Origin of the sequence: Cupriavidus alkaliphilus, assembly GCF_014191175.1 — a bacterium.
In the GTDB taxonomy this organism is placed as follows: domain Bacteria; phylum Pseudomonadota; class Gammaproteobacteria; order Burkholderiales; family Burkholderiaceae; genus Cupriavidus; species Cupriavidus alkaliphilus.
Map to the genome: position 1 here is coordinate 610,475 of NZ_JACHWE010000003.1, position 56,028 is coordinate 666,502.

53 protein-coding genes and 1 pseudogene (1 of these 54 running past the window's edge) are annotated in these 56,028 nt (G+C 68.4%); 34 read left to right on the top strand and 20 right to left on the bottom strand.

Annotated features, from left to right (window positions below; all coding sequences use genetic code 11):
• Positions 1-135: 135 nt before the first annotated feature.
• On the bottom strand, positions 136-1,713 hold the full coding sequence (locus tag FHX60_RS14410) for a protein adenylyltransferase SelO (RefSeq protein WP_183283742.1): 1,578 nt from the start codon (positions 1,711-1,713) through the stop codon (positions 136-138).
• Positions 1,714-2,154: 441 nt separating this feature from the next.
• On the opposite strand from FHX60_RS14410, the gene FHX60_RS14415 reads away from it, so the two are divergent.
• The 6 genes from FHX60_RS14415 to FHX60_RS14440 all read left to right on the top strand — a co-directional run bounded on the left by FHX60_RS14415 (position 2,155) and on the right by FHX60_RS14440 (position 9,141).
• Entirely contained in the window at positions 2,155-3,780 is a 1,626-nt protein-coding gene (locus FHX60_RS14415; protein WP_183283743.1) for a 3-(methylthio)propionyl-CoA ligase, read from the top strand.
• 148 nt (positions 3,781-3,928) lie between these two features.
• The gene (locus tag FHX60_RS14420; protein ID WP_112776968.1) at positions 3,929-5,179 is read left to right on the top strand and encodes a branched-chain amino acid ABC transporter substrate-binding protein; all 1,251 of its coding nucleotides are present in this window, start codon (positions 3,929-3,931) and stop codon (positions 5,177-5,179) included.
• Between the two features lie 210 nt (positions 5,180-5,389).
• Positions 5,390-6,337, top strand: coding sequence for a branched-chain amino acid ABC transporter permease (locus tag FHX60_RS14425; protein WP_062799143.1), 948 nt, complete (start codon positions 5,390-5,392; stop codon positions 6,335-6,337).
• A gap of 4 nt (positions 6,338-6,341) precedes the next feature.
• Entirely contained in the window at positions 6,342-7,655 is a 1,314-nt protein-coding gene (locus FHX60_RS14430) for a branched-chain amino acid ABC transporter permease (protein ID WP_183283744.1), read from the top strand.
• Positions 7,652-8,428: an ABC transporter ATP-binding protein gene (locus FHX60_RS14435; protein ID WP_183283745.1), complete on the top strand. Its 777-nt coding sequence runs from the start codon at positions 7,652-7,654 to the stop codon at positions 8,426-8,428. The genes FHX60_RS14430 and FHX60_RS14435 overlap by 4 nt, the downstream gene beginning before the upstream one ends.
• The gene (locus FHX60_RS14440; RefSeq protein ID WP_183283746.1) at positions 8,428-9,141 is read left to right on the top strand and encodes an ABC transporter ATP-binding protein; all 714 of its coding nucleotides are present in this window, start codon (positions 8,428-8,430) and stop codon (positions 9,139-9,141) included. The genes FHX60_RS14435 and FHX60_RS14440 overlap by 1 nt, the downstream gene beginning before the upstream one ends.
• Positions 9,142-9,918: 777 nt before the next feature.
• On the opposite strand, the gene FHX60_RS14445 is transcribed toward FHX60_RS14440, so the two are convergent.
• A complete protein-coding gene (locus FHX60_RS14445) occupies positions 9,919-11,436 on the bottom strand; it encodes an amino acid permease (RefSeq protein ID WP_221210005.1) in 1,518 nt (505 codons plus the stop codon).
• A 492-nt stretch (positions 11,437-11,928) separates the two neighbouring features.
• On the opposite strand from FHX60_RS14445, the gene FHX60_RS14450 reads away from it, so the two are divergent.
• The 10 genes from FHX60_RS14450 (at position 11,929) to FHX60_RS14495 (ending at position 23,432) form a co-directional block, all read left to right on the top strand.
• The gene (locus FHX60_RS14450; protein WP_112776963.1) at positions 11,929-14,010 is read left to right on the top strand and encodes a 3-hydroxyacyl-CoA dehydrogenase NAD-binding domain-containing protein; all 2,082 of its coding nucleotides are present in this window, start codon (positions 11,929-11,931) and stop codon (positions 14,008-14,010) included.
• A 30-nt stretch (positions 14,011-14,040) separates the two neighbouring features.
• Positions 14,041-14,685 carry a bifunctional nicotinamidase/pyrazinamidase gene (gene pncA / locus FHX60_RS14455; RefSeq protein WP_183283747.1) on the top strand — a complete coding sequence of 215 codons (645 nt, stop codon included), beginning with the start codon at positions 14,041-14,043 and terminating at the stop codon, positions 14,683-14,685.
• 47 nt (positions 14,686-14,732) lie between these two features.
• The gene (locus FHX60_RS14460; protein WP_112776961.1) at positions 14,733-15,911 is read left to right on the top strand and encodes an acetyl-CoA C-acyltransferase; all 1,179 of its coding nucleotides are present in this window, start codon (positions 14,733-14,735) and stop codon (positions 15,909-15,911) included.
• A gap of 150 nt (positions 15,912-16,061) precedes the next feature.
• Positions 16,062-17,924: an acyl-CoA dehydrogenase gene (locus tag FHX60_RS14465; RefSeq protein WP_183283748.1), complete on the top strand. Its 1,863-nt coding sequence runs from the start codon at positions 16,062-16,064 to the stop codon at positions 17,922-17,924.
• A 55-nt stretch (positions 17,925-17,979) separates the two neighbouring features.
• Entirely contained in the window at positions 17,980-18,762 is a 783-nt protein-coding gene (locus FHX60_RS14470) for an SDR family oxidoreductase (protein ID WP_112776959.1), read from the top strand.
• 114 nt (positions 18,763-18,876) lie between these two features.
• On the top strand, positions 18,877-19,314 hold the full coding sequence (locus FHX60_RS14475) for a PaaI family thioesterase (protein ID WP_092316422.1): 438 nt from the start codon (positions 18,877-18,879) through the stop codon (positions 19,312-19,314).
• Positions 19,315-19,410: 96 nt separating this feature from the next.
• Positions 19,411-20,421, top strand: coding sequence for an NADP-dependent oxidoreductase (locus FHX60_RS14480; RefSeq protein WP_112776958.1), 1,011 nt, complete (start codon positions 19,411-19,413; stop codon positions 20,419-20,421).
• A gap of 182 nt (positions 20,422-20,603) precedes the next feature.
• Positions 20,604-21,452: a class II aldolase/adducin family protein gene (locus FHX60_RS14485; RefSeq protein WP_183283749.1), complete on the top strand. Its 849-nt coding sequence runs from the start codon at positions 20,604-20,606 to the stop codon at positions 21,450-21,452.
• 62 nt (positions 21,453-21,514) lie between these two features.
• Positions 21,515-22,417, top strand: a complete 903-nt coding sequence (locus tag FHX60_RS14490; RefSeq protein ID WP_112776956.1) for an SDR family oxidoreductase — start codon at positions 21,515-21,517, stop codon at positions 22,415-22,417.
• 67 nt (positions 22,418-22,484) lie between these two features.
• Positions 22,485-23,432 (top strand): alpha/beta fold hydrolase, encoded by a 948-nt coding sequence (locus tag FHX60_RS14495; protein ID WP_112776955.1) that lies wholly within the window; start codon positions 22,485-22,487, stop codon positions 23,430-23,432.
• A gap of 64 nt (positions 23,433-23,496) precedes the next feature.
• Here the strand turns inward: FHX60_RS14495 and FHX60_RS14500 are convergent, their stop codons facing one another.
• Both FHX60_RS14500 and gbd read right to left on the bottom strand, forming a co-directional pair.
• Complete coding sequence (locus FHX60_RS14500) at positions 23,497-24,018, bottom strand: O-acetyl-ADP-ribose deacetylase (protein WP_183283750.1); 522 nt, start codon at positions 24,016-24,018, stop codon at positions 23,497-23,499.
• 88 nt (positions 24,019-24,106) lie between these two features.
• Positions 24,107-25,251: pseudogene (gbd, locus tag FHX60_RS14505) on the bottom strand (4-hydroxybutyrate dehydrogenase).
• Here gbd and FHX60_RS14510 point away from each other — a divergent pair.
• The 4 genes from FHX60_RS14510 to FHX60_RS14525 all read left to right on the top strand — a co-directional run bounded on the left by FHX60_RS14510 (position 25,241) and on the right by FHX60_RS14525 (position 28,223).
• Positions 25,241-25,435 (top strand): hypothetical protein, encoded by a 195-nt coding sequence (locus FHX60_RS14510; RefSeq protein WP_183283751.1) that lies wholly within the window; start codon positions 25,241-25,243, stop codon positions 25,433-25,435. The pseudogene gbd and the gene FHX60_RS14510 overlap by 11 nt on opposite strands.
• A gap of 160 nt (positions 25,436-25,595) precedes the next feature.
• Positions 25,596-26,609: an alpha/beta hydrolase gene (locus FHX60_RS14515; protein ID WP_112776953.1), complete on the top strand. Its 1,014-nt coding sequence runs from the start codon at positions 25,596-25,598 to the stop codon at positions 26,607-26,609.
• Positions 26,610-26,681: 72 nt separating this feature from the next.
• Positions 26,682-27,662 carry a tripartite tricarboxylate transporter substrate binding protein gene (locus tag FHX60_RS14520; protein ID WP_183283752.1) on the top strand — a complete coding sequence of 327 codons (981 nt, stop codon included), beginning with the start codon at positions 26,682-26,684 and terminating at the stop codon, positions 27,660-27,662.
• Positions 27,663-27,785: 123 nt separating this feature from the next.
• The gene (locus FHX60_RS14525) at positions 27,786-28,223 is read left to right on the top strand and encodes a YbgC/FadM family acyl-CoA thioesterase (RefSeq protein ID WP_092316404.1); all 438 of its coding nucleotides are present in this window, start codon (positions 27,786-27,788) and stop codon (positions 28,221-28,223) included.
• Between the two features lie 116 nt (positions 28,224-28,339).
• Here FHX60_RS14525 and denD read toward each other — a convergent pair whose 3' ends face one another.
• The 7 genes from denD to FHX60_RS14560 all read right to left on the bottom strand — a co-directional run bounded on the left by denD (position 28,340) and on the right by FHX60_RS14560 (position 35,272).
• Positions 28,340-29,314: a D-erythronate dehydrogenase gene (gene denD / locus FHX60_RS14530; RefSeq protein ID WP_183283753.1), complete on the bottom strand. Its 975-nt coding sequence runs from the start codon at positions 29,312-29,314 to the stop codon at positions 28,340-28,342.
• A 26-nt stretch (positions 29,315-29,340) separates the two neighbouring features.
• Complete coding sequence (otnI, locus tag FHX60_RS14535) at positions 29,341-30,123, bottom strand: 2-oxo-tetronate isomerase (protein ID WP_183283754.1); 783 nt, start codon at positions 30,121-30,123, stop codon at positions 29,341-29,343.
• Between the two features lie 26 nt (positions 30,124-30,149).
• Complete coding sequence (locus tag FHX60_RS14540; protein ID WP_112776949.1) at positions 30,150-31,514, bottom strand: MFS transporter; 1,365 nt, start codon at positions 31,512-31,514, stop codon at positions 30,150-30,152.
• 143 nt (positions 31,515-31,657) lie between these two features.
• Positions 31,658-32,311, bottom strand: a complete 654-nt coding sequence (gene otnC, locus FHX60_RS14545; protein ID WP_183283755.1) for a 3-oxo-tetronate 4-phosphate decarboxylase — start codon at positions 32,309-32,311, stop codon at positions 31,658-31,660.
• Complete coding sequence (gene otnK / locus FHX60_RS14550) at positions 32,311-33,582, bottom strand: 3-oxo-tetronate kinase (RefSeq protein ID WP_183283756.1); 1,272 nt, start codon at positions 33,580-33,582, stop codon at positions 32,311-32,313. Before otnK ends, otnC begins: the two co-directional genes overlap by 1 nt.
• Before the next feature lie 12 nt (positions 33,583-33,594).
• Complete coding sequence (gene ltnD / locus FHX60_RS14555) at positions 33,595-34,488, bottom strand: L-threonate dehydrogenase (RefSeq protein WP_183283757.1); 894 nt, start codon at positions 34,486-34,488, stop codon at positions 33,595-33,597.
• Between the two features lie 49 nt (positions 34,489-34,537).
• Entirely contained in the window at positions 34,538-35,272 is a 735-nt protein-coding gene (locus tag FHX60_RS14560) for a FadR/GntR family transcriptional regulator (protein WP_092316547.1), read from the bottom strand.
• Positions 35,273-35,467: 195 nt separating this feature from the next.
• Here FHX60_RS14560 and FHX60_RS14565 point away from each other — a divergent pair, with 195 nt between their 5' ends.
• Positions 35,468-35,896, top strand: a complete 429-nt coding sequence (locus FHX60_RS14565) for a GNAT family N-acetyltransferase (protein WP_183283758.1) — start codon at positions 35,468-35,470, stop codon at positions 35,894-35,896.
• A gap of 22 nt (positions 35,897-35,918) precedes the next feature.
• On the opposite strand, the gene FHX60_RS14570 is transcribed toward FHX60_RS14565, so the two are convergent.
• The 3 genes from FHX60_RS14570 to ygfZ form a co-directional block, all read right to left on the bottom strand.
• On the bottom strand, positions 35,919-36,746 hold the full coding sequence (locus FHX60_RS14570; protein WP_112776944.1) for an NRDE family protein: 828 nt from the start codon (positions 36,744-36,746) through the stop codon (positions 35,919-35,921).
• A gap of 85 nt (positions 36,747-36,831) precedes the next feature.
• Entirely contained in the window at positions 36,832-37,122 is a 291-nt protein-coding gene (locus FHX60_RS14575; RefSeq protein WP_012352764.1) for a DUF4936 family protein, read from the bottom strand.
• Positions 37,123-37,139: 17 nt separating this feature from the next.
• Positions 37,140-38,156 (bottom strand): CAF17-like 4Fe-4S cluster assembly/insertion protein YgfZ, encoded by a 1,017-nt coding sequence (gene ygfZ / locus FHX60_RS14580; protein ID WP_183283759.1) that lies wholly within the window; start codon positions 38,154-38,156, stop codon positions 37,140-37,142.
• 217 nt (positions 38,157-38,373) lie between these two features.
• On the opposite strand from ygfZ, the gene mltG reads away from it, so the two are divergent.
• From mltG to FHX60_RS14620, 8 genes are all read left to right on the top strand, one after another.
• The gene (gene mltG, locus FHX60_RS14585; protein ID WP_183283760.1) at positions 38,374-39,369 is read left to right on the top strand and encodes an endolytic transglycosylase MltG; all 996 of its coding nucleotides are present in this window, start codon (positions 38,374-38,376) and stop codon (positions 39,367-39,369) included.
• Between the two features lie 7 nt (positions 39,370-39,376).
• On the top strand, positions 39,377-39,988 hold the full coding sequence (gene tmk, locus FHX60_RS14590; protein WP_092316382.1) for a dTMP kinase: 612 nt from the start codon (positions 39,377-39,379) through the stop codon (positions 39,986-39,988).
• 78 nt (positions 39,989-40,066) lie between these two features.
• Entirely contained in the window at positions 40,067-41,074 is a 1,008-nt protein-coding gene (locus FHX60_RS14595) for a DNA polymerase III subunit delta' (RefSeq protein WP_183283761.1), read from the top strand.
• Positions 41,075-41,148: 74 nt separating this feature from the next.
• Entirely contained in the window at positions 41,149-41,565 is a 417-nt protein-coding gene (locus FHX60_RS14600; protein WP_112776940.1) for a PilZ domain-containing protein, read from the top strand.
• Between the two features lie 37 nt (positions 41,566-41,602).
• Positions 41,603-42,109 carry a GNAT family N-acetyltransferase gene (locus FHX60_RS14605; protein WP_092316376.1) on the top strand — a complete coding sequence of 169 codons (507 nt, stop codon included), beginning with the start codon at positions 41,603-41,605 and terminating at the stop codon, positions 42,107-42,109.
• Positions 42,110-42,153: 44 nt separating this feature from the next.
• A complete protein-coding gene (locus tag FHX60_RS14610; RefSeq protein WP_062799218.1) occupies positions 42,154-42,948 on the top strand; it encodes a TatD family hydrolase in 795 nt (264 codons plus the stop codon).
• Positions 42,941-43,687, top strand: coding sequence for an ankyrin repeat domain-containing protein (locus FHX60_RS14615; RefSeq protein ID WP_112776939.1), 747 nt, complete (start codon positions 42,941-42,943; stop codon positions 43,685-43,687). Before FHX60_RS14610 ends, FHX60_RS14615 begins: the two co-directional genes overlap by 8 nt.
• Positions 43,688-43,702: 15 nt before the next feature.
• Positions 43,703-44,104, top strand: a complete 402-nt coding sequence (locus FHX60_RS14620; RefSeq protein WP_112776938.1) for a YkvA family protein — start codon at positions 43,703-43,705, stop codon at positions 44,102-44,104.
• Here FHX60_RS14620 and egtB read toward each other — a convergent pair.
• Positions 44,101-45,390: an ergothioneine biosynthesis protein EgtB gene (gene egtB / locus FHX60_RS14625; RefSeq protein WP_092316368.1), complete on the bottom strand. Its 1,290-nt coding sequence runs from the start codon at positions 45,388-45,390 to the stop codon at positions 44,101-44,103. The two genes, FHX60_RS14620 and egtB, sit on opposite strands and share 4 nt — an antisense overlap.
• A 184-nt stretch (positions 45,391-45,574) precedes the next feature.
• Positions 45,575-46,195: an FMN-dependent NADH-azoreductase gene (locus tag FHX60_RS14630; RefSeq protein ID WP_183283762.1), complete on the bottom strand. Its 621-nt coding sequence runs from the start codon at positions 46,193-46,195 to the stop codon at positions 45,575-45,577.
• Positions 46,196-46,357: 162 nt separating this feature from the next.
• Between FHX60_RS14630 and FHX60_RS14635 the strand changes: the two genes are divergently transcribed.
• The 3 genes from FHX60_RS14635 (at position 46,358) to FHX60_RS14645 (ending at position 48,553) form a co-directional block, all read left to right on the top strand.
• Entirely contained in the window at positions 46,358-47,305 is a 948-nt protein-coding gene (locus FHX60_RS14635) for a LysR family transcriptional regulator (RefSeq protein WP_092316364.1), read from the top strand.
• Between the two features lie 188 nt (positions 47,306-47,493).
• The gene (locus FHX60_RS14640; RefSeq protein WP_092316362.1) at positions 47,494-47,913 is read left to right on the top strand and encodes a DoxX family protein; all 420 of its coding nucleotides are present in this window, start codon (positions 47,494-47,496) and stop codon (positions 47,911-47,913) included.
• Between the two features lie 49 nt (positions 47,914-47,962).
• Complete coding sequence (locus FHX60_RS14645; RefSeq protein WP_375790539.1) at positions 47,963-48,553, top strand: DUF4136 domain-containing protein; 591 nt, start codon at positions 47,963-47,965, stop codon at positions 48,551-48,553.
• A gap of 15 nt (positions 48,554-48,568) precedes the next feature.
• Here FHX60_RS14645 and FHX60_RS14650 read toward each other — a convergent pair whose 3' ends face one another.
• Entirely contained in the window at positions 48,569-49,792 is a 1,224-nt protein-coding gene (locus FHX60_RS14650; RefSeq protein WP_183283763.1) for an EAL domain-containing response regulator, read from the bottom strand.
• A gap of 269 nt (positions 49,793-50,061) precedes the next feature.
• Between FHX60_RS14650 and FHX60_RS14655 the strand changes: the two genes are divergently transcribed.
• Positions 50,062-53,370 carry a DNA translocase FtsK 4TM domain-containing protein gene (locus FHX60_RS14655; RefSeq protein WP_183283814.1) on the top strand — a complete coding sequence of 1,103 codons (3,309 nt, stop codon included), beginning with the start codon at positions 50,062-50,064 and terminating at the stop codon, positions 53,368-53,370.
• Between the two features lie 26 nt (positions 53,371-53,396).
• Complete coding sequence (locus tag FHX60_RS14660; protein ID WP_183283764.1) at positions 53,397-53,738, top strand: cupin domain-containing protein; 342 nt, start codon at positions 53,397-53,399, stop codon at positions 53,736-53,738.
• Positions 53,739-53,828: 90 nt separating this feature from the next.
• On the opposite strand, the gene FHX60_RS14665 is transcribed toward FHX60_RS14660, so the two are convergent.
• The 3 genes in view from FHX60_RS14665 to FHX60_RS14675 are tightly spaced (at most 44 nt apart) and all read right to left on the bottom strand, a layout consistent with a single transcriptional unit that may run on beyond the window.
• On the bottom strand, positions 53,829-54,425 hold the full coding sequence (locus tag FHX60_RS14665) for a peroxidase-related enzyme (protein ID WP_116382642.1): 597 nt from the start codon (positions 54,423-54,425) through the stop codon (positions 53,829-53,831).
• Positions 54,422-54,952 carry a CMD domain protein gene (locus FHX60_RS14670; protein WP_112776933.1) on the bottom strand — a complete coding sequence of 177 codons (531 nt, stop codon included), beginning with the start codon at positions 54,950-54,952 and terminating at the stop codon, positions 54,422-54,424. Before FHX60_RS14670 ends, FHX60_RS14665 begins: the two co-directional genes overlap by 4 nt.
• A gap of 44 nt (positions 54,953-54,996) precedes the next feature.
• Positions 54,997-56,028: the 3' portion of an FAD-dependent oxidoreductase gene (locus FHX60_RS14675; protein WP_183283765.1), read on the bottom strand. The gene runs 444 nt beyond the window's last position; the window shows 1,032 of its 1,476 coding nt (coding positions 445-1,476); its start codon lies beyond the right edge, outside the window — the gene reads right to left on this strand; its stop codon occupies positions 54,997-54,999.

A 56,028-nucleotide genomic window follows, 5' to 3' on the forward strand; every position in this document is an offset into this window, starting at 1 on the left:
TTGTCCTCGCGGAGTTGCTTGGAGTCGGTTGCCGGTCAGGCGTTCATCCGCGTTGGTCGCCGGCGCTGCGCGAACCTTACACCGGCGCGCGCCAGCTTGCAGACGCGCGCCGCGCGTCGCGGCCGGCCGCGGCCGTCAAGACGAGCAGCTGACCTCCAGCCCCGCGGCCCAGTCCGGCGGCAGCGCCGCGTAGTGCTCGGCCTCGGGCTGTTCGTCGAACGGGCGCGACAGCACCGCCAGCAGCCGGTCCACCTCGCTGAAGTCCTTGTCCTCGCGCGCGCGGCGGATGGCGGTCTCGGCCAGGTGGTTGCGCAGCACGTACTTGGGGTTGACCGCCAGCATTTCCAGTTCGCGCACGGCATCGTGCGATTGCTCGGCGCGCAGGCGCACGCGGTAGTCGGCCACCCAGGCGTCGAAGGCGGCGCGGTCGAGGAACAGGTCGCGTACCGGCGCGTCGCGCGAGGCATCGGTGGACGAAATCCCGCACAGCTTGCGCCAGAACAGCGTGTAGTCCACGCGCTGGCCGTGCAGCAGCTGGAACAGGCTGGTCAGCAGCGGCTCGTCGGTCTTGTCGTCGCCGCCGGCGGGCGGACGCAAGCCCAGCTTGGCGCGGTAGTGGCGGAAGAACGCCGCGGCGTAGCGCTCGCGGAACGGGTCCAGCGCGGCGCGCGCGGCTTCTACCGCGGCGTCGCGCGCGCCTTCCTGGTCGGCCTGTTCGGGCGGCAGCCACAGCGGCAGCAGCGCCTGCGCCAGGCAGTGCAGGTTCCAGAACGCCACCTGCGGCTGCTGGCTGTAGGCGTAGCGCCCCTGCGTGTCGGAGTGGTTGCAGATATGGTTGGCGTCGAACGCATCGAGGAAGCCGAACGGGCCGTAATCGATGGTCAGGCCCAGGATCGACATGTTGTCGGTGTTCATCACGCCGTGGCAGAAGCCCACCGCCTGCCAGTGCGCGATCAGGTCGGCGGTGCGCAGCGAGACCTCGCGCAGCAGCGCCTGGTACGGCTGGCTGTCGTCGCGGCAGGCGGGCATGAAATTGTCGATGACGAAATCCGCCAGCTTGCGCAGCGCGGCCACGTCGTCGTGCGCGGCGAAATGCTCGAAGTGCCCGAAGCGGATGAAGGTGGGCGACAGCCGCGTCACGACCGCGGCGGTCTCGATGGTCTCGCGCCGCACCGGCGCGTCGGACCCCATGATCGACAGCGCGCGCGTGGTCGGCACGCCCAGCGCCGCCATCGCCTCGGAGCACAGGTACTCGCGGATCGACGAGCGCAGCACCGCGCGCCCGTCGGCCATGCGCGAATAAGGGGTCAGGCCCGCGCCCTTGAGCTGGATCTCCCAGGGGCCGGTGTCGGTTTGCGCCTGCGCCAGGCGGATGGCGCGGCCGTCGCCGAGCTGGCCGGCCCAGACGCCGAACTGGTGCCCGGAATAGACCGTCGCCAGCGGATCGGCCCAGTCGGGCACCTGGTTGCCGATAAAGGTGTCGATGAAGTCCGGCTGGCTGCCGACGCTGGCGTCCCAGCCCAGCAGCGCCGCGGCGGCCGGCGCCACGCTCACCAGGTACGGCGATGGCAGCGGCGTGGGACGCAGGCGCGTGAAGAACTGCGGACCCAGCTCGGCAAAGCCGGGCGCGGTCGGGAATGGCAGCGGCAGGGTCACTGGCGTGGCGGTATCGGCTGCGGATTGCGGAGCTTGCGGCGGGGGCGTGTCTGGCATCGCGTAGGGGCGCTGGGGCGACGGTTGGCAGTGCGCTTTCGGTGCCCTCGGCGCGGCGCGGCGGCACGCTTCGGAGGCGGTGCGGCGCGGCATGCGGAAGGCACGAAAATGCGATGGTGGCTAGGGAAAACGACATGTTGAGGTGCAACATGTCACGCAGTATTGTACGTCCTCAACGGTACCAGACCGCGGCACCAGAGCGCGCCCGGCCTGGACATGCCGCCATGCACCGCAAGGTTATTTCCCGCCTTCACTTAGCCCATGAATCCGGTGCATGGACCTCCGCAGAATTGCGGGCCCCGACGACAGCAACTCGACGCCAGTACGGCAGTGCACGACCGGATCGGCTCCTTGCCGATGCCAAACATGCGAACGACCGTCCAAAAATAGTACGGTTGTTCGTTTTTCGGTGGGACAGACCAGAATTCAGGAGGCAGGTTCATGGCATTGATGGGTCAAATGATGAGCGCACCGCTGCTCATTTCCTCCATCATCAAACACGCCGCGCGTTATTACGGCAGCACCGAGATCGTCTCGCGGCGCACGGAGGGCGACCTGCATCGCTATACGTACCGCGATTGCGAGCTGCGTGCCCGCAAGCTGGCGCAGGCGCTCGGCGCGCTCGGCGTGAAGCAGGGCGAGCGGGTCGGCACGCTGGCCTGGAACGGCTACCGCCACCTGGAGGTCTACTACGGCGTGTCCGGCATGGGCGCCGTCTGCCATACAGTCAACCCGCGCCTGTTCCCCGAGCAGATTGCCTATATCGTCAACCACGCGGAAGACGGCTACATCTTCTTCGACCTGACCTTCCTGCCGCTGGTCGAGGGCGTGGCCCCGCATTGCCCCAACGTCAGGGGCTGGGTGGCGATGACCGACCGCGCGCACATGCCCGCCGAAGCCAAGGTGCCGCTGCTGTGCTACGAGGAATTGCTCGACGCCCAGGACGGCAACTACGAATGGCCGCAGTTCGACGAGAACCTCGCGTCGAGCCTGTGCTACACCTCGGGCACCACCGGCAATCCGAAGGGCGCGCTGTATTCGCACCGCTCCACGGTGCTGCACTCCTACGCGTCGGCCATGCCGGATGCGCTGGGCTGCTCGGCCAGCGACGTGATCCTGCCGGTGGTGCCGATGTTCCACGTCAATGCCTGGGGCCTGCCGTATTCGGTGCCGCTGGTCGGCGCCAAGCTGGTGCTGCCGGGACCCAAGCTCGACGGCGCCTCGCTCTATGAGCTGTTCGAGCAGGAAAAGGTGACCTTCTCCGCCGGCGTGCCGACGGTGTGGCTTGGCCTGCTGCAGCATATGCAGGCCAACCAGCTCAAATTTTCCACTTTCCGCCGCACCGTGATCGGCGGCTCGGCCGCGCCGCCGGCGATGATCCGCGCGCTCGAGGCGCTGGACGTGGAGGTGATCCACGCCTGGGGCATGACCGAGATGTCGCCGCTGGGCACCGCGAGCAAGCTGCTGGCCAAGCACCATGACCTGCCCGATGCCGAGCGCCACAAGATCCAGGAAAAGCAGGGCCGCGTGATCTACGGCGTCGACATGAAGATCGTCGATGGCGAGGGCAAGGAACTGCCGTGGGACGGCAAGGCCTTCGGCGACCTGCTGGTGCGCGGGCCGTGGATCATCGACCGCTATTTCCGCAACGACGCCAGCCCGCTGGTCGACGGCTGGTTCCCGACCGGCGACGTCGCCACCATCGATGCCGACGGCTTCATGCAGATCACCGACCGCAGCAAGGACGTGATCAAGTCCGGCGGCGAATGGATTTCGTCGATCGATATCGAGAACGTCGCCGCCGCGCATCCGGCGGTGCACATGGCGGCCTGCATCTCCGCCTACCATCCCAAGTGGGACGAGCGCCCGCTGCTGGTGGTGGTGAAGAAGCCCGGCGCCGAGGTCAGCCGCGAGCAACTGCTGCAGTTCTTCGAAGGCAAGGTCGCCAAGTGGTGGATTCCGGACGACGTGGCCTTTGTCACCGAGATTCCGCTGACGGCCACCGGCAAGATGCAGAAGCTGCGTCTGCGCGAGCAGTTCAAGGACTACAAGCTGCCGACTGCCTGAGGCCGGCAGGCCAGCATCCGGTGCGCCGGCCGGCTTGCGGCACGGCGCTGCCGGGACCGGCCGCGCGGCGCGAACAGGAGGGCGCCACGCGGCCGGCCGCATCGACGACATCGAACCACAAGCCACGATAAGAGTGAAGGAGACAGGTATGACCAAAATGCGTCCGCTGGTGGCCGGGGTGGCCACGTTTGCCGCACTGGGTTCTGCGCTGGTTTCGGGGTCCGTATTTGCGGATACGGTGAAGATCGCCTTTATCGATCCGCTTTCGGGGCTGATGGCCCCGGTTGGCCAGAACCAGCTCAAGAGCTGGCAGTACGTGGCCGATGTCGCCAACCAGAAGGGCTGGGCCGGTCCGCACAAGTTCGAGGTGGTGGGCTTCGACAACAAGCTGTCGCCGCAGGAAAGCCTGACCATCCTCAAGCAGGCGATCGACCAGGGCATCCGGTACGTGGTGCAGGGCAACGGCTCGTCGGTCGGCCTGGCGCTGCAGGATGCGGTGGCCAAGCACAACGAGCGCAACCCCGGCAAGGAAATCGTCTACCTGAACTACGCCGCGGTGGATCCGGACATGACCAATGCCAAGTGCAACTACTGGCATTTCCGGCTCGATGCCAACTCGGACATGAAGATGGAGGCGCTGACCACCTTCCTGGCCAAGGACCCCAACGTCAAGAAGGTCTACCTGATCAACCAGAACTATTCGTTCGGGCACCAGGTGGCCAAGGCCGCCAAGGACTACCTGAAGCGCAAGCGCCCCGACGTCCAGATCGTGGGTGAAGACCTGCACCCGCTGGCCCAGGTCAAGGACTTCGCGCCATATGCCGCCAAGATCAAGGCTTCGGGCGCCGATACTGTCATCACGGGCAACTGGGGCAGCGACCTGGCGCTGCTGATCAAGGCGGGCAAGGACGCGGGGCTCACCACCAACTACTACACCTATTACGCCGGCACCACCGGCGTGCCGACGGCGATGGGCGCCGCCGGCGCCGACCGCGTCAAGTACGTGGGCTACTACAACCCCAACAACAAGGGTTTCCGCGGCGCCGACATCATCGAGGGCTACAAGAAGAAGTACAACGACGACTTCTACGTGATGGCCTCGTACACCGGCATCGCCATGCTCAGCAAGGCGATGAAGGACACCAACTCGACCGATCCGGTCAAGGTGGCCAAGGCGCTGGAAGGCATCAAGGTCGACAGCATGAACGGCACGGTCGAGATGCGCAACACCGACCACCAGGCGCAGCAGCCGCTGGTAGTCGCCACCTGGACCAAGGTGGACGGCAAGGAAATCAAGTACGACCAGGAAAACACTGGCTACGGCTGGAAGACCAACGCGCTGATGGACCAGTACGTATCGGCCCAGCCGACCTCCTGCCAGATGAAGCGGCCGGGCTGATCCTGGCGGCGGTGCGCGGCGACGCTGACAAAGTGGCCGCGCGGCCTGCATACTTCCGGTCTTTCCGGCCGACATTCAGGTCTTTGTTTCAGACCACCACGGGGAGTGTCCGGGGGCGATGTCCGCCCCTGGCGGAGGCGCTCACCCTCGATCGACCCGGACGGTTGCCGCCGTGCGCGCGCATGACGGCACCAGCTTGAAGGACACGCTGTGGAATTCTTCGTCATCTCACTGCTGAACGGCATCAGCTACGGGCTGCTGCTGTTCATGCTGTCGTCGGGCCTTACGCTGATCTTCAGCATGATGGGCGTGCTCAACTTTGCCCATGCCAGCTTCTACATGCTGGGCGCCTATTTTGCCTACACCATCGCCAGCAAGATCGGCTTCTGGCCGGCGCTGATCTTCGCGCCGCTGCTGGTGGCCGGCGCGGGCGCGCTGGTGGAGCGCTTCGGCCTGCGCACGGTGCACAAGTACGGCCATGTGGCCGAGCTGCTGTTCACCTTCGGCCTGGCCTACCTGATCGAGGAGGGCGTCAAGCTGGTGTGGGGCCTGGCGGCGGTGCCGTACCGGATTCCCGCCGAGCTCGACGGGCCACTGTTCACGGTGTTCACCTCGTCGTTCCCCAAGTACCGCGCCTTCATGATGCTGGTGTCGCTGGGCATGCTGGTGGCGATCTACCTGGTGCTGACGCGCACCCGCATCGGGCTGGTGATCCAGGCCGCGCTGACCCATCCGGAAATGGTCGAGGCGCTGGGCCACAACGTGCCGCGCGTGTTCATGATGGTGTTCGGCGGCGGCGCCGCGCTGGCGGGCCTGGCGGGGGTGATCGGCGGCAACGCCTTCGTCACCGAGCCGTCGATGGCGGCGGCGGTGGGGTCGATCGTGTTCGTGGTGGCGGTGGTGGGCGGCATGGGGTCGCTGGTGGGCGCCTTCATCGCATCGATCCTGATCGGCGTGCTGCAGACCTTCGCGGTCACCATCGACGCCTCGCTGGCGGGCCTGATGACCAGCCTGGGGCTGGCGGTCAGCGAGGCCACGCCGTTCTATTCGCTGTGGAAGCTGACGGTGGCCCAGGTGGCGCCGGTGCTGCCGTACCTGCTGCTGGTGGTGATGCTGATCTTCCGCCCGCGTGGACTGATGGGAACCCGGGAGAGCTGAGGCCATGGAGCAAGCGATGCAACAACCCCGCGAGCCGGTGGCAACCGGCCGCACCCTGCGCTACCGCCCGCTGAACCTGGCGCGCTGGATCATCTGGAGCCTGACCGTGCTGGTCATGCTGGTGCTGCCGCTGTTTTTCACCGGGGGCTTCGCCATCACGCTGATGTCGCAGATGGGCATCATGATCATCTTCGCGCTGTCGTACAACATGCTGCTGGGGCAGACCGGCATGCTGTCGTTCGGCCATGCGGTGTATTCGGGGCTGGGCGCCTTTATCGCGGTGCATGTGCTGAATATGGTCGGCGCTGGCAAGGTGTGGCTGCCGGTGTCGATGCTGCCGCTGGTGGGCGGCCTGGCCGGCGCGTTCTTCGGCGTCATCTTCGGCTACGTCACCACCAAGAAGGCCGGCACTACCTTCGCCATGATCACCATGGGCATCGGCGAGATGGTCTTTGCCAGCTCGCTGATGTTCCCGGAGTTCTTCGGCGGCGAGGGCGGCATCTCCACCAACCGCGTGGTCGGCGACCCCTTCCTGGGCATCAGCTTCGGGCCCGGGCGCCAGGTCTACTACCTGATCGCGGCGTGGTGCCTGGTGTCGATGGTGGCGATGTACGCCTGGACCCAGACCCCGCTGGGCCGCATCGCCAACGCGGTGCGCGACAACCCCGAGCGGGTCGAGTTCATCGGCTACAACACCCAGCGCGTGCGCTACCTGGTGCTGATCCTGTCGGCGTTCTTCGCCGGCATCTCCGGCGCGCTGGCGGCGATCAACTTCGAGATCGTCTCGGCCGAGAACGTCAGCGCGGTGCGTTCGGGGGGCGTGCTGCTGGCGGTGTTCATCGGCGGCGCCGGGGTGTTCTTCGGGCCGGTCATCGGCGCGGTGGTGTTCGTGCTGTTCGCGGTGGCGCTGTCGGACCTGACCAAGGCCTGGCTGCTCTACCTGGGCCTGTTCTTCGTGCTGATGGTGATGTTCGTGCCGGGCGGCCTGGCCAGCCTGCTGCTGATGCAGCTGCCGCTGGCGGCGAAGGGCAAGCTGCGCCGCATGCTGCCGTCCTACGCGAAGGCCGGCGCGGCCGGCGTGGTGCTGCTGGTGGCGATGATCGTGACCGTCGAACTGGTCTACAAGGTGCAGGTCGACAGCGCCAACGGCACCGCCATGAAGCTGTTCGGCATCGGCTTCGATGCCGCGACCTGGATGCCATGGCTGGCGGCGGCGGCGCTGTGGGCGGTGGGGCTGGGCGCGTGGCGGCTGGCGGTGCGCGCGTCGCGCGCGCAATGGGACAAGGTGCAGGCAGAAATCGCAGGAGGCAGGGCATGAGCGCGGCGGCACTGGAACTGACCGATGTACGCAAGAAGTTCGGCCAGACGGAAATCATCCGCGGCGTGAACCTGAGCATCCCCAAGGGCGAGCGCCATGCGCTGATCGGCCCCAACGGGGCGGGCAAGTCGACCACTTTCAACCTGATCTCGGGCCGCTTCGCGCCCAGCAGCGGCACGGTGCGCCTGAACGGCGAAGAGATCGGCGGGCTGCAGCCCTTCGTCATCAACCGCATGGGGCTGTCGCGCAGCTTCCAGATCACCAATATCTTCCACCGGCTGTCGGTGTTCGAAAACCTGCGCTGCGCGGTGCTGTGGTCGCTTGGCTACAAGTATTCGTTCTGGCACCGGCTCACCGGCCTGCGCGACGCGCGCGAGCGCGCCGAGGACGTGCTGGAGCTGATCGGCATGCAGCATCGCCGCGATTCCCAGGCGGGCCTGCTGACCTACGCCGAGCAGCGCGCGCTGGAGATCGGCATCACCATCGCCGGCGGCGCCGACGTGATCCTGCTGGACGAACCCACCGCGGGCATGAGCCGCTCGGAATCGGACCACGCGGTCGAGCTGATCCGCAAGGTCACGGTGGGCAAGACGCTGGTGATGGTGGAGCACGACATGAGCGTGGTGTTCGGGCTGGCCGACCGCATCTCGGTGCTGGTCTACGGCGAAGTCATCGCCACCGATACCCCGCAGGCAATCCGCAACAACCGCAAGGTCAAGGAAGCCTACCTGGGCACCACGCTCGACGAGACCACCACCGAAGGAGTGCACTGATGGGCAAGCGCATGCTGGAAGTCACGGGCCTGCACGCCTACTACGGCAAGAGCCATATCCTGCATGGCGTCGACGCGCATATCGACGAGGGCGAGATCGTGGCGCTGCTGGGGCGCAACGGGGTGGGGCGCTCGACCATGGCCAAGGCCATCCTCGGCATGGTCAAGGCGGAAGGGTCGGTGAAGTTCCGGGGGGAAGATATCCTCGGGCGGCGCACCTTCGAGATTGCGCATCTCGGCATCGGCTACGTGCCGGAGAACCGGGATATTTTCCCTACGCTGACGGTGCGCCAGAATCTGCTGCTTGGTGAAAAGCGCAACCCGCGACAGCCCAGACCGCGCTGGAGCGTGGAGGACATGTTCAACATGTTCCCGCGCTTGAAGGAGCGGGAGAACACCTCGGCCGGCGTGCTGTCCGGCGGTGAGCAGCAGATGCTGACGCTGTGCCGTACGCTGATGGGGGATCCTGACCTGGTCCTGATCGATGAGCCCACCGAAGGCCTGGCACCGATGATCGTGGCGCTGGTGGGGGACTATCTGAAGACCTTGAAGGAACGTGGCGTCTCGGTGCTGCTGATCGAGCAGAAGCTGGCGATTGCGTTGGATATCTCGCAGCGCGTTTACGTCATGGGGCACGGGCATATCGTGTTCGAGGGCACGCCGGCCGAGCTGAAGGCGAACGGGCAGGTCAGGAAGGAGTGGCTGGAGGTATAGGCCTGGTGCTGTCGTGCTTGGCAGGCGCGGCTGTTTCGCCGGCGCAGCCGGCGAGTCACTTTTTGGCCGAGCCCCAAAAAGTAACCAAAAAACGCGTCGCCTGTGCGGCTGGCAATCAATTTCACGGCGTTGGTGGCTCGCGCGGTGGTGCTTTCCGTTTGGGCGTGGGTGCCCGTTCGGCCCTGCTACGCCATGTGAGTCAGGGACGGTGCCTGCGATCACCCACTATTGAACAATCCCAATGAGGGTGTAGGCCGCCTGCTGCCGGCCGTAACGCGGGGACGCCTACGGCTGCTGCGCGGGCTCAATGGCGATGGCGGTCATCGGGCGGCTGCGCGAACGCAGCCAAAGGCGTGGTGCGATTCCGCCAGCCCGGCTCACCGACCGCGCGCCAAGCGAGCGCAGCGACGCGTACCGTGCCAGGGCCCCCAAGCCTACGATACTGCCGGCGCGCAGCGCAGCCGAAGGCGTTCCTACGATAAGACCAGCAGCAGGCGGCCACTCCGCGCTCTGGGCTCGTTCAATCTCCACTTCAACGCCCCACCCACCGTGGTGCACCACCGCGGCAGGCAGTCCCGCTATGTGAGGAAGCGAAGCCCCGTACGAAAACCCCCAGGCACACTACGATAAGACATGCCGCCCGCAGGGCAGTAAACGCGCTTTTTGGTTACTTTTTGGCGCTCGGCCAAAAAGTGACCCGCCCAGTAGGGCGGAACTAGGCGGTTCAAAAGCCAACGGCATGTCACCAAAACCTACACCGCAGCTTCAAGCAACCCCTTATTCCCCCCGTTCCGAAAACTCGAACGGCATATCCTCATACGCAACCAGCCGCGACCCGGTGACCAGCCGGTATCCCACCCACAGCACCAGAAACACCGGCACGCCGATATAGGTGGCGACGATTTCCGGCCAGCGGTTCGGGATGTCGGCGAATGCCTGGTAATTCTGGCCACCGATGATCACCAGGCACAGCACCGCCGAGAAGACCGGCCCGAACGGATACAACGGCGACCGGTAGGCGAGCTTGCTGAGGTCATGCCCCTGGTGCGCCATCCCGCGACGGAAGCGGTAGTGGCTGACGGCAATGCCGAGCCAGGCGATAAAGCCGGTCATGGCCGAGGTGTTGAGCAGCCACAGGTAGGCGGTCTTGTTGCCGAGCAGCGAGCTGAGAAAGCACAGCGCGCCGATGGCGGTGGTCGCCAGCAGCGCGTAGAACGGCACGCCGTTCTGCGTCAGCCGGGCGAACGCGCGCGGCGCGCGGCGGCTGACGGCCAGGCCGTACAGGATTCGCGTCGACACATACATGCTGGAGGTGCCCGCCGACAACAGGGCGGTCAGCACCACCGCGTTCATCAGGCCGGCCGCGAAGGCCAGCCCGGCGTGGCGGAACACCAGCGCGAACGGGCTCACGCCCACGTCGGTCACGTCGTTGCGCAGCAGGTTGGGGTCGGTATAGGGAATCAGCACGCCGATCACCAGGATCGCCAGCACGTAGAACAGCAGGATGCGCCAGAAGGTCTGCCGGATTGCGCGCGGAATCGTGATGGCGGGCCGTTCGGCCTCACCGGCGGCGACGCCGACGGTTTCGGTGCCGAGGAAGGAGAAGCCCGCGATCATGGCCACGCCGAACATGGCCGGGATGCCGCCGACAAAGGGCGCGTCGCCGGTGGTGAAGTTGTGCCAGCCGGACTGCGGGCCGCCCTGCATGATGCCGAAGATCATCAGCAGGCCAACGCCCAGGAACACTACCACGGTGATCACCTTGACCAGCGCGAACCAGTATTCGGCCTCGCCGAAGCCGCGCACCGAGAACGCGTTGAGCCCGAACATCAGCAGCAGGAAGCCGGCGCTCCACAGCACCCCGGGCACGCCGGGGAACCAGTACTGCATCACCAGCTGTGCCGCGGTCAGCTCTACGGCGATGGTTACGGCAAGGCTGAACCAGTAGTTCCAGCCCAGCGCGAAGCCGAAGCCTTCGTCGACATAGAGCGCGCTGTAGGTGACAAAGGAGCCGGCCACCGGCATGTGCACCGCCAGCTCGCCCAGGCTGGTCATCAGGCAATAGACCATCAGGCCGAGCAGCATATACATCAGCAGCGCGCCGCCCGGGCCGGCCTGCGCGATCGAGGCACCCGAGGCCACGAACAGGCCCGTCCCGACCGCGCCGCCGACGGCGATCATGGTCAGGTGGCGGGCCTTGAGCTTGCGCTTGAGGTCGTCGTGCTCGACCACCGGGTGCTGGTGCCCGTGCGCCGGGGAAGCGTGCGGGGACGAAGAATGGATTGGGGAAGACATCAGGGTCGCTGGACCTTCCGCCGCCCGGCGTCTCGTGAAGGCCAGGGGGCAAAAAACGAAAAGCCGCGAGTCTACCGCGTCTGCGCCGGCGATTTTCCCGTATCGGTCAAATAAAGTCCGATACTGGTCTGGGGACGGCGCTCGCGCAGGGCCGGCAAGTGCCTTAGCCGGCATCGCGGGCGGCTTCCTCCTGGTCGTTAAGCACCGGCTCCATGCAGCGCGATCAGGGGCGGCATTCGCGTTGCGCATGGCGCCGGAAATGTTCCGAAATTAAAATTGAACGACCGTGCTATTTTGTGTATGCTTGTTTCGCCCAAGCGCCGGAGGGCGTTGTGGGGCGCGGGAAAGCGGCGGATCGGGTCAAGGGTTAACCCGCCCGTGAAGGCCGCGACCCGGGGCAGCGCCGGCACCGGCCGGCACGCCCCGCGCTGCAGAGAACATTCATTCGAGAATTCGAATCCCGAGACAACTTCTGACACCAAAGGAACCAGCATGACAGCGCAGTATCAGGTTCAGGACGGCGTAGCCGTCATCACGCTCGACAATCCCCCTGTCAACGGCCTGGGTCACAGCACCCGGCTTGGCATCGTCGAAGGCATGACCCGTGCGCTGGACGATGCCGCCGTCAAGGCCATCGTCATCACCGGCGCCGGCAAGGCTTTCTCGGGCGGCGCCGACATCCGTGAATTCAATACCCCCAAGGCCATGCAGGAGCCGACCCTGCACTCGGTGATCCGCGTGCTGGAAGCGTCGTCCAAGCCGGTGGTTGCCGCCGTGCACTCGGTCGCGATGGGCGGCGGCCTGGAACTGGCGCTGGGCTGCAACTACCGCGTCGCGTCCAAGGGCGCGCAGATCGCGCTGCCGGAAGTGAAGCTGGGCCTGCTGCCCGGCGCCGGCGGCACGCAGCGCCTGCCGCGCGTGATTGGCCTGGAGGCCGCCGCCAACATGATCGTGTCGGGCACTCCGGTGCTGTCCGAGAAGTTTGCCGGCACCAAGCTGTTCGATGAAATCGTCGACGGTGACGTGCTGCCCGCGGCGGTCAAGTTTGCGCAGAACGTCGGCGCCGCCAGCGGCCCGCACCCGAAGGTGCGCGACCTGAAGGTGCGCCACGAAAACGCCGAAGGCTACCTCGGCTTTGCCCGCAACACCGTGGCCGCGATGGCCAAGAACTTCCCGGCGCCGCTGAAGTGCCTGGAAGCCGTGGCGGGCTCGCTCAAGCCGTTCGAGCAGGGCCTGAAGCAGGAGCGCGAGGGTTTCCTATTCCTGGTGACCACGCCGGAATCGCGCGCGCTGCGCCACGCCTTCTTCGGCGAGCGTGCCGCCAGCAAGATCCCCGACGTGCCCGAAGGCACCCCGGTGCGCAAGATCGAGAAGGTCGCCGTGATCGGCGCCGGCACCATGGGCGGCGGCATCAGCATGAACTTCCTCAACGCGGGCATTCCGGTCACCATCCTGGAAACCAAGCAGGAAGCGCTGGACCGCGGCGTCGGCATCATCCGCAAGAACTACGAGAACAGCGCCAAGAAGGGCAAGCTCACGCAAGAGAAGGTCGAGCAGCGCATGGGCCTGCTGAGCACCACGCTGTCCTATGACGACATCAAGGACGCCGACATGGTCATCGAGGCCGTGTTCGAAGAAATGGGCGTCAAGGAAATCGTGTTCAAGAAGCTGGATGAAGTGATGAAGCAGGGCGCCATCCTGGCTTCGAACACCTCCACGCTGGATGTGAACAAGATCGCCTCGTTCACCAAGCGTCCGCAGGACGTGGTCGGCATGCACTTCTTCAGCCCGGCCAACGTGATGAAGCTGCTGGAAGTGGTGCGCGGCGACAAGACCGGCAAGGATGTGCTGGCCACGGTGATGCAGGTGGCCAAGAAGATCAAGAAGACCGCGGTGGTGTCGGGCGTGTGCGACGGCTTTATCGGCAACCGCATGATCGAGCAGTACAGCCGCCAGGCCGGCTACCTGCTGGACGAAGGCGCGCTGCCGGAGCAGGTCGACAAGGCCATCGAGAAGTTCGGCTTTGCCATGGGCCCGTTCCGCATGGGCGACCTGGCCGGCAACGACATCGGCTGGGCCATCCGCAAGCGCCGCGCCGTGGACAAGCCCGAGATCCAGTATTCGAAGACCGCCGACCTGCTGTGCGAGATGGGCCGTTACGGCCAGAAGACCGGCGCGGGCTGGTACGACTACAAGGCGGGCGACCGCAAGCCGTACCCGAACCAGCAGGTCAACGACATGATCGTGCAGCATTCGAAGGACCTGGGCATCACGCGCCGCAAGATCTCGGACGAAGAGATCGTCGAGCGCCTGGTGTTCGCGCTGGTCAACGAAGGCGCCAAGATCCTGGAAGAGGGCATTGCTTCCAAGGCCTCGGATATCGACATGGTGTACCTGACCGGCTACGGCTTCCCGCTGTTCCGCGGCGGCCCGATGCTGTACGCGGACCAGGTCGGCCTGTACAACGTGGCGCTGGCAATGAAGCGCTACGCCAAGGGCTACCACGGCGAAGCCTGGCAGGTCGCGCCGCTGCTGCAGAAGCTGGCGGACGAAGGCAAGGGCTTCAACGGCTGACACGTCACCGCGGTTCTCCCTGGCTCTGACATGGACACCACCCTCCGACCTGACGATTGCCTGCTGGTGATCGACGTGCAGAACGACTTCATGCCGGGCGGCGCGCTTGCCGTGCCCAGCGGCGACGAGGTCGTGCCCGTCATCAACCGGCTGGCGCGCGCGTTCGGGCACGTGGTGCTGACGCAGGACTGGCATCCGGCCGCGCACGTCTCGTTCGCGGCCAACCATGCCGGCGCGCAGCCGTTCCAGACGCTGGCGCTGCCGTATGGCGAGCAGGTGCTGTGGCCGGTGCACTGCGTGCAGGACACGCCCGGCGCCGCGCTGCATGCGGGGCTGCACGTGCCGCACGCGCGGCTGGTGATCCGCAAGGGCCACCATGCCGGCGTGGACAGCTACTCCGCCTTTATGGAAGCGGACCGCGCCACGCGCACCGGACTGGCCGGCTACCTGCGCGAGCATGGCGTCAGGCGCGTGTTCTGCGCCGGGCTGGCGACGGACTACTGCGTGGCGTGGAGCGCGCTCGACGCGCGCGCCGCGGGCTTCGAGGCCGCGGTGATCGAGGATGCGTGCCGGGCCATCAACCTGCAAGGGTCGCTGGCACAGGCATGGCAGGACCTCGGTGCCGCCGGCGTCGCGCGCGTGATGTCCGCCGACCTGCTCAGTGGCCAGGGCTGAACCGAAACACCGAACTGAACGACACAAGAGATTCCGAGGAGCAACACATGAACGAAGCAGTCATCGTATCCACCGCACGGACCGGCCTGGCCAAGAGCTGGAAGGGCGCCTTCAACATGACCCACGGCGCCACGCTGGGCGGCCATGCGGTCCAGCACGCCATCGCGCGCGCCAAGATCGAGGCCGCCGAGGTCGAAGACGTGCTGATGGGCTGCGCCAACCCGGAAGGCGCCACCGGCGCCAATATCGCCCGCCAGATCGCGCTGCGCGCCGGCTGCCCGGTCACCGTGCCCGGCGCCACCGTCAACCGCTTCTGCTCGTCGGGCCTGCAGACCATCGCCATGGCCGCGCAGCGCGTGATCGCCGACGAGGGCGACATCTTCGTCGCCGGCGGCGTGGAGAGCATCTCCTGCGTGCAGCAGGAAATGAACCGCCACATGGTCCAGGAGAGCTGGCTGACCAAGAACAAGCCGGAAATCTACTGGAACATGCTGCAGACCGCCGAGAACGTGGCCAAGCGCTACAGCATCTCGAAGGAGCGCCAGGACGAGTACGGCGTGCGCAGCCAGCAACGCGCCGCCGCCGCGCAGGAAGCCGGCAAGTTCAAGGACGAGATCGTGCCGATGACGGTGCTCGCCGGTGTCGCCGACAAGTCCACCGGCCAGCTGGTGACGAAGGAAGTGACCATCGACCGCGACGAAGGCATCCGCGCCGACACCACGCTCGAAGGCGTGTCCAAGATCCGCAGCGCGGTGCCGGGTGGCGTGATCACCGCCGGCAATGCCTCGCAGTTCTCGGACGGCGCCTCGGCGGCCGTGGTGATGAACGCGCGCGTGGCAGAGGCCCGCGGCCTGCAGCCGCTGGGCGTGTTCCGCGGCTTTGCCGTGGCCGGCTGCGAGCCGGACGAGATGGGCATCGGCCCCGTCTTCGCGGTGCCCAAGCTGCTGAAGAAGGCCGGCCTGAAGGTCGACGACATCGGCCTGTGGGAGCTGAACGAAGCCTTCGCGGTGCAGGTGCTGTACTGCGCCGATACGCTGGGCATCCCGATGGACCGCCTCAACGTCAACGGCGGCGCGATCGCGGTGGGGCATCCGTACGGCGTGTCGGGCGCGCGCCTGGTGGGCCATGCGCTGATCGAGGGCAAGCGCCGTGGGGTGAAGTATGTGGTGGTGACCATGTGCATCGGTGGTGGACAGGGCGCAGCGGGTCTGTTCGAGGTGCTGTAACGACTGGCCGCTTGTTGGCTCCCTCTCCCGCAAGCGGGAGAGGGAGCCCGCCATTGGTTGTCCGAAGCAAAGCGTTCTTCAAGCGCTACGCCGTTCCGAGAACAGAGAACAATTCGCGGCACGCCACGCAGTGCGCCGCATGGAGACACCATGTCGATGATCCTTTCCCGTCGCGACCTGAACTTCATCCTGTATGAATGGCTCAAGGTCGACGAGCTGACCCGCATTGCGCGCTACGCCGACCACTCGCGCGAGACCTTCGATGCCGCGCTGGACACCTGCGAGAAGATCGCCACCGACCTGTTCGCGCCGCACAACAAGAAGAACGACCAGCACGAGCCCGAATTCGACGGCGAGACCGTCAGCATCATCCCGGAGGTCAGCACCGCGCTGAAGGCCTTCTGCGAGGCCGGCCTGATGGCCGCGGGCCAGGATTACGAACTTGGCGGCATGCAGTTGCCGGTGGTGGTGGAGAAGGCCGGCTTCGCCTACTTCAAGGGCGCCAACGTCGGCACCAGCTCCTACCCGTTCCTGACCATCGGCAACGCCAACCTGCTGCTGACGCACGGCACGCCGGCGCAGGTCGAGACCTTCGTCAAGCCGGAGATGGAAGGACGCTTCTTCGGCACCATGTGCCTGTCGGAGCCGCAGGCCGGCTCGTCGCTGTCGGATATCACGACGCGCGCCGAGTATGAAGGCGAATCGCCGCTGGGCGCGCAATACCGCCTGCGCGGCAACAAGATGTGGATTTCCGCCGGCGAGCACGAGCTGAGCGACAACATCGTCCACCTGGTGCTGGCCAAGATCCCCGGCCCGGATGGCAAGCTGATCCCGGGCGTGAAGGGCATCTCGCTGTTTATCGTGCCCAAGTACCTGGTCAACGAGGACGGCTCGCTGGGCGAGCACAACGACGTGGTGCTGGCCGGCCTGAACCACAAGATGGGCTACCGCGGCACCACCAACTGCCTGCTGAACTTCGGCGAGGGCATGAAGTACCAGCCGGGCGGCAAGGCTGGCGCGATCGGCTACCTGGTGGGCGAGCCGCACAAGGGTCTCGCCTGCATGTTCCACATGATGAATGAAGCGCGCATCGGCGTGGGCCTGGGCGCGGTGATGCTCGGCTACACCGGCTACCTGCATGCGCTGGACTATGCGCGCAACCGTCCGCAAGGCCGCCCGGTCGGCCCCGGCGGCAAGGATGCCGCCAGCCCGCAGGTAAGGCTGGTCGAGCACGCCGATATCCGCCGCATGCTGCTGGCGCAGAAGAGCTATGTCGAGGGCGGCCTGGCGCTGAACCTGTACTGCGCGCGGCTGGTGGACGAGGAAGAAGCCGCTGCCGCCGCCGGCGACCAGGAAGCGCACGCGCGCCTGGCGCTGCTGCTCGACATCCTGACGCCGATCGCCAAGAGCTGGCCGTCGCAATGGTGCCTGGAGGCCAACAACCTGGCGATCCAGGTGCACGGCGGCTACGGCTACACCCGCGAATACAACGTCGAGCAGTTCTACCGCGACAACCGCCTGAACCCGATCCACGAAGGCACGCATGGCATCCAGGGACTGGACTTGCTGGGCCGCAAGGTGGTGATGAAGGATGGCGCCGCGTTCAAACTGCTGGGCGAGCGCGTGCAGGCCACCATCGGCCGCGCGCTGGCCGCGGACGATGCCGAACTGGCGCAACAGGCGCGCGCGCTCGGCGCCGCCACCAGGCGCCTTGCCGAAGTGACGCAGACCCTGTGGAGCGCCGGCGATGCCAACGTGACGCTGGCCAACGCATCGGTCTACCTCGAAGCCTTCGGCCACGTGGTGGTGGCGTGGATCTGGCTGGAGCAGGCATTGCTGGCGCAAGCCGCGCTGGCGCAGGCGAGCAGCCAGGAAGACCAGGACTTCTATCGCGGCAAGCTGGCCGCGGCGGCGTACTTCTTCCGCTTCGAGCTGCCCAGGGTCGGTCCGCAGTTCGACCTGCTGGCTTCGCTCGACCGCACCACGCTGGACATGCAGGACGCCTGGTTCTGAGCGCCGGTCCTGGCTGCTTACTGCCTCATTCAAAGACAACCAAGGAAGAGACAACATGCGCACCATCCAGCAACTGTTTGACCTGAAGGGCAAGACCGCGCTGATCACCGGCGGCTCGCGCGGACTTGGCCTGCAGATTGCCGAGGCCCTGGGCGAGCAGGGCGCGCGCATCGTGCTGTCGGCGCGCAAGGCCGACGAGCTGCGCGCCGCGCAGGAACACCTGAAAGGCCTCGGCATCGAGGCCGACTGGATCGCCGCCGACGGCTCGCAGGAATCCGAGATCGCGCGCCTGGCCGACGAGGCCATCGCCAGGCTTGGCCACATCGACATCCTGGTCAACAACGCCGGCGCCACCTGGGGCGCGCCGGCGGAAGACCATCCGCTGGAAGCGTGGGACAAGGTGATGAACCTGAATATCCGCGGCCTGTTCCTGCTGAGCCAGCGCGTCGGCAAGCTGTCGATGATCCCACGCCGCCACGGCCGCATCATCAACGTGGCGTCGATCGCGGGCCTGGCCGGCAATCCGCCGGGCACCATGGAAACCATTGCCTACAACACCTCCAAGGGCGCGGTGGTCAACTTCACGCGCACGCTGGCGGCGGAGTGGGGCGAGCACAACATCACCGTCAACGCGCTGGCGCCGGGCTTCTTCCCGTCGAAGATGACCAGGGGCTCGCTCGAGCGCATGGGCGTCGAGGCGATGTGCGCGGGCGTGCCGCTGCATCGGCTGGGCGACGACGAAGACCTGAAGGGCGCGGCGCTGCTGTTTGCCAGCGATGCCGGCAAGCACATCACCGGGCAGATCCTGGCGGTGGACGGCGGCGTCAGCGCGGTCTGAGTGCGGTCCGAGCGCGGTCCGAGCGACTGTCGGCGTTTGCGGCAATAATTCGGGGTCGGTGCCGGCGGGCGATCTGCCGGCGCCCCTCCAACCCCCACTTCCACTCGCATTGCCATGAACCAGTACACCGGCTCCCTGAGCCATATTCCTTTCCTTGCCGAGCTTGGCGTGACCTGCAGCCTGGCCGAGGGCGGGCGCAGCGAGATCTCGCTGCCGACCGAAAAGCGCCACCAGAACAGCTGGGACATGGCCCACGGCGGCGTGATCATGACGCTGCTCGATGTGGCCATGGCGGTGGCCGGCCGCAGCAGCGATGCCGATGGCCGCGGCGTGGTCACCATCGAGATGAAGAGCAGCTTCATGGCGCCGGGCCGCGGCCACCTGACCGCGCGCGGCACCACCGTGCATCGCACCACCACCATGGTGTTCTGCGAGGCCGAGATCGTCGATGCCGACGGCAAGACCGTGGCGCGCGGCTCGGGCACGTTCAAGTACATCCGGCGCATGCCGCCGCAGCGCCCGGGCGACACCGATACCGGCGCCGACGGCTGAGCGCCGGCGCAGCACAGGCGGGGCGCTACATGTGCCGCATTGCCCCGCATCAGCAGTTTCCATGCAGTTTCCATCTCCCATTGGAAGGAACCCACCATGTCCAACACGTTCAAGCGCATCGTCCTGGCCTCGCGTCCCGAGGGCGCTGTGACGCCGGCCAATTTCCGGCTGGAAGAAGTGCCCGTGCCGCAGATCGCGGAGGGCCAGGTGCTGGTGCGCAACCACTACCTGTCGCTCGATCCGTACATGCGCGGCCGCATGAACGACAGCAAGTCGTATGCCGCGCCGCAGCCGCTCGATGAGGTGATGATCGGCGGCACCGTCGGCGAAGTAGTGGAAAGCAAGAACAGCAGGTTCAAGCCGGGCGACAAGGTAGTCGGCATGTTCGGCTGGCAGGAAATGGGGGTCAGCGACGGCACCGGCCTGCAGCCGGTCGATACCACGCATATCCCGCTGTCGGCCTACCTCGGCTCGGTCGGCATGCCGGGCGTGACCGCATGGTATGGCCTGAACAAGATCATCCAGCCCAAGGCGGGCAAGACCATCGCGGTCAGCGCCGCGTCGGGCGCGGTCGGCAGCGTGGTGGGCCAGCTCGCCAAGCTGGCCGGCTGCCGCGCAGTCGGCTTTGCCGGCGGCAAGGACAAGTGCGACTACGTGGTCAACGAGCTGGGTTTCGACGCCTGTATCGACTACAAGGCGGCCAAAGACCCCAAGGAGCTCTACACCATGCTCAAGGAGGCCACGCCCGATGGCATCGACGGCTACTTCGAGAACGTCGGCGGCGATATCCTCGACGCGGTGCTGTCGCGCATGAACGCCTTCGGCCGCATCGCCATGTGCGGCATGATCGCCGGCTATGACGGCCAGCCGCTGCCGCTGAAGAACCCGCAGCTGATTCTGGTCTCGCGCCTGACCATCGAGGGCTTTATCGTCTCCGAGCACATGGAAGTCTGGCCGCAGGCGCTGAAGGAGCTGGGCACCGCGGTCGCGCAGGGCAAGCTCAAGTTCCGCGAGAGCATCGCCGAGGGCCTGGCCAGCGCGCCGGAGGCTTTCATGGGCCTGCTCAAGGGCAAGAACTTCGGCAAGCAGCTGGTCAAGCTGGTGTAAGTGCGGGCCATGCTGGTGAGGTACCAATAGCCAACACGTCGTCCCCGCGGAGGCGGGGACCCAGTGGCTTTCAAAGACGCTGGATTCCCGCTTGCGCGGGAATGACGTAGTAGGGCGCGTAGTTTGTCACTCCAATAAGCGTTGCCGTCCATGACGGACCGCGAACACAAGAGGAGACACCCATGAATGCCCCGCAAGCCCCGCAAGTACAAGATGCCGACGATATCGGCGCCGGCCTGCCTGAAGAGGTCAAGGCCCGCTACCGCAATTTGCCGCGGCCGCCCCAGTTCGCCACCGCCGCCGAGGAGCGCCTGCACCGCAAGCAGCGCCTGGCCGCTGCCTTCCGGCTGTTCTCGAAATTCGGTTTCGACGAAGGCGTGGCCGGCCATATCACTGCGCGCGACCCCGAGTTTCCCGACACCTTCTGGGTCAATCCCTTCGGTGTGCATTTCAGCCAGGTCCGGGTCTCCAACCTGATCCGCTGCGACCACCACGGCGACGTGGTCGAGGGCGACTACCCGGTCAATGCCGCGGCCTTCGCCATTCATTCGCGCGTGCACCAGACCCGCCCCGACGCGGTCGCGGCCGCGCATTCGCACAGCACCTATGGCCGCGCCTGGTCGACGCTGGGCCGGCCGCTCGACCCGCTGACGCAGGATGTGTGCGCCTTCTACAACGACCATGCCGTCTATGACGACTTTGGCGGCGTGGTGGTGGAGCTCGACGAGGGCCAGCGCATCGCCAACGCGCTGGGGCAGAACAAGGCGGCCATCCTGCAGAACCACGGCCTGCTCACCGTCGGCAAGACCGTCGACGAAGCGGCGTGGTGGTTCATCACCATGGAGCGCTCCTGCCAGGTGCAGCTGCTGGCCGAAGCCGCCGCCGCGCGCACGCAGGCGCCGCTGAAGGTGATTGCCGACGCGGCCGCACGCCAGGCGTATTCGATCGTCGGCACCGCGCAGGCGGGCTGGTTCCAGTTCCAGCCACTCTACGCCCGCATCGTCAAGGAACAGCCCGACCTGCTGGACTGAGCCAGCATGCCCGCCATGCCGCGGGCAGCCCCCCATTCGACTCACGCGACAGGACAGACGACATGAAGGATTTCTCCAACAAGGTGGCCGTCATTACCGGTGGCGCCTCGGGTTTCGGCAAGGAATTTGCCCGCATCGCAGCGGACCTCGGCATGAAGCTGGTGCTGGCCGACGTGCAGGAAGACGCGCTGGACGCGACCGTCGCCGAATTCCAGGCGCGCAACGTGCCGGTGATCGGCTTGCGCACCGACGTCTCGCAAGCCGGGCAGGTGCAGGCGCTGGCCGATGCCGCGATCGAGGCCTTCGGCCAGGTCAACCTGCTGTTCAACAATGCCGGCGTCGGCGCGGGCGGCCTGATCTGGGAAAACTCGGAGCGGGACTGGGAATGGGTGATGGGCGTCAACCTGTACGGCGTGGTGCACGGCGTGCGCATCTTCACGCCGCTGATGCTGGCGGCCGCGGAGAAGGACCCGGCGTTCGAGGGGCATATCGTCAACACCGCATCGATGGCGGGCTTGCTGAATCCGCCGGCGATGGGCGTCTACAACGTGTCCAAGCACGCGGTGGTGGCGCTGACCGAAACGCTGTACCAGGACCTCGGGCTGGTGACGCAGCAGGTGCGCTGCTCGGTGCTGTGCCCGTACTTCGTGCCGACCGGCATCAGCCAGTCGCAGCGCAACCGGCCCGCCGACCTGGCCAACCAGGCGCCGCCGACGCGCTCGCAGCTGGTGTCGCAGGCGCTGTCGGACAAGGCTGTCGGTTCCGGCAAAGTGAGCGCGGCGGAAGTGGCGCAGATCACCTTCGATGCCATCCGCGACGAAAGCTTCTATATTTATTCCCACCCCCAGGCGCTCGCCCCCGTGCGCCAGCGCTTCGAGGATATCGTCGGGCAGCGCAACCCCGGCGATCCGTTTGCCGACAAGCCCGAGGTCCGCGCGGGCCTGGTTGCCGCGTTGCGCGGCTGAGCTGACGTTCGCCAGCAGCGTTGGCCAACGCTGGCCAGCACCACGCCACAACGAGGAGGGACCGCATATGGAGAACAACATGGCAGCCCCCGCCGCCGTGATCCGTCACCTGCAATACGCCACGCTGCCCAATGAGACCCGGCTGCACTACGCCAGCGCGGGCGAGCGCGGCAAGCCGCTGATGCTGTTCGTGCACGGCTTTCCGGAATTCTGGTTCGAATGGGAGGCGCAGCTGGCCGAGTTCGGGCGCACGCATTTTGCCGTGGCGCCCGACCTGCGCGGCTTCAACCTGTCGAGCAAGCCCGCCGACGTGAATGCCTACCGGCCACGCCATATCGTCGAAGACCTGGTGCAGCTGATCGGCGCGCTGGGCTATGACCAGGCCGTGGTGGTGGCGCACGACTGGGGCGGGGCGATCTGCTGGAACCTGGCGATCCAGTTTCCGCAACTGGTGCGCCAGCTCATCATCGTCAATTCGCCGCACCCGTACTTGTTCGCGCGCGCGCTGGCCACCGATCCGGCGCAGCAGGCCGCGTCGGCCTACATGAACTGGCTGCGCAAGCCGGGCTCGGAACAGGCGCTGGCCGCCAACGACTTCGCGCTGCTGGACCGGATGCTGTCCGACGACGACGGCAAGCCGGCGGCCTGGTACACCGCCGAGACCCGCGCCAGGTACCACGCGGCGTGGTCGCAGCCGGGCGAAGGCAAGGACGCCGGGGTGCATCCACTGACCGGCGGCGTCAATTTCTACCGCGCCTCGCCGATGCATCCGCCGGGCGAGGGCGAGCCGCCGCCCGATATTTCACGGCTGGACCCGGCCGCATTCGTGGTCAGGGTGCCGACGCTGGTGGTGTGGGGCGAGCGCGACCGCGCGCTGCCGAAGTCGCTGGTGGATGGCCTGGCCGATTTCGTACCCGACCTGCGGCTGGAGCGCATCCCCGAGGGCACGCACTGGGTGATCCACGAGCAGCCGGAACGGATCAACCAGCTGATCCGCAGCGCGCTGCCGGCCTGACCGCCGGCACCGCTGGCACCGCAAAAACCCGCATGCGGCGGCACAGGCCGCCGCATGCCGGGTTTCAGCTCAGCCGCTCGCGGTAAAGCCGGTAGTTCTCGTCATCGAAGCAGACGAAGGTGACCTGCTCGATCTCCGGCGCCCCGGCCAGCGCCTCGCGCACCGCGGCGATGGCGATATCCGCCGCGCGTTCGCGCGGGAAACCATAGATGCCGGTGCTGATGTTGGGGAAGGCCAGCGTGCGCAGGTGATGCTGCGCCGCCAGCCGGATGCTGTTGCGGTAGGCATTGCCGAGCTGCTCTTCCTCGCCCTGGCTCCCGCCTTGCCACACCGGCCCGACCGCGTGGATCACGTAGGGCGCCGGCAGGCGGCCACCGGTGGTGAGCACCGCCTCGCCGGTGGGGCAGCCGCCCTGCGCGTCGCGGATCGCGCGGCAGGCCTCCATGATGGCGGGGCCGCCGGCCCCGTGGATGGCCCCGTCGACGCCGCCGCCGCCGAGCAGGCCGCTGTTGGCCGCATTGACGATGGCATCGACCTCCAACCGGGTAATGTCGCCATGGACTACCTGCAAGTGCTCGCCGCTCATAGTGTCTCCTGCGCTGTGGAGGGAGGGCCGCCGGACAGCCGCTTGGTCGGTCCGACCGGCGGGAAGCCGCTGGGTGCTACGCGGTGTGCTACATGGACTGCTCAAGCATACGCCGATAATCCGAGGCGCTGGCTTCTTTCGGGTTGGTCTTGTGGCAGTGGTCGAGCAGCGCGCCCGCGATCACCTTGTCGAACATGTCCTCGGTGACGCCCATCTGGCGCAGGCCGGTGGGCAGGCCCAGGCGCGCGGTCATGTCGTGCACCGCCTGCGCCAGGTCGGCGCCGTCGGGCAGGTGCATGGCGCGGCGCAGGCGCGCGTAGCGGTGATCGCGCACCACGGTGGGGGCGTCGGCATTGAAGCGCAGCACCGCCGGCATCACCACCGCGTTGAGGGTGCCGTGGTGCAGGCCGGTGCGGCCGTCGATCTTGAGCCCGCCCAGCGGGTGCGACAGCGAATGCACGCAGCCCAGGCCCTTCTGGAACGCCATCGCGCCCTGCATCGACGCGCTCATCATGTTCAGGCGCGCATCGCGGTCGTTGCCGTCGCGGGTGGCGCGCTCGATATGGGTCCAGCCGCGCTCCAGGCCGTCGAGCGCGATGCCGTCCGCGGGCGGGTTGAAGGCGGGCGCCAGAAAGGTCTCGATGCAGTGGGCGATGGCGTCCATGCCGGTGGCAGCGGTCAGGCCGGCGGGCAGGCCCAGCGTCAGCTCGGGGTCGCATACCGCGGACTTGGGCAGCAGGTGCCAGGAATGGAAGCCCAGCTTGCGGCCGTCGTCCAGGATGATGATGGCGCCGCGCGCAACCTCGCTGCCGGTGCCGGAGGTGGTGGGCACCGCGATCAGCGGCGCGGCCTGGTCGGTGATCTTGCCGCTGCCGCCTTCGATGGTGGCATAGGTGGTCAGCTCGCCCTCGTGCGTGGCCAGGATGGCGATGCCCTTGGCCAGGTCGATCGACGACCCGCCACCCACCGCCACCAGTCCGTCGCAGCCTTGTTCGCGGTACTGCGCGGCGGCCTTGCGCACCATGGCCTCGGTCGGGTTCGACGCTCGTCGAACACCGCCACCGGCAAGCCCTGCATCGCGTCGATGGCGCGCTGCGCCACGCCGGCCGCGACCACGCCCTGGTCGGTCACCAGCAGCGGCCGGCGGATGCCGATGCGCTCGCATTCCGACTTCAGCACGTTGACCGCGCCGAAGTCCAGGTGAATGTGGGTCAGATAGTAGATGAACGCCATGTTTGCTTGTCTCCTGCTGGGATCTGCCGCGAAATCGTTCGAATTCCTTCTTGTCACGGGCCTGGCCTGTGGCTGGCGCCGTGCGCTGTCCTGGGGTTCAATGGACCTGCCGCAATCGTTTCCGCTCGCCCTCGGCGTGCTGCCAGCCGATCATCGCGCAAAAACTTGCCGCGTGGCACGATGAGCAGGACTTTTCGGGGTTATCTCGGACTGCCCCGGGTCGGAAACATCTGGCATCATACTAAAATCGAACGATCGTTCACTATTCGAACTTCTCCCGATGCCGAGGCCGCGCCCGCGCAGCACGCGGGGCCTGCACCGGGGTTAGCGCCGCATTACGCCCTATGTCTGTCGTACCGTCTTCCCTATCCGCCACGCCAGGCCTGCCGGACCGTCCGCTGGACCCGCAGATGGCCGCGTTGCTGGCCTTGATCGCGCGCGCCAAGCGGCCGCCGATCCACGCCATGGCGCCGGAAGACGCCAAGATCGCCTACGAGAAAAGCGCGCCGATCCTCGACATCAACCCGCCGCCGGTGCATAGCGCGGAAGACCTGCTGGTGCCGGCCCGCGACGGCCACGCCATCCCGGTGCGGCTGTATGTGCCGCGCGAGGCCAGCTGGATCGAGCCGCTGCCGCTGCTGGTGTACTTCCATGGCGGCGGCTTCACGGTCGGCAGCGTCGATTCGCACGATCCGCTGTGCCGCCTGCTGTGCGGCCAGGCCGATTGCATGGTGCTGTCGGTGGATTACCGGCTGGGGCCCGAGTGGCGCTTCCCGACCGCGGTCAACGACGCCTTCGATGTGCTGCACTGGGTCTTCGCCGAAGCCGACAAGCTCGGCGCCGACCCGGCGCGCATCGGCCTGGGCGGCGACAGTGCCGGCGGCACTTTGGCCGCGGCCTGCGCGGTCCAGGCGCGCGATGCCGGCCTCGCGCCGGTGCTGCAGCTGCTGATCTATCCGGGCACCTGCGCGCGCCAGGATACGCCGTCGCACCGCGCGCTGGCGGACGGCTACCTGCTGACGGCGGACATGATCCGCTGGTTCTTCGCGCAGTACCTGGACCAGGAGGCCAGCCGCGACGACTGGCGCTTTGCTCCGCTCGACGGCGGCGGCACCGGTGCCGAGGTGGGCGGGGTGTGCCCGGCCTGGATCGCGGTGGCCGGCTACGACCCGCTGCATGACGAGGGCGTGGCCTACGCCGAAAAGCTGCGCGCCGCCGGGGTTGCCGCCACGCTGGCCGACTACCCCGGCATGATCCATGACTTCTTCAAGCTGGGCCGGTTCGTGCCTGCGGTGGCGCAGGCGCATGCCGATGCCGTCGCCGCGCTGCGCACCGCGTTCGGCACCTTGCAGGACTAGGCTGCGCCTTGCGGTCGCGCCGGTCCACGCATTTTTCAAGCAGTGATTTGCAGCACTAGGAGACATCGTCAAATGCAACGCCGCCACTTCCTCGCCCGCGCGGGCATCGCCGCCGCCGCGGCCCTCGGTCTTGCCGCCATGCCCGCCCAGGCCCAGGCCGACAAGTTCCCGCAGCGCCCGATCCGGCTGGTGATCGGCTACACCGCCGGCGGCTCCACGGATATCCCGTTTCGCGTGCTGGCCGACAACGCCTCGAAGATCCTGGGCCAGCCGGTGATCGTCGAGAACAAGCCGGGTGCCGGCGGCGTGCTGCCGGCGCAGCTGATGCAGAGCACCGCGCCCGACGGCTACACGCTGGCGCAGGTGGCCATGCCGGTCTACCGCCTGCCGTACACCACCAAGATCAACTGGGACCCGGTCAAGGACCTGAGCTACATCATCAACCTTGCCGGCTATTCGTTCGGCCTGGTGGTGCCGGCCGATTCGCCGATCAAGACCATGCAGGAGTACGTTGCCTACGCCAAGGCCAACCCGGGCAAGCTGACCTATGGCTCGCCGGGTTCGATGACCACGCTGCACCTGACCATGGAAGAACTGGCGATGAAGCAGGGCGTGCAGTTTTCGCATATCCCGTACAAGGGCAATTCGGAATCGATGCAGGCGCTGCTCGGCGGCCACGTAATGTCGGTTGCCGATACGCCGGCCTGGGCGCCGTACGTGGAGCAGGGCAAGCTGCGCCTGCTGTCGACCTGGGGCGAGAAGCGCTCGGCGCGCTTCCCCAACGTGCCGACGCTGAAGGAACTGGGCATGGGCATCGTGCAGACCTCGCCGTTCGGCCTGGTCGCGCCCAAGGGCACCGACCCGAAGATCGTGCAGAAGCTGCATGACGCCTTCAAGAAAGCCATGGAAATGCCCAACTACCGCGAGTCGCTGGCCAAGTTCGACATGGAGCCGTTCTACATGAACACCCAGCAGTACGCGCAGTTCGCGGCCGACACCGTCAAGAAGGAAAAGGCGATCATCGAGAAGCTCGGGCTGGCCAAGCCGCAGTAAGCCTGCGGCCAGCCACCGCCTCGCGTGCATTCGGGCCGCCGCGCCTGCCGGCCCCGCTCCGGCGGGTACGGCGGCCTGATGTCTTTACAGCGTTCCGGAACAATCAACAAGGAGACCACGTCAATGGCCAAAGAGGAGTTCCGCCATACCATCCCGCTGCGCGTGCGCTGGTCCGAAGTCGACCCGCAATCGATCGTCTTCAATGCGCACTACCTGACGTATTGCGATATCTGCGTGACCGAGTACTGGCGCGCGCTGGGCATCCGCTATCCGGAAGACGTGCTGCACGCGCACGGCGTGGATATCTTCGTGGTCAAGTCGACTCTTGAGTACCACGCGTCGGCGCGCTTCGACGACCAGCTCGACATCCGCGGCCGCATGGCGCGGCTGGGGCGGTCGAGCATGCTGTTCCGGGTGGAGATGTATCGGGGCGACGAGCACCTGATCACCGGTGAAATCGTCTATGTGTGCGCGGATCCGGCGACGCAGAAGTCGGCGGCGATTCCGGGGGTGGTGCGGGAGGTGATCGAGGGGTATGAGGTGGTGAAGCCGGCGGGGTAGTCCGCCCCCGGACGAGGCTTCATATCCCGCTTGTTTGCTCCCCTCTCCCGCAAGCGGGAGAGGGGACCGGCTCTCAGAACATAACAGAGCCTTCGCGCCAAGCAAACGCGGGCCGCTTAGATGCCCACCCCCGCATCCTCCATATAAGCCCGAATCACCGCATCAAAGCTCGCGTCACTCTCGAAGCCCAGGTCCCGCGCGCGCGCCGCATTCCACGCCGCCGGCCACGTGCCGACGATCTTCTCGACGCGTTCCTCGCGTTCCCACGTCACCAGGTCCGCCACCGCATCGCCCGCGACGCGGCGCAGCGCGTCGACCATGCCCGCCGCCGTGACCGACAGCCCCGGCAGGTTGACCACGCGGCGGTTGCCCAGGCGCTCGCCCGCCAGTTCGATGCCGTTGACCAGCGCCGCCACCGCCGCACGCGGCGACAGCAGCCACAGCGGCGTCTGCGGTGCCACCGGGCAGTTGGCGGCGACACCCGACAGCGGCTCGCGGATGATGCCGCTGGCGAACGACGAGGCCGCCGCATTGGGCTTGCCGGGGCGCACGCTGATGGTGGGCAGGCGCAGCACGCGGCCGTCGACGAAGCCGCGGCGGCTGTAGTCCGACAGCAGCAGTTCGCCGATGGCCTTCTGCACGCCGTACGACGATTGCGGATTGAGCGCGGTGTCGTCCTGCACCACCGGCGGCAGCTCGCCGCCATAGACCGCGACCGAGCTGGTGAACAGCACGCGCGGCTTGTGGCCAAGTTCACGGCAGGTTTCGAGCAGCGCGCGCGAGGCATCCAGGTTGACGCGCATGCCCAGGTCGAAATCGGCCTCGGCCTGGCCGCTGACCACGGCGGCGAGGTGGAACACCGCGCCGGTGTCCCGGTCGATGGCCTGGCGCAGCACCGCCGCATCGGACAGGTCGCCGGTGACCACGCGCACGCGCGCATCGTCGAGGCCTTGCGGCGCGACCACGTCGAGCAGCGTCAGGCGCTCGAAGGCAACGGCCTTGCCGTCCAGGTTCAGGGTGCCGCGTTGCAGCAGCAGGCGGGCCAGCTGCAGGCCGAGGAATCCGGCGCCGCCGGTAATCAGTACGTTCATGGCAAGAGATCTTCAGTGGTTTTGCATCAGTGGCCGAGGTAGGGCTTGAGCCAGCCCAGGCCTGCCGACGTGCCGGCGCGCGGGCGGTATTCGCAGCCGATCCAGCCGGCATAGCCGAGCGCGTCGATGACGTCGAACAGGTAGGGGTAGTGCAGCTCGCCCAGGTCCGGCTCATGGCGCTCGGGCACGCCGGCGATCTGGATATGGCCGATGCCGGCGAAGTCGCGCCTGAGCTTCATCGCGACATCGCCCTCGACGATCTGGCAGTGGTAGCAGTCGAACTGCACCTTGAGGTTGGCCGCGCCGACCTCCTTGCAGATCGCCTGGCCGTCGTCCTGGCGGTTGAGGAAGTAGCCCGGCATGTCGCGCGTGTTGATCGGCTCGATCAGCACGGTCACGCCCTGCGCGGCCGCCGCATTGGCGGCGAAGGCCAGGTTCTCCAGGTAGGCGGCGCGGCAGCGCGCGGGGTCGGCATCGGCGGGGACCAGGCCGGCCATCACATGGATGCGGTCGTTGCCGATCACGCCGGCGTATTCGAGCGCGCGGCCGATGCTGCCGCGGAATTCCGCCTCGCGTCCCGGCAGCGCCGCCAGGCCGCGCTCGCCCGCCGCCCAGTCGCCCGGCGGGGCATTGAACAGCGCCTGCGCGAGGCCGTTCGCGTCGAGGCGCGCGCGCAGCTCGGCGGCGGGGTGCTCGTACGGGAACAGGTACTCGACCGCCTGGAAGCCGTCGGCCGCGGCAGCGGCAAAACGGTCCAGGAAGGCGTGCTCTTGGTACATCATCGACAGGTTGGCGGCAAAGCGCGGCATGGGAAACTCCGGAAGCGAAAGCGGGTTCAGCGATTGACCAGTTTAGCGGGCGTCAGCCACACCAGCACCGCGCCGACCACCAGGATGGCCGACAGCACGTACATCGGCAGCTGGGTGCTCTGGGTCAGGTCCTTGAGCGCGCCCACCATGTACGGCGACACGAAGCCGGCCAGGTTGCCCACCGAGTTGACCACCGCAATGCCCGAGGCCGCGGCGATGCCCGACAGGAACGACGTCGGCAGCGACCAGAACAGCGGCGCGCAGGTCAGCACGCCCGCGGCGGCCAGCGACAGCGCGGCAATCGCCACGGTCGTATTGTTGGTGAACGAAGCGGCGATGGCAAAGCCCGCGGCACCCATCAGCGCCGGCACGATCAGGTGCCAGCGGCGCTCGCGGCGCGCATCCGCGCTGTGGCCCAGGATGTTCATCACCACCACCGCGCAGAGGAACGGAATCGCGGACAGCAGGCCGATGTTGAGGTTGCCGGTCACGCCGCTGGACTTCACCAGCGTGGGCATCCAGAAGGTCAGCGCGTACTGGCCGGTGACGAAGCAGAAGTAGATCAGGCACATCCACCACACGCGGCGGTCGGCGAACACCGCGCCGAGCGAGTGGCCATGCCCCTTGCCGGCGGCGGCGCCGGCATTGCGCTGGTCTTCCTCGATATTGCGCTTGAGCACGCGCTTCTCGTCGGCGTCCAGCCACGGGGCCTTGTCGATGCCGTCGCGCAGCACGAAGATCGTCAGCAAGCCGATCACGAACGCGGGCAGCGCCTCGAGCAGGAACATCCACTGCCAGCCGCGCATGCCGTGGGTGCCGTTGAACGCGTCCATGATCCAGCCCGACAGCGGGTTGCCGAACATGCCGGCGATGGGGATGCCGGACATGAACAGCGCGATCATCTTGGCGCGGCGGTTGGCCGGGAACCAGTAGGTCAGGTACAGGATCACGCCGGGATAGAAGCCGGCTTCGGCCAGGCCCAGCAGGAAGCGCATCACGTAGAACTGCGTCGGCGTCTGCACGAACATGAACAGCGCCGAGATGATGCCCCACGTGATCATGATGCGCGCGATCCAGATGCGCGCGCCGATCTTGTGCATCAGCAGGTTGCTGGGCAGCTCGAACAGGAAATAGCCGATGAAGAACAGGCCCGCGCCCAGGCCGAACACGGTCTCGGAGAAGGCCAGGTCCTGGCCCATCTGCAGCTTGGCGAAGCCGACGTTGACGCGGTCGAGGTAGGCGACCACGTAGCACAGCATCAGGAACGGCATGATGCGCCAGAATACCTTGCTGTAGGCGCGTTTCTCGATCTGGGAGTCGGCGTCGAGCCGGGCGTTGCCGCCCAGGCTGTCGAAGGCGGGCACGCTGGCCGCCGGTTGGTTGGATGGCATCGGTGGTCTCCGGGTATGGTGGTGAGTCTGGTCTTGTGATGGCGGCCGCGCGCGGATTGCAGGCGTGCGCGTCCCCCGCGCGGTGGCCGTGGCCGCCGCGCCGGGATCAGGCCGGGGTTGTCAGGGAAGCGGCGGGGCTGGTGCTACCAGCGCGCCTGGAAGGCGTCGCGCAGCTCAGCCAGGGCGCTGTCGGGCAGCGCCGCGCGGGCGGCAAAGCCGGGTAGGTCTTTCATGGTCATCCATAGCTTGGCGGTCTCCTCCAGTTCTTCCAGCGCGAACGCGGCGCGCGAGACGCTGGACTCCCAAACCACCGGCCCCAGGCGCTCCAGCAGCACGCCGCGCACCTGCGCGGCCAGCGTGGCCACGCGCGCGGCGACCGCGGGATCGCCGGGCCGGTGATAGGGAATCAGCGGGATATGGCCGACCTTCATCACGTAGTAGGGCGTGAGCGGCGGCAGTACGTCGTCCGGTTGCCAGACACCGGCCAGCGTCAGGGCCACGAGGTGCGTCGAGTGCGTATGCACCACGGCGTGCGCCCCGGGGTGGTTGTCATAGATGGCGCGATGCAGCGTCAGGGTCTTCGACGGCTTGTCGCCCGAGACCCAGCTGCCGTCGACGGCGACCTTGGCGACCGCGGCCGGATCCATCATGCCCAGGCAGGCATCGGTCGGCGTGATCAGCCAGCCATCGTCCAGCCGTGCGCTGATGTTGCCGGCCGAGCCGACGGTATAGCCGCGCTGGTAGAGGCTGGCGCCGATGCGGCAGATCTCTTCGCGCAGCTTGCTTTCGGTGCTCATCACTGGCCTCCCAGCTGGCGCAGCGCTTCGTCGAAAAAGTCCGGCCCGCCGAAGTTGCCGGACTTGAGCGCCAGCGCCAGCGGCGTGGCATCCAGCGTGACGGTGGCCGGCACCCCCGGCGCGATCTGCGCGCCGATGCGCAGCGCGGTCACGCCCAGTGCCTGCACCACCGCGCCCGAGGTCTCGCCGCCGGCCACCACGAAGCGCCGCGTGCCGCGTGCCTTCAGCCCGGCGGCGACCGCGGCCAGGCATTGCTCGACCAGGTGGCCGGCGCGCGCCACGCCCAGCTCGGCCTGCACCGCCTTGACCTGGTCGGGGCTCGACGTTGCATAGACCAGCACGGGCTGGTCATGCGCGGCGGCAAAGGCGAGCGCGGCGTCGGCCACGGCCTCGCCGCGCGCCAGCGCGAGCGGGTCGATGCGCAGCGCCGGGCGGCCTTGCTCCAGCCAGCGTGCCACCTGGCCATTGGTCGCGCGCGAGGCGCTGCCGGCCAGCACCACGCCGGGGCCGTCGATGGCCGGCACCGCGTCGGCGTCGGCGCGCTGCGGCAACAGGCCGGCGCGGCGGAAGTTCCCAGGCAGGCCCAGCGCGATGCCGGAGCCTCCGGTGATCAGCGGCAGGCCCGCGCACGCCTCACCCAGCGTGAGCAGGTCCGCGTCGGAGACCGCATCGGCAATCGCCATGCGCACGCCGTCGCCGCGCAGCGCGGCGATGCGCTCGGCGGTGGCCTGCGCCCCGCGCGCGACCGCGTCGTAGCGCAGCAGCCCCACCTTGTGCTTGCTCTGGCGCTGCAGCACGCGCACCAGGTTGGCATCGGTCATCGGCGTGAGCGGATGTTGCTCCATGCCCGATTCGTTCAGCAGCGCATCGCCGACGAACAGGTGGCCGCGGAAAATGGTGCGGCCGTTCTCGGGGAAGGCCGGGCAGGCGATGGTGAAGTCGCTGTCCAGCGCCGCCAGCAAGGCCTCGGCCACCGGGCCGATATTGCCGGCGTCGGTCGAATCGAAGGTGGAGCAGTACTTGAAGACGAACTGGCGGCAGCCCTGCGCGCGCAGCCACTGCAGCGCGGCCAGCGACTCGGCCACGGCCTGGGCCGCGGGCACGGTGCGCGACTTGAGCGCGACCACCACGGCGTCGGCGCTGCCGATATCGGCCATGGATCCGGGCACGCCGATGGTCTGCACGGTACGCATGCCATTGCGCACCAGCGTGTTGGCGAGGTCGGTGGCGCCGGTAAAGTCGTCGGCGATGCAGCCAAGGAGGGCGGTCATGGTTCCGGCTCCTTATTCAGCCTGGCCCGGCAGCTCGATGCCCGGGAAGATCTTGATCACCGCCGAATCGTCCTCGCCGCCGTGGCCGGCGGTCGAGGCCATCATGAACATCTGGTGCGCGGCCGCGGACAGCGGCAGCGGGAATTTGCTGGTGCGCGCGGTGTCGAGCACCATGCCCAGGTCCTTGACGAAGATGTCGACCGCGGACAGCGGCGTGTAGTCGCCCTTCAGGATATGCGGCACGCGGTTCTCGAACATCCACGAGTTGCCGGCGCTGTGGGTGATCACGTCATAGAGCGCGTCCGGATCCACGCCTTCGCGCAGGCCCAGCGCCATCGCTTCGGCGGCCGCGGCGATATGCACGCCGGCCAGCAGCTGGTTGATGATCTTGACCTTGGAGCCGGCGCCGTGCGCAGCCCCCAGGCGGTACACCTTGCCGGCGATGGCAGCCAGCACGTCCTCGGCCAGCGCATAGGCCTCGGCGGGGCCGGAGGTCATCATGGTCATCTCGCCGCTGGCGGCGCGCGCGGCGCCGCCCGAGACCGGCGCGTCGAGCATCAGCAGGCCTTTTTCGGCGAGGCGGCGGCCCAGGGTTTCGGCAAAGCCCGGCGGCACCGTGGCGCTGGCGATCACCAGCTTGCCCGGCTGCATCGCCGCCGCGGCACCGTCGGCGCCGAACAGCACCGCTTCGGTCTGCTGCGCGTTGACCACCAGCGTCAGCACCACGTCGCAGCGGCTGCCCAGCTCGGCGGGCGAGGCGCAGGGCACGCCGCCGGCATCGGCAAAGCGCTGCAGCACTTCCGGGCGCAGATCGCAGGCATGCACGTTGAAACCGGCCCGCAGCAGCGACTGCGCGACACCAAAGCCCATGGCACCAAGGCCGATGACGCCGATATTCCTGGACATAGGGACTCCCTGAAACAGATACGGATGATTCGATGCTTGCGGTGGCGCGTCAGTTGGTCGCGCCGTGCGCGGCGCCGCTTTCGTCGGCGCCCAGCTGGGCCAGCCGGTGCGCGGCGTTGTACATGTGGTTCTGCGCGGCATTGCGCGCGGCCAGCGGGTCGCCGGCGCGGATCGCGGCGACGATGGCCTGGTGTTCCTCGCGCACCTGGCGCGAAAAGTCCGCGCGCCGCGCCTCGTTGGTGCGGGTCACGCGCGTGGCGGCTTCCAGGTACTGGCTCAGGAATTCGAGCGTCTTGAGGAAATAAGGGTTGCCGGTCGCTTCGGCGATGGCGCGGTGAAAGCCCACGTCCTCGGCGACGCCATCGCCGCCCTGCGCCACCACCTCGTCGAGGCGGGCCAGCGCGGCGTCGATCGCCGCCATCGAGGCATCGGTGCGGCGCCGGGCCGCCTGCGCGGCCACCTCGGCCTCGATCGCGCGGCGCAGCTCGACGATCTGCAGCACAGATTCCAGCGTGCCGGTGTCGGTGTAGTCGATGCGCAGCGGCCGGATGCCGGCCTGCAGCGTCACGAACACGCCGCTGCCCTGGCGCGACTCGACCACGCCTTCGTATTTCAGCCGGGAGATGGCCTCGCGCACCACGGTGCGGCTGACGCCGAACTCCTCGGACAGCACCGCCTCGGTGGGCAGCTTGTCGCCGCGGGCAAAGGCGCCGCTCTGGATCTTGTCCAGCAGCTGTTCGGCAACGTTGTCGGTCAGGGCGCGGGCAGGGACTTTCTGGAACACGGCAGCTTTCCCGGTCATTCGGTAATCAGGTCATCATACAAATTTGCTATACGGCTGCCGACCCCAGGTAAACCCTGACATGGTGCAGAGGGGCAGGGATCTGTGCGGACAACGCTCCACATTGGTGCGACTGCGACGGGTCCGGTCCTGGCGTATCATTGGCGCCCGCCTTTCCACTAGCCCGCTTTCACCGCCATGCCCGCTACAGTGCTGATCTGTCCCTGGTCCGAAGCCCGCGACCGCGCGCGCGCCATCCGCTACACCGTCTTTGTCGAAGAGCAGGGCGTGCCGGTGGCACTGGAATGGGACGAATGGGACGAGCCCAGCTGGCACGCGCTGGCGCTGGCCGACGACGGCACGCCGCTAGCCACCGGCCGGCTGCTGCCCGACGGCCATATCGGCCGCATGGCCGTGCTGAAGCCGGCGCGCGGCAGCGGCGTCGGCGCGCTGGTGCTGGAGGCGCTGATGCGCAAGGCGGAACAGCTGGGTTATCCGGAACTGGTGCTCAACGCGCAGACCCACGCGGCGCCGTTCTATGCGCGCGTGGGCTTCGAGCAGGTGGGGCCGGAATTCGAAGAGGCCGGCATCCCGCACGTGGAGATGCGCAAGCGCCTGCCCGGCTGAGGCGCCCGTTGCACCGCGCCCGTCAGCGCGGCGCCTGCACGATGCCGGTGTCGCGCGACAGGTTCAGCGTGCCGTGGAAGGCCACGTCGCCGATGCGGCCATCGGCGTCGAAGCTGCGCTCGTTCAGGTCGAAGCGTCCGTCATGGCGGATGCGCAGGACCGTGCTGGCGCGCGTGCCATACATCGGCGAGCGGATGAAGGCGGACGACAGCAGCTTTTCCCACTCCGGCGCCACGCCGGTGGCGGGCAGCTCGAAATCCGCGGCCTGGCGTTCGTCTGCCAGCATCTGCAGGTAGGGTTCGGCGCTGGCGGTGGCCTGGCCGCTGTCTGCGGCCAGCACTTCGGCCAGCGCGCCGACGCGGCTGCGCACCTTGGGCCAGGGCGTATCGAGCAGCGCGTTGGACAGGCCGTACAGGCCCGGACGCAGCCGTTGCGGCTGGCGCGAGGCCGAGCGGTTGCTGTACCACCATAGTTCGCGCAGGTCGCTCGCCAGCAGGTTGAAGCCGTTGTAGCCGCCGTCTTCGCCGGCGAGGTTGTCGAGGTAGTCGAACGGCGCCGCGTGGCCGCGCAGGAAGCCCGCCACCAGTTCGCCGCGCGAGCGCGCGTCGGTGCGTTTTTCGGACGGGGCGCGGTAGTTGGTCAGCGCGGCGAAGCGGCCGTCGGCGTTGACGCCCATCCAGGTGCCGGGCTCGCCGATGACCTCGGCGAGGTCGCGGCCGGCCAGCACCTGGGGCGCATCCTGCCACCAGTGCGCGGCCGCCGCGGGGCGGGCATAGAATTCATCGCGGTTGCCGGCCACGACCAGGGCATAGTCCGGGTGCGATTGCCAGGCAACCAGGATCAGACACATCGATTCGCTTCCTTTGCCGGGGGACCGCGCCAGCGGTTCCCGCGTACTTCAGTCCGACGGCGTCCACACGACGTCTGTAGTGCGCCTACAGCACGTCCAGGTCGATAAAGTGTTCGGCACGCCGCTCGCCTTCCACCCACTGGTCCAGCCCGCTCTGGCGCCACAGCCCTTCCAGCGTGGCATCGAACGCGGGCGGCACGTCGGCGTAGCATTCCATCCAGGTCTGCACGCCGGCGCGGGTTTCCGGCCTGCGCATCAGCGTACCACCAATTCCGGTGGCTTCGGCGACCGTTTCCATCCAGCGGTGCCAGTGCGGCAGCGCTTCGGCGGCGACGGCTTCCGGCACACGGAAATAGACGTAGAGGTGATCGCTCATGGCGGGTCCTGTGGCAATCAGCCGGCGGCCTGGGCGGCTTCCCCCAGCGGCACCGCGTAGGGCAGGCTGGCGGTGGCCACTGCCGCGCCCTCGGCGCTGCCCAGCCGCAGCGCGCTGCCGGCGGCATCGATCTTCAGCTCGGCCAGCCCGGCCCAGCCGCCATCTGGCGCGGGCGCGGCGTTGACGATCATGCCGCAGGGCTGGCCCGGGTCTTCCGGACGATAGATCTCGGCGGCGGGCGCCGGCACCTCGCCTTCGCCCTGCACCAGCCACATGCGGCGCTTGAGCGTGCCGCGGTACTGGCTGCGCGCCACCACTTCCTGGCCCGGATAGCAGCCCTTGCGGAAATTGACGCCGCCGACCAGCTCGAAATTGATCATCTGCGGCACGAACTGCTCCTGCGTGGCGGCGACGATGCGGGGCAGCCCGGATTGCACTTCGAGCCAGTCCCACAACGCCGGCGCGGCGCCGGTCAGCGTGGCGGACAGCGCCGCGCGCACCGCGTCGGCGCGCTCGGCCGGCAGCACCAGCTGCCAGCGCGGCTGGCCGGCGCTGTCCGGCAGGCGGATCACGGTGGCGCCGTCGGCCGTCGCCACGGCAAACGCGGCTTCCGGCGCGGGCAGCCCGGCCGCGGCCAGCGCGCCGGCGGCGCCGGCGCCGGCCACGCCGAGGATGGCGTGGGTCGGGGTGATATCGGACAGCTTGGCCTTGGCGCGCAGCACGAACATCGACAGCCGCTTCTGCACCGCGGCCTGGATCTCGGCCGACAGCTGCAGCACGATGCCGTCGGCGTCGCGCCACATCAGCAAGGTGGCCAGCAGCCGGCCCTTGGGCGAGCAGTAGCCGGCCAGGCGCGCCGCGCCCGGCGCCAGGTCGTCGACCGCGTTGGTCAGCTGGGTGTGCAGGAAGCTGGCGGCATCGTCGCCCGCCACGCGAACGAGGCCGAGCCCCGCCGGGGCGCAGACCACGCCGCCGGCCTGCAGCGCGTCAAGGTTGGCGGCGAGTTCCTGGGCTTGGGGATTCAGTGCTGGCATTGCGAGGCAGTCGTCGAGGCAAATCGGGGAGGGAAGGAAACGGGCCACCGAGGGTGCGCGGTGCCGGACGCGCGGGAGGCGCCGGCGCCACGGCTCACGGTCGGTGGCAGGCTGCCGGTTATTATATGGGGCTACGAGATTTTCGGCCGGCGCCGGTGGTCCGCGGCGGCATGCAAGTCCGACCGCGGTGCCGGCGGCCGGTCCCTATACCTGATACATGAAACGTTTACTCCTCACCCTTGGGCTTGCCGTGCTGGTATTCGCGCTGGCGGCCGTGGGCGGCTTTGCGTGGTGGGCCAATCACCCGGTGTCGCTGAGCAAGTCGCCGGTGGAAGTGGTGATCAAGCCCAATTCCGGCGTGGCCAGCGTCGGCCGGCAGATCCAGCGCGGCGGCGTGGGCATGGACCCGCGGCTGTTCGTGCTGCTGGCGCGCCTGACCGGCCACGGCGCCGTCCTGAAGGCCGGCGGCTATGAGTTCGAAACCGGCGCCACGCCGCTGTCGATCCTCGGCAAGCTCGCGCGTGGCGAGGTCACGCACTACGTGGTCACGGTGATCGAGGGCTGGGAATTCCGCAAGATGCGCGCCGCGGTCGATGCCAGCCCGGCGCTGCGCCACGACACCCGCGGCATGTCCGACGCCGAACTGATGAAAGCCATCGGCGCGCCCGAGGCTTCGCCCGAGGGGCTGTTCTTTCCCGACACCTACCTGTTCGCCCGTGGCAGCAGCGACCTGGAACTGTACAAGCACGCCTACCGTGCCATGCAGCGCCGCCTGAACGAGGCCTGGAACGCGCGCTCGCCCGACCTGCCGTACAAGACCCCGTACGAGGCGCTGGTGATGGCGTCGATCGTCGAGAAGGAAACCGGCCAGGCCGCCGAGCGCCCGATGATCGCCGCGGTGTTCATCAACCGTCTCAGGAAGAACATGCTGCTGCAGACCGACCCGACCGTGATCTACGGCCTGGGCCAGGCCTTCGACGGCGACCTGCGCAAGCGCGACCTGCAGGCCGACACCCCGTACAATACCTACACCCGCACCGGCCTGCCGCCCACGCCGATTGCGTTGCCGGGGCTGGCCTCGCTGGCGGCGGCGACCACGCCGGCGCCGTCCGACGCGCTGTACTTCGTCGCCCGCGGCGACGGCAGCAGCCATTTCTCCAACTCGCTACCCGAACACAACCGCGCGGTCGACAAGTACCAGCGCGGCAAATAGGCATTCCATGCGCGGAAAATTCATTACCTTCGAGGGCATCGACGGCGCCGGCAAGAGCACCCATATCGACTGGGTTGCCGACCGGCTGCGCGCGCGCGCCGACATCGCCGGTGTCGTCACCACGCGCGAGCCCGGCGGCACGTCGCTGGGCGAAGACCTGCGCCAGATCCTGCTGCACCGCAAGATGCACCTGGAAACCGAGGCGTTGCTGATGTTCGCCGCGCGGCGCGAGCATATCGCCGAAGTCATCGCGCCGGCGCTGGAGCGCGGCAAGTGGGTCATCTCCGACCGTTTCACCGACGCCACCTTTGCCTACCAGGGCGGCGGCCGGGGCCTGGCCACGGGCCGGCTGGAAGTGCTGGAAGGCTGGGTCCAGGGCGGCCTGCAGCCGGACCTGACGCTGCTGTTCGACGTGCCCCTGGAAACCGCCAGCGCCCGCCTGGCCGCCGCGCGCACGCCGGACAAGTTCGAGGCCGAATCGCGCGCCTTCTTCCAGCGCACCCGTGACGAATACCTGCGCCGTGCGGCGCAGTCGCCGCAGCGCTTCCGCGTCATCGACGCCACCCGCAGCATTGCCGATATTCGCGATGAACTCGAGAAGATCCTAGCAACTATCTGATTAGCCGGCATGTTTCAGCCGGCGTCACGGCAATATTCAGGCAGTACTCGAAGTTGGACCGCTAACTTACTGATTTACATGCTCTATCCCTGGCAGAAAGAAGACTGGCAACGGTTGGGCGCGCTGCGCGAGCGGCTGCCGCATGCCTTGCTGATCCACGGCCAGCAAGGCATCGGCAAGCGCGACCTGGCGCTGCATTTCGCCCAGGGGCTGCTGTGCGAGGCTGCTCTCGCGGACGGGCAGCCCTGCGGCCAGTGCGCCGCCTGCCACTGGTTCAGCCAGGGCAACCACCCGGACTTCACCGTGGTGCGGCCCGAGGCCCTCGACGCCGCGGCCGAGGCGGAAACCGACGAAGGCGGCAAGAAGAAGGCGCCCAGCAAGATCATCCGCATGGAGCAGGTGCGCGCGCTGATCGAGGCCGTCGGGGTCGGCACGCACCGCGCCGGGCTGCGCGTGGTGGTGGTCTATCCGCTCGACGCGCTGCAGGCCGAGGGCGCCAACGCCTTGCTGAAGACGCTGGAAGAACCGCCGCCGTCGACCGTGTTCCTGTTGGTGACCGACCGCCTGGACCGCATCCTGCCGACCATCCTGTCGCGCTGCCGCCAGTTTTCGGCCCAGCGCCCGACGCCCGAGGCCGCGCTGGCGTGGCTGCGCGGGCAGGGCGTGGCGGATGCCGAGGCTCAGCTGGCGCTGGCCGGCGGCTCGCCGCTGACCGCGCTGCACGCGGCCGAGGCCGAGGAGCAGCCGCTGCAGCGCTGGCTGGTCGGCCAGCTCGGCGCCGCGGCCGCCTTCGATGCGGCCGCGGCGGCCGAGCAACTGCAGAAGCTGCCGGTGCCCGCCGTGCTTGGCATCCTGCAGCGCTGGACGTACGATCTGCTGGCACTGCGCCTGGACGGCGGTGCCGCGCCGCGGTACTTCCCCAGGGAGCGCGCCGTGCTGGTGCGCTGCGCCGGCGCTACCGATGCATACGGCCTGCAGGGCTTTGCCGCGCGCCTGAACGCGCACCGCCGCAGCGAGAACCATCCGCTCGCGGCACGGCTGGTGATGGAGGCGGTATTTCTGGAGTACCGGCAGCTGTTCCGCTAGCGCGGCAGGTGGCCGGGCGCGGTTCATAACAACAAGCCATAACAACAAGCAGCAACGTTATCAGGGGGTCAACCATGAACACGGCAGTCGCCGGCACCGGGCCGGCCGAGGCGGGCTTTGGTAGCGTCACAGGAAGCGGCGGTGGCGGGGCGGCCTCGCGGCCCAACGTGCTGTCGCTGTCGATCAAGGACCAGGCCGGGCTGTACGCGGCCTATATGCCGTTCCTGGCGCGCGGCGGCATCTTCGTGCCGTCGAACCGGCCGTTCCGGCTGGGCGAGCAGGTGTTCCTGGTATTGTCGCTGCTCGACCGGCCGCAGAAATACCAGATCGCGGGCCACGTGGCCTGGATCACCCCCGCGGGGACGCCGATGAAGACGCCCGGCGTCGGCGTGCACCTGCCCGACGACGACAACGGGCGCAACCTGCGCCGCGCGGTGGAGGAAATCCTGGGCAAGATGCTGGAGTCCGGGCGCCCCACCCAAACCTTATGAATGTTGTGAGATTTCCATCACAACCTTTTGATTCTCAATGAATTTTTCGCTACGTATTGCCGAGCCCCGCGACCTGCCGGGCATCGTCGCCATCTACAACAGCACTGTGCCTTCGCGCATGGTCACGGCCGACACCGAGCCGGTCACCGTGGCCTCGCGCCAGGCCTGGTTCGACGCCCACCAGCCCGGGCGCCGTCCGCTATGGGTGTGCGAGGATGCCGGCGGCAGCATGGCCGGCTGGATGAGCTTTTCGGATTTCTACGGGCGCCCGGCCTATGGCGCCACCGCCGAGGTGTCGATCTATCTGGACGCGCAGCGGCGCGGCCAGGGGCTGGGGCGCTACCTGCTGCAGCAGGCCATCGACCACGCGCCCACGGTCGGCGTCAACACGCTGCTCGGCTTTATCTTCGGGCACAACGCGCCCAGCCTGGGCCTGTTCGCGGCGCTGGGCTTCACGCGCTGGGGCGACCTGCCGCGCGTAGCCGTGCTCGACGGTGTCGAGCGCGACCTGATCATCGTCGGCCGCCGCGTGGACGCGGCCTGAGCGCGGCCTGAGCGCCGCCAGAGCACCGCACCTGAGATTTCCCCATGTTTGTCGATTCCCACTGCCATATCGATTTCCCCGAACTGGCCGCGCGCCTGCCGGAGCTGCTGGACAATATGCGCGCCAACCAGGTCACGCATGCGCTGTGCATCTCGGTCACGCTGGAAGACTTCCCGCGCGTGCTGGCGCTGGCCGAGCAGCATCCCAACCTGTACGCGTCGGTCGGCGTGCATCCTGACTACGAAGAGGGCGAGGACCCGACGCTGGAGCGGCTGGTGGCGCTGTCGGCCCACCCGCGCGTGGTCGGCACCGGCGAGACCGGGCTGGACTACTACCGGCTCAACGGCCGCAGCATCGCCGAGATGGAATGGCAGCGCGAACGCTTCCGCACCCATATCCGCGCCGCGCGCCAGACCGGCAAGCCGCTGATCATCCATACCCGCTCGTCCGCCGACGACACCCTGCGCCTGATGCGCGAGGAAAACGCGGGCGAGGCCGGCGGCGTGATGCACTGCTTCACCGAAACCTGGGAGGTCGCCCGCCAGGCGCTGGACCAGGGCTTCCATATCTCGTTTTCCGGCATCGTCACCTTCAAGAGCGCGGCGGACCTGCAGGAAACCGCGCGCAAGGTGCCGCTCGAGCGCATGCTGATCGAGACCGACTCCCCCTACCTGGCGCCAGTGCCGTACCGCGGCAAGACCAACGAGCCGGCCTGGGTGCGCCATGTGGGCGAATTTATCGCGCAGCTGCGCGGAGTGCCGGTGGAACAGGTCGCGGAACAGACGACGGAAAATTTCTTTAATCTATTCAAGCACATTGACAGGAAATCTCATGTTTGACATGAAATTTGTCCGCCGTGCCGCCGGCGCTGTTGCGCTGGCCGCCGCCACGCTCGCCCAGGCCGCGCCGGCCGACGACATGCGCAAGGCGGTGGAGTTCGACGACGCCAATACCGTCAAGAAGCTGCTGGCCAAGGGCGTCGACCCCAATGTGGTCGACAACCGCGGCAATCCGGCGCTGGTGCTGGCGCTGCGCGAGAAGTCGCTGAAGGCGGCCACGGTGCTGATCCGTGCCAGGGACATCGATTTCGACAAGGCCAACCCGGCCGGCGAAACCCCGCTGATGATGGCCGCGCTGCAGGGCCAGCTCGACATGGTCAAGCTGATGGTCGACGACATGGAGGCCGAGATCAACAAGACCGGCTGGACGCCGCTGCACTATGCCGCCACCAACGGCCACAACAACGTGGTCAAGTACCTGGTCGACCATGCCGCGTATATCGACGCCGAAAGCCCCAACGGCACCACGCCGCTGATGATGGCGGCGCGCGGCGGCCATATCGAGACCGTCAAGCTGCTGCTCGACGAAGGCGCCGACATGCGCCTGAAGAACCAGCAGGGCATGACCGTGATCGACTTTGCCGAGCGCTACAACCAGGCCGAGATCGCCAGCGGCCTGAAGGCGCGCTGGCAGAAGCTGTATCCGCAGACCCCCATCGTGCCGGCGCCGCCGCTGAAGCCGGCTATCGCCGAGCCCGGCGGCCAGCGCCCCGCGGCGCCGCAAAGCAAGGGCTGGTAAGCCGGGGCAGCGCCGATGGCGAACGGCTCGCGCCTGCGCCAGTGGGCGCGCGGGCTCAAGGGCAGCCTGCTGATGCTGTGGTTCTGCAGCCGCCATCCCGGCACGCCGTGGGCGGCGCGGCTGCTGGGCGCGCTGGTGGTGGCCTATGCCTTCAGCCCGATCGACCTGATCCCGGACTTCATCCCGGTGCTGGGCTATCTCGATGACGTGCTGCTGGTGCCGCTGGGCATCTGGTTCACGCTGCGGCTGATCCCCGCCACGGTCAAGGACGAATGCCGCGGCCGCGCCGAGGCCTGGCAGGCCACCCATGCGCAACGGCCGCGCAATCGCGCGGCCGCCGTGGTCATCGTGCTGGTGTGGGTCGCGCTTGCCTGGCTGGCCTGGCGCTGGCTGGCGCCATACTGGGCGCGGCCCTAGACGTCGTCGGCCAGCCGCACTCCGGTGAACTGCCAGCGCTGGTGCGGATAGAAGAAGTTGCGGTAGGTCGCGCGGATATGCGATTCGGGGGTGACGCACGACCCGCCGCGCAGCACCATCTGGCCGCTCATGAACTTGCCGTTGTACTCGCCCACCGCGCCCGCGTTGGGACGGAAGCCCGGATAGGGCAGGAAGGCGCTGGCGGTCCACTCCCATACGTCGCCGAACATCTGGCGCAGCACGCCGGCGGTGTTCTGGCGGTCCGGCAGCGGCCGCAGCGCGCGCCCCTCGACAAAATTCCCGGTGGCCGGCAGGCGGCTGGCCGCGTGCTCCCATTCCGCCTCGGTCGGCAGCCGGCGTTCGGCCCAGCGCGCGAACGCGTCGGCCTCATAGAAGCTGACGTGGGTCACCGGGCTGTCGGGGTCGACCGGATGCATGCCGCGCAGCGTCATCTGCCACCAGGTGCCTTCGCGCTCTTCCCAGTAGAGCGGCGCCTGGATGCCTTGCTCGCCGACCCAGCGCCAGCCGTCGGACAGCCATAGCCCGGTGCTCTGGTAGCCGCCATCCTCGATGAACTCGAACCATTGCCGGTTGCTGACCGGGTGCGAGCACAGCGTAAAGGGGGCCAGGTAGGTCTTGTGGCGCGGGCCTTCGCAATCGAAGGCGAAGCTCTCGCCACGGTGGCCGACTTCGACCAGCCCGCCATCGAAGCCGATCCAGTCCGGCGCGGGCCGCGGGTCGGCAATCACGGGGGCGGGCAGTTCCGGGGCAAAGGCGGGGCGCAGCGGGTTCTGCGCGAACAGGTGCAGCATGTCGGTCAGCAGCAGTTCCTGATGCTGCTGTTCGTGCTGCAGGCCGAGCGTGATCAGCGCCGCCTCGTCGTCGGTCTGGGCGCTGCCCAGCAGCGACAGCATCGCTTCGTCGACAGCCTCGCGGTACGCCAGCACCTCGTCCAGCGACGGGCGCGTCAGCAGCCCGCGCTGCGGCCGCGGATGGCGCGCACCGACCGCTTCATAGTACGAGTTGAAGAGATAGCGGTAGGCCGGGTCCACCGGCTCGTAGTCCGGGATGCGCGCAGCCAGCACGAATTCCTCGAAAAACCACGTGGTGTGCGCCAGGTGCCATTTTGCCGGGCTGGCGTCGTCCATGGACTGCACGGTGGCATCGGCATCGGACAGGTCGGCCACCAGGGTTTCGGTGGCGGCGCGTATATGCCGGTACTGCGAAAGCAGGGCGGGTTCGTGCGGCGGATGGAGGGCGGCTCCTGGCAACAGGGCTGAAGTCATGCGGGCTCCCGGGTTGGATCGGTCGATGACTGCAGGCGGTGCACCGCCGCGGCCAGTGGCCCGCGGCCGCGCGCCGCCCATGGCACGCGGGGCGCCGTAGCGCCCCGAACCATCATAGACCCGATCCGCTCCCGGGGCGAGCCGGCGCCGTCCTACAGCGCCGGCCCCGCGGCCCCGGTCGGCTTCAGGCGGCCAGCCGGCTGGCGTCGTTCAGTGCCGCGATCTCGGTGCGGGCGCTGGCCAGGCCGGCCTCGCGGAACTGCGGACCCATCGCCAGGCCGTGGGCGCGCACGTAGGTGATGTCGGTGATGCCCAGGAAGCGGAACACGACGTCGACGGTCTTTTCGTGCAGGTCCAGCTCGTTGGCATCCTGGCGCACGCCGCCGCGCGACGACACCACGATCACGCGCTTTCCGCCGGCCAGGCCCACCGGACCGTTCTCGGTGTACTTGAAGGTGCGGCCAGCCTGCGCGATGCGGTCGATCCAGGCCTTGAGCTGGCTGGGGATGCTGAAGTTGTATTGCGGCACGCCCACCACCAGCACGTCGGCGGCGAGGAACTCGGCCAGCCACTGCTCGGTGCGCTCCAGTTCGGCTTGCTGCACGGCGTTCAGGCCGTCCTTGGGGCCGCCCAGCACCGGCAGCAGGTTGCCCGACAGGTGCGCCGGGGCGTCCTGGTCGAGGTCGCGAACGGTCACGGTGGCGCCCGGGTTGGCGGCGACCAGGTCGGCCACCACGCTGGCGGTCAGGCCGCGCGAAACAGAGTTGTCGCCGAGGACGCTGGAATCGATCTGCAGGATGTTCATGTCTTTCTCCACAAGGATGCGGTTGCGATGGAGGAAAGATAGCGGCTGGCCATTGGTATCGGTAGTGAGGCAAAATGCAAAGGATTGTTCTACCGATGCAACGCCATGCCGGACGGCATCTCCGCGGGATTGCGGGCCGTCCGCGTGGCTCCGGAGCCACCCATGCAAGACCTCAACGACCTGTCGCTGTTCGCCCAAGTGGTCGAGCACGGCAGTTTTTCAGCGGCCAGCCGCGCCACCGGCGTGCCCAAGTCGCGCCTGAGCCGGCGCATCGCCCAGCTCGAGCGCGATCTCGGCGTGCAACTGCTGCGCCGGACCACGCGCCAGGTGCGCGTGACCCCGCTGGGCGAATCCTTCTACGAACGCTGCCGCGCCATGCTCAACGAGGCCGCGGCGGCACGCGAGGTCATCGAGCAGGCGCGCGAGCAGCCCGGCGGCACGCTGCGGGTCAGCTGCCCGATCGCCATCGCCCAGATCCTGCTGGCGCCGGCGATCGGCCTCTTCATGCGCGCCAACCCGGCGGTGCGCATCGAACTGGAAACCACCAACCGGCGCGTCGACGTGATCGGCGAGGGCTTCGACCTGGCGCTGCGCGTGCGCGAGGTGATGGAAGACTCCAGCCTGGCGGTGCGCACCTTTGGCGAAAGCGAGCTGATGCTGGTGGCCAGCCCGGCGCTGCTCGACAGCATCGGCCGGCCGCGCACGCCGCAGGCGCTCGACGGCATGCCGGGCGTGGGCCAGCAGCCGCACGACGGCAAGCATGCCTGGACCTTGCGCTGCAAGACCGGCGATTCGATCCAGATTGCCTACGATCCGCGCCTGGTCACGGATGAATTCGCGGTGCTGCGCGAGGCCGCCATTGCCGGGGTCGGCGTGGCCATGCTGCCGCGCATGTTCTGCCGCGAGGCGCTGGAGAACGGCGAGCTGGAACTGGTGCTGCCGCAGTACGACATGCCGGTCGGCACGCTGCACGCGGTGTTCCCGTCGCGCAAGGGCGTGACGCCGGCCACCCGGCGCTTCCTCGACTTCCTGGGCGAGGTGTTGCCCGAATGCGCGCACAAGGTCGGCATGCAGCAGCCGCGGCCGCCGTCGATGCATCGCGTGGTGTAGCGCTGCCTGCGCCACGTGCAACGGCGCTGCCGGGCCGTGTTCGGGCCGTGCCCGGGCCGGGGCGCGTCGCGCATTTGCGGCTTTACGTTCACGCCGGCTCGCACTAAGGTACAGGGGCGAACCACGCGCGTGAGGGCTAAGGCGCATGGTTCGATCACCTCTCATAGACAACGGCAAGGAGAATGGCCATGGGTGGCTCTCAGGGTTCCCAGGACTTGGGCAAGGCGCTGCTGCGCATCGTGCTTGGCGTGTTGATCCTGATGCATGGCATCGCCAAGCTGACCGGCGAGTCCGGCATCGGGTTCGTGTCGAAGGTCGTCGCCGATACCGGCTTGCCGGCCTGGGTCGCCTACGGTGTGTACATCGGCGAAGTCGTGGCGCCGATCCTGCTGATCATCGGGCTGTGGAGCCGGCTGGCGGCGCTGGTCGTGGCCATCAACATGCTGTTCGCGGTGGCGCTGGTGCACAGCAAGGAGCTCGCCCTGCTGTCCAAGACCGGCGGCTGGGCCCTCGAGCTGCAGGGCATGTTCCTGGCTGCGGCGCTGGCGGTGGCCCTGCTGGGGGCGGGCAGGTTCAGCGTGGGCGGCATCAACGGCAAGCTCAACTAGCGCCCGAGGCGGCGCGGCAGGGCGCGCCGCCGATCCCTGGAGATGTATCGTGAATGCGTTCCGGCAACTCTTCCCGTTTGCGGTCCGGGCTGCGGGCCCGATGGCGGCCGCGGCGCTGCTGCTGTCGGGCTGCGCCAGCGTGCCCGACATCAAGACCGACTACAACCGCGCCACCGACTTCAGTGCCTACCGCACCTTCGGCTTTGTCGAGCGTCCCGGCACCGACCGCGCGAGCTATGAGAGCCTGACCACCCAGTACTTCAAGACCGCGGTCCAGCGCGAACTGGGCGCGCGCGGCTACCGCTACGCGGCGCAGGCGCCGGACCTGCTGGTCAACTTCAATGCCAGGCTGCAGGAAAAGGTGGAGGTCAGCCCGGCACCCGCGCCGATGATGGGCTACTACGGCTATCGCGGCGGGCTGTACGCGCCGTGGCCGGGCTACGGCTTCTATAACGACGTCTACCGCTACACCGAGGGCACCGTGAACATCGACCTGATCGACCGGCGCCAGATGAAGCTGGTGTGGGAAGGCGTGGCGGTCGGCAGTGTCGACACCAGCGACAAGGCCAGCGCCCAGCAGCGCATCGACAAGACCGTGGCGCAGATCTTCGCCAAGTACCCGTTCCGGGCCAGGCAGTAAGGGCGGCGGCGCCGCTCAGGCCGGCGGCGTTGCCGTCGCCCGCTCGATGGCGTCCGCGACGAAGGCCTCTGCCGGCCTGGGCGCCGACCACAGGTAGCCCTGGCCCAGCGGGCAGCCCAGCGCCACCAGCGCGGCGCGCTGGGCGTCGGTCTCTACGCCCTCGGCAACGCATTCCAGCCCCAGTTCCCGGGCCAGGCCGATCATGCTGCGGCAGATCGTGGCGCGCTGGCCGTGCCCGTCGACTTCGGCAACGAACGACCGGTCCACTTTCAACTGCGTGAACGGCAGGTCCGCCAGCAGCTTGAGCGTGGCGATGCCCACGCCGAAATCGTCGATCGCCACGCCATAGCCGAGCAGCCGCAGCCGGTTCAGCGCGACCGACAGCGCCAGCGTGTCGGGCACCGGGCAACCCTCGGTCAGCTCCACCGTCAGCGCCTGCCTCGGCACGCCGCTGGCGGCCACCAGCGCCTCGAACGATTCCAGCACGCCCGGCCGGCACAGCGTCTGCGCCGACGCGTTGAGGCCTATCGAGATCCCGACCCCGGCGGCGCGCAGGCGCTGCAGCGCCGCCAGGCACTGGCGCGCGACCAGGAAGAACACCGGGTCGGCCGCGTCCAGCGCCTCGAGCTGCGGGATGAACTGGTCGGGCGGTACCAGGCCATGCTCGGGATGGCGCCAGCGCACCAGCGCTTCGGCCCCGACCAGGCGGCCGCTGGCGATATCGTGCTGGGGCTGCAGCATGACCAGCAGGTCCGTGCCGGCGCGGGTCGCGGCGAGCAGTTCCTCGGCGTCGGGGATCCAGGCGGGTACGCCCGCCGCGGCATCCTGGCGCACCAGGGCATCGGCCAGGATCACTTCGAGCGCATCGCGCGACAGCGGCTTGCGCAGCGCATGCACGCGCGGGATGCCGGCGGCATGCGCCAGGCCGCGGTTGGAATCGAGGATGTCTTCGGCCAGCGCCGTGACCCATACCCACACCGGCGGCGCGCCGGCGAAGGCGCGCGGGCCGCGCCGGTGCAATTCGGCGATCAGCTCGGGGCCATTGCAGCCCGGCATCTCGATATCGCACAGCACCACGGCGAACGGCTCGCGCGCCAGCAGCTCGGCCGCCTGCATGCCGTTGTGCGCGCTGGTCAGGGCCTGCACGCCGACATGGCGCAGCAGGCCCTCGGCGGCGGCGCGCTGGAACGGATGGTCTTCAACGACGAGGATGCGCAGCCTGGCGTAACGGATTGGCATGGAGCGTGAGGAGAAGGGAAGGGCGGCGGGCCGCCGGCATGCGATGCGGCCGGGTTTGCCGAATGGTAGCGCGGCGCGGCTGCGCCAGGCGGCGGCGTGATGGCCCGGCAGTCAGCGTGGTCGTGAATGTGCCCGCGCTCGCCCTGGCATTGTGGCGCAATGGCGTTGATAAAGCGCCGCGTTACGAATATTTGCGCTTTCCGATTCAATCGCCGACTGTCATAACCGCTACAATCGCTGCCCGGTGTTTTGAAGATGGCATGTCGATAATGGGTTTGGGCTGGTTCGGGTTCTCGACTTTCTGGATAGTACCGCTGCTGTGGCGGCTGGCGACGCGCTGGCTGGCCGGCGAGCGGCGCCTGGCCGGGCCCGGCTCGCTGCGCGTGTGGCTGGGCACGCTGGCGGTGCTGTGCGCGAGCGCCTGCCTGGAGGCGCTGACCGGCGGGGACGATCCCGAATCGGGCGCGGGCGGCGCCGCCGGCCGCGCGCTGGCCGGCGGCTTCGGCAACCTGTTCGGCTGGACCGGCGCCTTGCTGCTGATGCTGGGCGTGCTGGCACTGGCCGCGCCGATGGTGTTCGGCGAAACCTGGCGCAGCCTGTTCGCACGCAAGCCGCGCCGCGCCGCCGCGCCTGCCGCGGCGCCCGAGGAGGCGCCGGTGACCTTCGCCGCCACCCAGCCGCTGCGCGAGGCCGAGCGCCGCGATGCACCGGCGGCGGGCAACGCCGGCTGGACCGCGCCCGCGCCGCGCCATCGCAGTTTTGAAGCCGTCTCCGCGCGCCGCCAGCCCGCCTGGCAGCCGCCGCGCCGCACCCGTGAATCGCCGCCGCAGCCGGGCGAGCTCTGGCTGCATCATGCCGACGCGCCGGGCGCGAACAAGCCGGTGCGTGCCCCGCAGCCAGCGCCGGCTCCCGCCGCGCCGGCAACGCGTCCCGCCCAGCCGGCGGCACGCAAGCCGGCCGCCGCTGCCGTGCCCGCACCGGCCCCCGCGCCGCGGCCGGCACAGCCGTTGCGCGGCACCGTGGTCAGCAGCCCGTTCCGCCAGCCGCAGCCGCTGGTCCGTTCGGCGATCACGACGCTGCCGGAAGCGTCCGCGAAGCCCGCCGCCGCATCCGCAGTGCCGGCCACCGCCGCCGCTGTCGCCGCCACCGACACTGCCACCGCCCCGGCCGAGATCGTTGTCGCCGCGCAGGCGGCCGCCAGTGCCGAACGGGATGCCGTCGCACCAGCGCCGCAGGTAATCGCCGTACCCGAGACAGAGCCGACGCCAGAGCCGGAAATCGTGCCGGCGGCGCCGGCCACTGCTTCCGTTCCGGTCGACGACGCCGTTACCGCCGTCCCGGCCGAACCCCTTGCGCTGGATGGCGATGCCCCATCGCTGGCCGCGCTCCGGCAGGAAGCGCTCGACCTGCTCGCCGAGTTGCAGGCCCTGGCGGGCAAGTCCGCGACAGTGCAGTCGGCTGACCCGGCATCGGACCCCTTGCCGGTGGCCATGCCCGAAGCGGCCGCGGAGCTGGCCATCGAGGCGAACGCAGCAGAGCCCGACCCGGTTGCGACACCGCCGCTGGCTGACGTCGCGGCGGAAGCCCTCGTCGGAGCGGAAGCCGAAACGCTGTTGGCCGACGTGCCGGACAGCACGGACGAGACCGCTTGGGAACCCCAAGCAAGCGCGCCGGAGCACGACGCCGACGCCGTAGCCCACGCGGTGGCAAGTTCCGCGATGGAGGAGGGCAGCGAGCCCGAGCCCGACGCCGTGGCGCTGGTCCCGGCCGAAGACGCCGGCACGGAAAGCGCCCTGATGGATGGCAACGATCTGGTCAGCGAAGCCGTCGAGCCGGAGGCGTTGCCGGCCATCGACTTGGCCGATGCAGCCGAAGCAGTGGAAGCAGTGGAAGCAGTGGAAGCCACCGAACCCCAGGCACTTGTCGAAGCCGCGGCAGCCAGCCTGCCGTCGCCGCCTCCCGCCAAGCCCCGCATCGTGCTGCCCGCCGTGGTCGGGCGCACCGTGCCGCTGGCAGCCGCGACGCAGCCTGCCGCCGCCCCGGCGTCCGCACCCGCGCCCGCACCGGTGGCGCCACCGTCGCCGCGCCCGGCGGTCGATTACCGCCTGCCGCCGGCGGACTTGCTGGAAGGCGAAGTCGACAGCGCCGAGCAGGTGTCGGAAGAACGCCTGCGCGAAACCGGCGAACTGATTGCCCAGCGGCTGGCAGAGTTCAAGGTGCCGGTCGCCGTGGTCGGCGCCGGCGCCGGCCCGGTAATCACCCGCTTCGAGGTCGAGCCCGCCATGGGCGTGCGCGGCGCGCAGGTGGTGGGACTGATGAAGGACCTGGCGCGCGCGCTGGGCGTGACCTCGATCCGCGTGGTCGAGACCATTCCCGGCAAGACCTGCATGGGGCTGGAGTTGCCCAACGCGCGCCGGCAGATGATCCGGCTGTCCGAGATCGTCAATGCCGCCTCGTTCCAGGCGCATCATTCGCGGCTGGTGCTGGCGATGGGCAAGGACATCACCGGCAACCCCGTGGTGACCGACCTGGCGCGCGCGCCGCACCTGCTGGTGGCCGGCACCACCGGCTCGGGCAAGTCGGTGGCCGTCAACGCCATGATCCTGTCGATGCTGTACAAGGCCACGCCGGAAGACGTGCGCCTGATCATGATCGACCCCAAGATGCTGGAGCTGTCGGTCTACGAGGGCATCCCGCACTTGCTGGCGCCGGTGGTCACCGACATGAAGCAGGCCGCGCACGCGCTCAACTGGTGCGTCGGCGAAATGGAAAAGCGCTACAAGCTGATGTCGGCGCTGGGCGTGCGCAACCTGGCCGGCTACAACCAGAAGATCCGCGCCGCCGAGGCCGCGGGACAGAAGGTGCCCAACCCGTTCTCGCTGACGCCGGACGCGCCCGAGCCGCTGTCCCGCCTGCCCATGATCGTGGTGGTGATCGACGAGCTGGCCGACCTGATGATGGTCGCCGGCAAGAAGATCGAGGAACTGATCGCGCGCCTGGCGCAGAAGGCGCGTGCCGCCGGCATCCACCTGATCCTGGCCACGCAGCGCCCCTCGGTCGACGTCATCACGGGCCTGATCAAGGCCAATATCCCGACGCGCGTGGCGTTCCAGGTCTCGTCCAAGATCGATTCGCGCACCATCCTCGACCAGATGGGCGCCGAGAGCCTGCTCGGCCAGGGCGACATGCTGTTCCTGCCGCCGGGCACCGGCTATCCGCAGCGCGTGCACGGCGCCTTTGTCGCCGACGACGAAGTGCACCGCGTGGTCGAGCACTGGAAGCAGTTCGGCGAGCCGGACTACGATGACGCCATCCTTGCCGGCGACCCGGCCGAGGCCGGCGGCGCGGACCTGTTCGGCGATGGCGGCGGCGACGGCGAGGCCGACCCGCTCTACGACGAAGCCGCCAGTTTCGTGCTGACCAGCCGCCGCGCCTCGATCTCGGCGGTGCAGCGCCAGCTGCGCATCGGCTACAACCGCGCGGCGCGGCTGATCGAGCAGATGGAAGCGGCCGGGCTGGTGTCGCCGATGGGCCGCAACGGCGCGCGCGACGTGCTGGCGCCCGGGCCGTCGGAATAACGCAACGTTACCTTCGGGAGGCGGTGATGGCGCTCGAGCATGGAAGCTTGCTGGCCGACGTGCCGGTGAACCTGGCGGAGGAAGTGTTCCAGCCGCTGCTGGCGCGGCCTGGCCTGAAGATCGAGCGGATCGTCTCCAACGGGCAGGCCAGTCCGGCAGGGTTCTGGTACAACAGCGCGCAAGCCGAGTGGGTGCTGCTGGTCAGCGGCAGTGCTGCGCTGGAGATCGAGGGCAAGCAAGGCCGGCATGTGATGCGGCCCGGCGACTGGCTGCACTTGCCCGCGCAATGCCGGCATCGTGTGGCGTGGACGGACGAAGGGCAGCCGACGGTCTGGCTGGCGGTGCATTACGAAGGCGCCGGCAACTGAGCTGTCCCTTGCGACAGCGCAGCTTGCATGCCATCGGGGCACACGCTCTCCTCTCCCGCGAAGTGGGCGAGGAGAGCAAACATTCGGCCCTCAGCCCCCGGCCTGATCCGGAAACACCGGCTCCCCAAGATTCAGCATCAACCGGTTCGCCCACGCAAAGATGGCAATCGAGTGGATCAGGTCCAGGATCTCCCCATCGCTCAATCCGGCCTCGCGCAGCGGCTTGAGCTGTTCGGCGGTGACCTCGGCCGGCCGCTCGGTCAGTTCCGCCGAGAACGTGGCGATGGCCCGTTCGCGCGCGGTGGTGCCGGCGGTGTAGGGATCGTCGAAGACCTGGCGGATCACGTCGTTGCGCTTGGCCAGTTGCTCGAACCGCTGCGCGTGCACCGATGCGCAATACACGCAGCCGTTGATGCGCGACACCACCGTGGTCGACAGCTCGCGTTCGGCGCGCGGCATGCCGCCGGGCGCGTACATGATGGCGTTGAAGGCGGTCGAGCGCTGGCGCAGGATCTCGGGCTGGTGGACCAGGAAGCGGTAGTAGTCCTGCACCTTGGCCTTGGGGTGGCTTTCCTCGAGCACGGCGATCTGCTCCGGCGTGGCCTGGTCGAGGTCGACCACGTCCAGCCATGCCTTCCAGTCGAGCACTTCGTTGGTGAAGCCGTGGGATTTGATGATTTCGCTCATGCCAGGGCTCCGTTGTCGTTCAGGGCTTTCAGTGCGTCCAGTCCGGCCACCAGCCGCACCTGGTAGGAGAGGAACGCGACCAGCTGCGCCAGCGTGACCACCGCCGGGGTGCCCAGGCCGGCGGCGGGCAGCGCCAGCAGCGCGGCCTGGTCGCCCTCGACCGGTTTCTCGATCAGCTTGCGGGTGAATTCGAGCATGGCGCGCAGGCGCGGCTCGGCGATGTCCGCGGGCGTGCCCTCGGCCGCGGCGCGGACCTGGCTGGCATCGATGCCGAGCTGTTCAAGCCGGCCCCGGTAGTGCGCGGCCAGTGCCGGCGACGGCGTCAGCCGGGCGGCGTACAGCGCCACCAGCAGCCGTTCCGCCAGCGCCAGGCCGGGCAGGTCGGGGTCGAACAAAGCATCGTAGCTGCCCTGGGTGGCAGCCACGACCTTGTCGCGCTGGTGCCGCAGGGCGTGGGTGGCGCTGCCCGGCGCGAGGCCGGTGAGCTGGTCGATCAGGTCGACCGCGGAAGTCGGGGGCTGGGTCATCGGAGGCTCTGGTGGGATCTTGCGTGAGTTGGGTCGGGGTGGCTTCAGGCCTTGGCGGTGCGCAGCGCCGGCGGCGGCGCCGGCACCCATTCGTCGCCGAAGACTTCGGGCTCGGCATAGGCCCGCAGCGCGGCGTAGTGCAGCTCGATGTCTTCCTGGTACAGCCGCGCGGCAATGCCCTGGCCAAGCCGGCGCGCGCCGTCGCTGATCGCCGGGATGTCGCCGGACACGGTGCCGTGCGACAGCGCCGCCGGATAGCAGAAGCAGTGGATGCGCGTCAGGCCCGGGCAGGCGCCGGGTGTCTTCTCCTGGAATTCGAAGGCTTCGCCGAGATCGGGCGAATCGGACAGCTCGCGGTCTTCCTGGCCCGCGGGCGGCGCATGGCGGTCGCGCCAGAAGCGGATATGCGCGGCGAAGGCGGCGAACTCCGGGCGCGTTTCCAGCGCGATGCGGAAGCCCGTGGAGAAGATCAGGAAGTCCAGTTCGAACTCGCCCTGCGGGGTGCGCACGCGCAGCACGTCGCCCTGCGCCTCGATCGCTTCCAGCGCGGCGCCCAGGTTGAAGTACGCATTGGTATGCCGCGACACGCGCAGCGTGCTGCCGCGCGGCGGCGGCACCTGCTGGCTGTTGATGTAATGGCGCAGGCGCCATTTCCAGGCGTCGGACAGGCCGTAGTGGCCGAAGGTCAGGCCCGGGTTGCCGGCGCCCTTGCTCTTGTTGACGCGCGGAATGTCGGCACGGCGGATCAGCATCTCGACGCTGGCGGCACCGGCCTCCAGCGCGGTCGCGGCGCTGTCCATGGCCGAGGCGCCGGCCCCGACCACGCCCACGCGCTTGCCGCGCAGCGCGGCGTAGTCCATCTGGTCCGACGAATGCGCCCACAGGTGGCGCGGCAGCGCGGCGGCCAACGGCGGCACGTAGGCGCCGCCGAGGCCGTCGCGGCCGGTGGCCAGCACCACGCGGCGCGCCAGCACCGTGAGCGGGCCGGCCGGGGCCTGCAGCGACAGCGCCACCAGCCCGTCGGGGCGCGGCACGATCCGCTCGACCTGGTGTTCGTTGCGGATATCCAGCGCCAG

Bases quoted from the DNA above. Each gene is read 5' to 3' on its own strand.
- FHX60_RS14565 (WP_183283758.1), top strand. From the start codon at position 35,468: ATGCCCGCTACAGTGCTGATCTGTCCCTGGTCCGAAGCCCGCGACCGC.
- FHX60_RS14515 (WP_112776953.1), top strand. From the start codon at position 25,596: ATGTCTGTCGTACCGTCTTCCCTATCCGCCACGCCAGGCCTGCCGGAC.
- otnK (WP_183283756.1), bottom strand. From the start codon at position 33,582: ATGACCGCCCTCCTTGGCTGCATCGCCGACGACTTTACCGGCGCCACC.
- FHX60_RS14415 (WP_183283743.1), top strand. From the start codon at position 2,155: ATGGCATTGATGGGTCAAATGATGAGCGCACCGCTGCTCATTTCCTCC.
- otnI (WP_183283754.1), bottom strand. From the start codon at position 30,123: ATGCCGCGCTTTGCCGCCAACCTGTCGATGATGTACCAAGAGCACGCC.
- tmk (WP_092316382.1), top strand. From the start codon at position 39,377: ATGCGCGGAAAATTCATTACCTTCGAGGGCATCGACGGCGCCGGCAAG.
- FHX60_RS14430 (WP_183283744.1), top strand. From the start codon at position 6,342: ATGGAGCAAGCGATGCAACAACCCCGCGAGCCGGTGGCAACCGGCCGC.
- FHX60_RS14525 (WP_092316404.1), top strand. From the start codon at position 27,786: ATGGCCAAAGAGGAGTTCCGCCATACCATCCCGCTGCGCGTGCGCTGG.
- FHX60_RS14635 (WP_092316364.1), top strand. From the start codon at position 46,358: ATGCAAGACCTCAACGACCTGTCGCTGTTCGCCCAAGTGGTCGAGCAC.
- FHX60_RS14605 (WP_092316376.1), top strand. From the start codon at position 41,603: ATGAATTTTTCGCTACGTATTGCCGAGCCCCGCGACCTGCCGGGCATC.
- FHX60_RS14595 (WP_183283761.1), top strand. From the start codon at position 40,067: ATGCTCTATCCCTGGCAGAAAGAAGACTGGCAACGGTTGGGCGCGCTG.
- FHX60_RS14445 (WP_221210005.1), bottom strand. From the start codon at position 11,436: ATGTCTTCCCCAATCCATTCTTCGTCCCCGCACGCTTCCCCGGCGCAC.
- FHX60_RS14435 (WP_183283745.1), top strand. From the start codon at position 7,652: ATGAGCGCGGCGGCACTGGAACTGACCGATGTACGCAAGAAGTTCGGC.
- FHX60_RS14410 (WP_183283742.1), bottom strand. From the start codon at position 1,713: ATGCCAGACACGCCCCCGCCGCAAGCTCCGCAATCCGCAGCCGATACC.
- denD (WP_183283753.1), bottom strand. From the start codon at position 29,314: ATGAACGTACTGATTACCGGCGGCGCCGGATTCCTCGGCCTGCAGCTG.
- FHX60_RS14460 (WP_112776961.1), top strand. From the start codon at position 14,733: ATGAACGAAGCAGTCATCGTATCCACCGCACGGACCGGCCTGGCCAAG.
- FHX60_RS14610 (WP_062799218.1), top strand. From the start codon at position 42,154: ATGTTTGTCGATTCCCACTGCCATATCGATTTCCCCGAACTGGCCGCG.
- FHX60_RS14540 (WP_112776949.1), bottom strand. From the start codon at position 31,514: ATGCCATCCAACCAACCGGCGGCCAGCGTGCCCGCCTTCGACAGCCTG.
- FHX60_RS14630 (WP_183283762.1), bottom strand. From the start codon at position 46,195: ATGAACATCCTGCAGATCGATTCCAGCGTCCTCGGCGACAACTCTGTT.
- FHX60_RS14660 (WP_183283764.1), top strand. From the start codon at position 53,397: ATGGCGCTCGAGCATGGAAGCTTGCTGGCCGACGTGCCGGTGAACCTG.
- FHX60_RS14420 (WP_112776968.1), top strand. From the start codon at position 3,929: ATGACCAAAATGCGTCCGCTGGTGGCCGGGGTGGCCACGTTTGCCGCA.
- FHX60_RS14440 (WP_183283746.1), top strand. From the start codon at position 8,428: ATGGGCAAGCGCATGCTGGAAGTCACGGGCCTGCACGCCTACTACGGC.
- FHX60_RS14655 (WP_183283814.1), top strand. From the start codon at position 50,062: ATGGGTTTGGGCTGGTTCGGGTTCTCGACTTTCTGGATAGTACCGCTG.
- FHX60_RS14495 (WP_112776955.1), top strand. From the start codon at position 22,485: ATGGAGAACAACATGGCAGCCCCCGCCGCCGTGATCCGTCACCTGCAA.
- FHX60_RS14510 (WP_183283751.1), top strand. From the start codon at position 25,241: ATGAACGCCATGTTTGCTTGTCTCCTGCTGGGATCTGCCGCGAAATCG.
- FHX60_RS14450 (WP_112776963.1), top strand. From the start codon at position 11,929: ATGACAGCGCAGTATCAGGTTCAGGACGGCGTAGCCGTCATCACGCTC.
- FHX60_RS14650 (WP_183283763.1), bottom strand. From the start codon at position 49,792: ATGCCAATCCGTTACGCCAGGCTGCGCATCCTCGTCGTTGAAGACCAT.
- FHX60_RS14670 (WP_112776933.1), bottom strand. From the start codon at position 54,952: ATGACCCAGCCCCCGACTTCCGCGGTCGACCTGATCGACCAGCTCACC.
- FHX60_RS14465 (WP_183283748.1), top strand. From the start codon at position 16,062: ATGTCGATGATCCTTTCCCGTCGCGACCTGAACTTCATCCTGTATGAA.
- otnC (WP_183283755.1), bottom strand. From the start codon at position 32,311: ATGAGCACCGAAAGCAAGCTGCGCGAAGAGATCTGCCGCATCGGCGCC.
- FHX60_RS14640 (WP_092316362.1), top strand. From the start codon at position 47,494: ATGGGTGGCTCTCAGGGTTCCCAGGACTTGGGCAAGGCGCTGCTGCGC.
- FHX60_RS14470 (WP_112776959.1), top strand. From the start codon at position 17,980: ATGCGCACCATCCAGCAACTGTTTGACCTGAAGGGCAAGACCGCGCTG.
- ltnD (WP_183283757.1), bottom strand. From the start codon at position 34,488: ATGTCCAGGAATATCGGCGTCATCGGCCTTGGTGCCATGGGCTTTGGT.
- FHX60_RS14520 (WP_183283752.1), top strand. From the start codon at position 26,682: ATGCAACGCCGCCACTTCCTCGCCCGCGCGGGCATCGCCGCCGCCGCG.
- FHX60_RS14475 (WP_092316422.1), top strand. From the start codon at position 18,877: ATGAACCAGTACACCGGCTCCCTGAGCCATATTCCTTTCCTTGCCGAG.
- FHX60_RS14575 (WP_012352764.1), bottom strand. From the start codon at position 37,122: ATGAGCGATCACCTCTACGTCTATTTCCGTGTGCCGGAAGCCGTCGCC.
- egtB (WP_092316368.1), bottom strand. From the start codon at position 45,390: ATGACTTCAGCCCTGTTGCCAGGAGCCGCCCTCCATCCGCCGCACGAA.
- FHX60_RS14620 (WP_112776938.1), top strand. From the start codon at position 43,703: ATGGCGAACGGCTCGCGCCTGCGCCAGTGGGCGCGCGGGCTCAAGGGC.
- mltG (WP_183283760.1), top strand. From the start codon at position 38,374: ATGAAACGTTTACTCCTCACCCTTGGGCTTGCCGTGCTGGTATTCGCG.
- FHX60_RS14480 (WP_112776958.1), top strand. From the start codon at position 19,411: ATGTCCAACACGTTCAAGCGCATCGTCCTGGCCTCGCGTCCCGAGGGC.
- FHX60_RS14570 (WP_112776944.1), bottom strand. From the start codon at position 36,746: ATGTGTCTGATCCTGGTTGCCTGGCAATCGCACCCGGACTATGCCCTG.
- FHX60_RS14485 (WP_183283749.1), top strand. From the start codon at position 20,604: ATGAATGCCCCGCAAGCCCCGCAAGTACAAGATGCCGACGATATCGGC.
- FHX60_RS14615 (WP_112776939.1), top strand. From the start codon at position 42,941: ATGTTTGACATGAAATTTGTCCGCCGTGCCGCCGGCGCTGTTGCGCTG.
- FHX60_RS14600 (WP_112776940.1), top strand. From the start codon at position 41,149: ATGAACACGGCAGTCGCCGGCACCGGGCCGGCCGAGGCGGGCTTTGGT.
- pncA (WP_183283747.1), top strand. From the start codon at position 14,041: ATGGACACCACCCTCCGACCTGACGATTGCCTGCTGGTGATCGACGTG.
- ygfZ (WP_183283759.1), bottom strand. From the start codon at position 38,156: ATGCCAGCACTGAATCCCCAAGCCCAGGAACTCGCCGCCAACCTTGAC.
- FHX60_RS14490 (WP_112776956.1), top strand. From the start codon at position 21,515: ATGAAGGATTTCTCCAACAAGGTGGCCGTCATTACCGGTGGCGCCTCG.
- FHX60_RS14500 (WP_183283750.1), bottom strand. From the start codon at position 24,018: ATGAGCGGCGAGCACTTGCAGGTAGTCCATGGCGACATTACCCGGTTG.
- FHX60_RS14665 (WP_116382642.1), bottom strand. From the start codon at position 54,425: ATGAGCGAAATCATCAAATCCCACGGCTTCACCAACGAAGTGCTCGAC.